The sequence below is a fragment of the Pseudomonas sp. GW704-F2 genome, from assembly GCF_059423025.1.
On record NZ_JBWKXO010000011.1, the window covers coordinates 57672 to 115342 of the forward strand.

At 60.4% G+C, this 57671-nt stretch carries 48 protein-coding genes and 2 pseudogenes (2 of these 50 cut by a window edge); 13 read left to right on the forward strand and 37 right to left on the reverse strand.

Annotated elements, in window-relative coordinates:
- Positions 1 to 4909: the 3' portion of a glycosyltransferase family 32 protein gene (locus tag AC07W0_RS11970; RefSeq protein WP_102617462.1), read on the forward strand. Its footprint begins 83 nt before the window's first position; 4909 of the gene's 4992 nt are visible here — the last part of the coding sequence; its start codon lies beyond the left edge, outside the window; it ends in the stop codon at positions 4907 to 4909.
- A gap of 51 nt (positions 4910 to 4960) precedes the next feature.
- Here AC07W0_RS11970 and AC07W0_RS11975 read toward each other — a convergent pair whose 3' ends face one another.
- A complete protein-coding gene (locus AC07W0_RS11975) occupies positions 4961 to 5095 on the reverse strand; it encodes a hypothetical protein (protein ID WP_256350977.1) in 135 nt (44 codons plus the stop codon).
- A 423-nt stretch (positions 5096 to 5518) separates the two neighbouring features.
- Here AC07W0_RS11975 and AC07W0_RS11980 point away from each other — a divergent pair, with 423 nt between their 5' ends.
- Entirely contained in the window at positions 5519 to 6928 is a 1410-nt protein-coding gene (locus tag AC07W0_RS11980) for a circularly permuted type 2 ATP-grasp protein (protein ID WP_102617463.1), read from the forward strand.
- A gap of 2 nt (positions 6929 to 6930) precedes the next feature.
- Entirely contained in the window at positions 6931 to 7881 is a 951-nt protein-coding gene (locus AC07W0_RS11985; protein WP_017845722.1) for an alpha-E domain-containing protein, read from the forward strand.
- Here the strand turns inward: AC07W0_RS11985 and AC07W0_RS11990 are convergent.
- The 3 genes from AC07W0_RS11990 to AC07W0_RS12000 form a co-directional block, all read right to left on the reverse strand.
- On the reverse strand, positions 7878 to 8798 hold the full coding sequence (locus AC07W0_RS11990) for an AraC family transcriptional regulator (RefSeq protein ID WP_046383354.1): 921 nt from the start codon (positions 8796 to 8798) through the stop codon (positions 7878 to 7880). The two genes, AC07W0_RS11985 and AC07W0_RS11990, sit on opposite strands and share 4 nt — an antisense overlap.
- Positions 8799 to 9007: 209 nt before the next feature.
- Positions 9008 to 11293, reverse strand: coding sequence for an ATP-dependent DNA helicase (locus tag AC07W0_RS11995; protein ID WP_102617503.1), 2286 nt, complete (start codon positions 11291 to 11293; stop codon positions 9008 to 9010).
- Positions 11290 to 12936: a VRR-NUC domain-containing protein gene (locus AC07W0_RS12000; RefSeq protein WP_102617464.1), complete on the reverse strand. Its 1647-nt coding sequence runs from the start codon at positions 12934 to 12936 to the stop codon at positions 11290 to 11292. The genes AC07W0_RS11995 and AC07W0_RS12000 overlap by 4 nt, the downstream gene beginning before the upstream one ends.
- Before the next feature lie 187 nt (positions 12937 to 13123).
- Here AC07W0_RS12000 and AC07W0_RS12005 point away from each other — a divergent pair, with 187 nt between their 5' ends.
- Positions 13124 to 13348 (forward strand): YgdI/YgdR family lipoprotein, encoded by a 225-nt coding sequence (locus AC07W0_RS12005; protein WP_017845718.1) that lies wholly within the window; start codon positions 13124 to 13126, stop codon positions 13346 to 13348.
- 75 nt (positions 13349 to 13423) lie between these two features.
- Here the strand turns inward: AC07W0_RS12005 and AC07W0_RS12010 are convergent, their stop codons facing one another.
- From AC07W0_RS12010 to AC07W0_RS12045, 8 genes are all read right to left on the reverse strand, one after another.
- Positions 13424 to 14848, reverse strand: a complete 1425-nt coding sequence (locus tag AC07W0_RS12010) for a polyurethane esterase (protein ID WP_046484174.1) — start codon at positions 14846 to 14848, stop codon at positions 13424 to 13426.
- 59 nt (positions 14849 to 14907) lie between these two features.
- Positions 14908 to 16251: a TolC family outer membrane protein gene (locus tag AC07W0_RS12015; protein WP_102617465.1), complete on the reverse strand. Its 1344-nt coding sequence runs from the start codon at positions 16249 to 16251 to the stop codon at positions 14908 to 14910.
- Between the two features lie 2 nt (positions 16252 to 16253).
- Positions 16254 to 17555 carry an HlyD family type I secretion periplasmic adaptor subunit gene (locus AC07W0_RS12020; RefSeq protein WP_102617466.1) on the reverse strand — a complete coding sequence of 434 codons (1302 nt, stop codon included), beginning with the start codon at positions 17553 to 17555 and terminating at the stop codon, positions 16254 to 16256.
- On the reverse strand, positions 17552 to 19303 hold the full coding sequence (locus tag AC07W0_RS12025) for a type I secretion system permease/ATPase (protein ID WP_102617467.1): 1752 nt from the start codon (positions 19301 to 19303) through the stop codon (positions 17552 to 17554). The genes AC07W0_RS12020 and AC07W0_RS12025 overlap by 4 nt, the downstream gene beginning before the upstream one ends.
- Before the next feature lie 97 nt (positions 19304 to 19400).
- The gene (locus AC07W0_RS12030; RefSeq protein ID WP_017845713.1) at positions 19401 to 19769 is read right to left on the reverse strand and encodes an AprI/Inh family metalloprotease inhibitor; all 369 of its coding nucleotides are present in this window, start codon (positions 19767 to 19769) and stop codon (positions 19401 to 19403) included.
- 48 nt (positions 19770 to 19817) lie between these two features.
- Positions 19818 to 21251, reverse strand: coding sequence for a serralysin family metalloprotease (locus AC07W0_RS12035; protein WP_102617468.1), 1434 nt, complete (start codon positions 21249 to 21251; stop codon positions 19818 to 19820).
- Positions 21252 to 21609: 358 nt separating this feature from the next.
- Positions 21610 to 22713 (reverse strand): DmpA family aminopeptidase, encoded by a 1104-nt coding sequence (locus AC07W0_RS12040; protein ID WP_102617469.1) that lies wholly within the window; start codon positions 22711 to 22713, stop codon positions 21610 to 21612.
- A gap of 9 nt (positions 22714 to 22722) precedes the next feature.
- Complete coding sequence (locus tag AC07W0_RS12045) at positions 22723 to 24087, reverse strand: APC family permease (protein WP_017845710.1); 1365 nt, start codon at positions 24085 to 24087, stop codon at positions 22723 to 22725.
- 199 nt (positions 24088 to 24286) lie between these two features.
- Here AC07W0_RS12045 and AC07W0_RS12050 point away from each other — a divergent pair, with 199 nt between their 5' ends.
- A complete protein-coding gene (locus tag AC07W0_RS12050) occupies positions 24287 to 25081 on the forward strand; it encodes a helix-turn-helix transcriptional regulator (RefSeq protein WP_017845709.1) in 795 nt (264 codons plus the stop codon).
- A 43-nt stretch (positions 25082 to 25124) separates the two neighbouring features.
- Here AC07W0_RS12050 and AC07W0_RS12055 read toward each other — a convergent pair whose 3' ends face one another.
- The 5 genes from AC07W0_RS12055 to AC07W0_RS12075 all read right to left on the reverse strand — a co-directional run bounded on the left by AC07W0_RS12055 (position 25125) and on the right by AC07W0_RS12075 (position 29546).
- A complete protein-coding gene (locus tag AC07W0_RS12055) occupies positions 25125 to 26204 on the reverse strand; it encodes a polyamine ABC transporter substrate-binding protein (protein WP_017845708.1) in 1080 nt (359 codons plus the stop codon).
- A 60-nt stretch (positions 26205 to 26264) separates the two neighbouring features.
- On the reverse strand, positions 26265 to 26606 hold the full coding sequence (locus AC07W0_RS12060) for a cupin domain-containing protein (RefSeq protein WP_017845707.1): 342 nt from the start codon (positions 26604 to 26606) through the stop codon (positions 26265 to 26267).
- A gap of 26 nt (positions 26607 to 26632) precedes the next feature.
- Entirely contained in the window at positions 26633 to 28039 is a 1407-nt protein-coding gene (locus tag AC07W0_RS12065; protein WP_017845706.1) for an NAD(P)/FAD-dependent oxidoreductase, read from the reverse strand.
- A 168-nt stretch (positions 28040 to 28207) separates the two neighbouring features.
- Positions 28208 to 28636: a hypothetical protein gene (locus AC07W0_RS12070; RefSeq protein WP_102617471.1), complete on the reverse strand. Its 429-nt coding sequence runs from the start codon at positions 28634 to 28636 to the stop codon at positions 28208 to 28210.
- Positions 28637 to 28718: 82 nt separating this feature from the next.
- The gene (locus AC07W0_RS12075; protein ID WP_102617472.1) at positions 28719 to 29546 is read right to left on the reverse strand and encodes a helix-turn-helix transcriptional regulator; all 828 of its coding nucleotides are present in this window, start codon (positions 29544 to 29546) and stop codon (positions 28719 to 28721) included.
- Positions 29547 to 29803: 257 nt separating this feature from the next.
- Here AC07W0_RS12075 and AC07W0_RS12080 point away from each other — a divergent pair, with 257 nt between their 5' ends.
- Entirely contained in the window at positions 29804 to 30076 is a 273-nt protein-coding gene (locus AC07W0_RS12080) for a DUF1652 domain-containing protein (protein WP_017845703.1), read from the forward strand.
- Between the two features lie 92 nt (positions 30077 to 30168).
- Here the strand turns inward: AC07W0_RS12080 and AC07W0_RS12085 are convergent, their stop codons facing one another.
- Entirely contained in the window at positions 30169 to 32613 is a 2445-nt protein-coding gene (locus tag AC07W0_RS12085) for a UvrD-helicase domain-containing protein (RefSeq protein ID WP_102617473.1), read from the reverse strand.
- A 218-nt stretch (positions 32614 to 32831) separates the two neighbouring features.
- Between AC07W0_RS12085 and AC07W0_RS12090 the strand changes: the two genes are divergently transcribed.
- Positions 32832 to 33527, forward strand: a complete 696-nt coding sequence (locus AC07W0_RS12090; protein ID WP_057004051.1) for a pirin family protein — start codon at positions 32832 to 32834, stop codon at positions 33525 to 33527.
- Positions 33528 to 33582: 55 nt separating this feature from the next.
- On the opposite strand, the gene pgm is transcribed toward AC07W0_RS12090, so the two are convergent.
- From pgm to AC07W0_RS12110, 4 genes are all read right to left on the reverse strand, one after another.
- On the reverse strand, positions 33583 to 35229 hold the full coding sequence (gene pgm / locus AC07W0_RS12095) for a phosphoglucomutase (alpha-D-glucose-1,6-bisphosphate-dependent) (RefSeq protein ID WP_102617474.1): 1647 nt from the start codon (positions 35227 to 35229) through the stop codon (positions 33583 to 33585).
- 104 nt (positions 35230 to 35333) lie between these two features.
- Entirely contained in the window at positions 35334 to 36740 is a 1407-nt protein-coding gene (locus AC07W0_RS12100) for an aminotransferase-like domain-containing protein (protein ID WP_102617475.1), read from the reverse strand.
- A 36-nt stretch (positions 36741 to 36776) separates the two neighbouring features.
- A complete protein-coding gene (locus tag AC07W0_RS12105; protein ID WP_046383336.1) occupies positions 36777 to 38213 on the reverse strand; it encodes a hypothetical protein in 1437 nt (478 codons plus the stop codon).
- A gap of 705 nt (positions 38214 to 38918) precedes the next feature.
- Positions 38919 to 39941, reverse strand: coding sequence for a zinc-dependent alcohol dehydrogenase family protein (locus AC07W0_RS12110; protein ID WP_102617476.1), 1023 nt, complete (start codon positions 39939 to 39941; stop codon positions 38919 to 38921).
- Between the two features lie 269 nt (positions 39942 to 40210).
- On the opposite strand from AC07W0_RS12110, the gene AC07W0_RS12115 reads away from it, so the two are divergent.
- Positions 40211 to 41125, forward strand: coding sequence for a LysR family transcriptional regulator (locus tag AC07W0_RS12115; RefSeq protein ID WP_017845696.1), 915 nt, complete (start codon positions 40211 to 40213; stop codon positions 41123 to 41125).
- 357 nt (positions 41126 to 41482) lie between these two features.
- Here the strand turns inward: AC07W0_RS12115 and AC07W0_RS12120 are convergent, their stop codons facing one another.
- From AC07W0_RS12120 to AC07W0_RS12145, 6 genes and pseudogenes are all read right to left on the reverse strand, one after another.
- Positions 41483 to 41734, reverse strand: a complete 252-nt coding sequence (locus AC07W0_RS12120; RefSeq protein WP_256580832.1) for a hypothetical protein — start codon at positions 41732 to 41734, stop codon at positions 41483 to 41485.
- Positions 41731 to 42591 (reverse strand): sensor histidine kinase, encoded by an 861-nt coding sequence (locus AC07W0_RS12125; protein WP_371918426.1) that lies wholly within the window; start codon positions 42589 to 42591, stop codon positions 41731 to 41733. Before AC07W0_RS12125 ends, AC07W0_RS12120 begins: the two co-directional genes overlap by 4 nt.
- Positions 42592 to 43098: pseudogene (locus AC07W0_RS12130) on the reverse strand (response regulator transcription factor); the annotation flags it as partial.
- 36 nt (positions 43099 to 43134) lie between these two features.
- Positions 43135 to 45441, reverse strand: a pseudogene (locus AC07W0_RS12135) (sensor histidine kinase); the annotation flags it as partial.
- Between the two features lie 24 nt (positions 45442 to 45465).
- Positions 45466 to 46566 carry an ABC transporter substrate-binding protein gene (locus AC07W0_RS12140; RefSeq protein ID WP_102617479.1) on the reverse strand — a complete coding sequence of 367 codons (1101 nt, stop codon included), beginning with the start codon at positions 46564 to 46566 and terminating at the stop codon, positions 45466 to 45468.
- A gap of 705 nt (positions 46567 to 47271) precedes the next feature.
- Complete coding sequence (locus AC07W0_RS12145) at positions 47272 to 48165, reverse strand: DMT family transporter (RefSeq protein ID WP_102617480.1); 894 nt, start codon at positions 48163 to 48165, stop codon at positions 47272 to 47274.
- A gap of 155 nt (positions 48166 to 48320) precedes the next feature.
- On the opposite strand from AC07W0_RS12145, the gene AC07W0_RS12150 reads away from it, so the two are divergent.
- The gene (locus AC07W0_RS12150; RefSeq protein WP_102617481.1) at positions 48321 to 48902 is read left to right on the forward strand and encodes a helix-turn-helix domain-containing protein; all 582 of its coding nucleotides are present in this window, start codon (positions 48321 to 48323) and stop codon (positions 48900 to 48902) included.
- Between the two features lie 299 nt (positions 48903 to 49201).
- On the opposite strand, the gene AC07W0_RS12155 is transcribed toward AC07W0_RS12150, so the two are convergent.
- On the reverse strand, positions 49202 to 49951 hold the full coding sequence (locus AC07W0_RS12155; protein WP_102617482.1) for a glucose 1-dehydrogenase: 750 nt from the start codon (positions 49949 to 49951) through the stop codon (positions 49202 to 49204).
- A 194-nt stretch (positions 49952 to 50145) separates the two neighbouring features.
- Here AC07W0_RS12155 and AC07W0_RS12160 point away from each other — a divergent pair, with 194 nt between their 5' ends.
- The gene (locus AC07W0_RS12160; RefSeq protein WP_102617483.1) at positions 50146 to 51039 is read left to right on the forward strand and encodes an AraC family transcriptional regulator; all 894 of its coding nucleotides are present in this window, start codon (positions 50146 to 50148) and stop codon (positions 51037 to 51039) included.
- A 16-nt stretch (positions 51040 to 51055) separates the two neighbouring features.
- Here the strand turns inward: AC07W0_RS12160 and AC07W0_RS12165 are convergent, their stop codons facing one another.
- The 3 genes from AC07W0_RS12165 to AC07W0_RS12175 are packed head-to-tail and all read right to left on the reverse strand — an operon-like array spanning position 51056 to position 53189.
- The gene (locus tag AC07W0_RS12165) at positions 51056 to 52030 is read right to left on the reverse strand and encodes a saccharopine dehydrogenase family protein (protein WP_102617484.1); all 975 of its coding nucleotides are present in this window, start codon (positions 52028 to 52030) and stop codon (positions 51056 to 51058) included.
- Positions 52027 to 52428: a VOC family protein gene (locus tag AC07W0_RS12170; protein ID WP_102617485.1), complete on the reverse strand. Its 402-nt coding sequence runs from the start codon at positions 52426 to 52428 to the stop codon at positions 52027 to 52029. Before AC07W0_RS12170 ends, AC07W0_RS12165 begins: the two co-directional genes overlap by 4 nt.
- A gap of 17 nt (positions 52429 to 52445) precedes the next feature.
- Complete coding sequence (locus AC07W0_RS12175) at positions 52446 to 53189, reverse strand: SDR family NAD(P)-dependent oxidoreductase (RefSeq protein ID WP_102617486.1); 744 nt, start codon at positions 53187 to 53189, stop codon at positions 52446 to 52448.
- 138 nt (positions 53190 to 53327) lie between these two features.
- Between AC07W0_RS12175 and AC07W0_RS12180 the strand changes: the two genes are divergently transcribed.
- Positions 53328 to 54221 (forward strand): AraC family transcriptional regulator, encoded by an 894-nt coding sequence (locus tag AC07W0_RS12180; RefSeq protein ID WP_102617504.1) that lies wholly within the window; start codon positions 53328 to 53330, stop codon positions 54219 to 54221.
- Between the two features lie 336 nt (positions 54222 to 54557).
- On the opposite strand, the gene AC07W0_RS12185 is transcribed toward AC07W0_RS12180, so the two are convergent.
- The 4 genes from AC07W0_RS12185 to AC07W0_RS12200 are packed head-to-tail and all read right to left on the reverse strand — an operon-like array spanning position 54558 to position 55923.
- Positions 54558 to 54701, reverse strand: coding sequence for a hypothetical protein (locus AC07W0_RS12185; RefSeq protein ID WP_158243609.1), 144 nt, complete (start codon positions 54699 to 54701; stop codon positions 54558 to 54560).
- Between the two features lie 6 nt (positions 54702 to 54707).
- Positions 54708 to 55034: a transketolase-like TK C-terminal-containing protein gene (locus AC07W0_RS12190; protein WP_371918764.1), complete on the reverse strand. Its 327-nt coding sequence runs from the start codon at positions 55032 to 55034 to the stop codon at positions 54708 to 54710.
- The gene (locus AC07W0_RS12195) at positions 55031 to 55261 is read right to left on the reverse strand and encodes an acyl carrier protein (protein WP_102617487.1); all 231 of its coding nucleotides are present in this window, start codon (positions 55259 to 55261) and stop codon (positions 55031 to 55033) included. Before AC07W0_RS12195 ends, AC07W0_RS12190 begins: the two co-directional genes overlap by 4 nt.
- Positions 55261 to 55923, reverse strand: coding sequence for a DMT family transporter (locus AC07W0_RS12200; RefSeq protein WP_256583787.1), 663 nt, complete (start codon positions 55921 to 55923; stop codon positions 55261 to 55263). The genes AC07W0_RS12195 and AC07W0_RS12200 overlap by 1 nt, the downstream gene beginning before the upstream one ends.
- Between AC07W0_RS12200 and AC07W0_RS12205 the strand changes: the two genes are divergently transcribed.
- Together AC07W0_RS12205 and AC07W0_RS12210 are read left to right on the forward strand one after the other, a co-directional pair.
- Positions 55871 to 56143 (forward strand): helix-turn-helix domain-containing protein, encoded by a 273-nt coding sequence (locus AC07W0_RS12205; protein WP_167331350.1) that lies wholly within the window; start codon positions 55871 to 55873, stop codon positions 56141 to 56143. The genes AC07W0_RS12200 and AC07W0_RS12205 overlap by 53 nt on opposite strands.
- A 511-nt stretch (positions 56144 to 56654) precedes the next feature.
- Positions 56655 to 57575: a LysR substrate-binding domain-containing protein gene (locus AC07W0_RS12210; protein WP_017845651.1), complete on the forward strand. Its 921-nt coding sequence runs from the start codon at positions 56655 to 56657 to the stop codon at positions 57573 to 57575.
- 8 nt (positions 57576 to 57583) lie between these two features.
- On the opposite strand, the gene cptA is transcribed toward AC07W0_RS12210, so the two are convergent.
- Positions 57584 to 57671: the end of a phosphoethanolamine transferase CptA gene (cptA, locus tag AC07W0_RS12215; protein WP_017845650.1), read on the reverse strand. Its footprint extends 1646 nt past the window's final position; the window shows 88 of its 1734 coding nt (coding positions 1647-1734); the start codon falls outside the window, past its right edge; its stop codon occupies positions 57584 to 57586.

Genomic DNA, 57671 nt, shown 5'->3' on the forward strand with positions numbered 1-57671 from the left:
AGCCCCTGCCCCCACCGAGTCGGCAGGCGACGCTCGTACCGAAGGCGATCGCGCATTGGCGGCCGAATACAGTACTGCGTTGCTGCTGGCGGCCAATCGCGAGAGCAATATCAACATCCGCCCGATACCTGCCGATTCCTCATTCGGTCGGTGGTGGGGGCAGTTGCGTGCCGCCTTTCGATCACCCGACGTCGTTCAGTGGATGCGTGACAAAGGTATTAATGCTGAGTCGATAACACTCAAACCGGAATCGGGAACGATCACCTTCAAGCTCAAGCCTTCGGTTGATCCCGAGCAGAAACTGCATACCGTCGGGCAAGACGACAGGCGCTGGGGCGCGATCAGCGGCCCCATCCTCCAGGCCGCGCGCGTGATCAACGCGGGCCACGAGGATACGGCCTTCACGCCGCCGGCAAGTGATCTCAGTGAATCCGCACCTTGGTTTATGGTGGGGCGGTTTTATCAAGAGCGGCAAGACCTTACAGGACCGGCGATGCGCAGGCGCGCTGAAGAACTCGACCGGGACCAAGGTTTTTCACGCCTCGACCCGAGCAGCGCGGCAGACTTGATTGAATCGCGTAGCGCGGACGCGCTCCAAAAACAGGAAGCCACGGTGGGCGATGTGCTGAATCGGTATGAGGCCATCAACGAGCTGCGGCACCTGGCAAAGTCCGTGGACATCCGCAATCCCGAGCAAATCCCGGGCGAATTGAAGAGGCGGACGCTCTCTCTGTCTTCCCCGAGCACCTACCAACCCATCAGTGCTAGCCAATCGAACAGGGTCAGCCTCGTGCAATTCCTGGAAGATCATGGCTGGCATATTCCCACCCATCACGAACAGCTGGAGAACCTCGCAACCGCCCTCTCAACCCCGGCGCCCAAGATGCCAGCGCACGGTAACCTCGGCGGAGCGCTGGCTTGGCCTGTGCCGCTGGATCAGGGAGACCTGCAACAGCTGAAGGCAGATATTGGTACAGGCAAAATTGGCGATATTGACTTAGGACCGTCAAAAAATGTCCTGGACTACCTGCTGAGCGGCAGGACAATTTCCGCGGCGGAACAGAGCAACCCGCGAAGGCTGATCGATACCTGGATCACATCGCCCAGAGGCAAGGCGCTGGGTGAGGCCATTCAAACTGCGTTCGAGACGCGGGGTGTCAAAGGCAGTGCTTCTGACTGGCTGCTCACGGCCCTGAACAGCGAAAGCGCCAGCGTCTCTGGCGACGACGTCGATCACCAAGCCCCTGGTCAAATTGAAGGCTATCGGCTGGTCTCGGCGGAGAACTCGGGCAAATCACCGTCGACGGTTGTCAAGGAGCTGGAGGATCACCTGGTCGCCAAAGGCAAAGCCTCATCCCCGGAAAAGGCCACGATTCAGGCTCACCTGTTACTGGCCAGCCGGGCACCGGAGTTCCTGATCAAGGACATCCCGGAAGGCGTCGTCGTGGGCACCCACAGCTGGGTCAGTCTTGCCACGGCGGTTGCCCGAATCGAAGCGAAAGCGCCAGGAAACACGGCGTCGATGAGCTACGCCGACGTTATGCTCGAAGCCAGCGTTGCGCCGATCTCTGACGACGAACGCACTGTCGAATATGTCGCCCAGACCGACGCAATCAAACACTGGAGCGTTGCCAACGGTATGGATTACCCGTCGACGGATGCCTCAATGACGACTGCCCGCGAGGCCTACAGCGCGCAGATTCGAGAGTTGAGAGAGGCTGCGCAAACGCACATCGGGCAAATGCCGACGACGAGGGGCATTGCGCTGGAACAGTTAAAAGTAGCGCTGCCTCACGTCGACCCGGAACTGTTCGAAGAAAAAACTATCACCCTGCAGCCTTCCAACCGGCACTTCCCCGGGCCTTACTCGATACTGGACATGTATATCGATGGTCGAGGACTCAAAGGCGCACCGGACTCAGCGGATAATTGGGGGGAAGCGGGCCGTGGTTTCGTGAACCTACTGACATTTGGCGGCGTCACTCTGCGGCCGGACGGTCGTCCCAGCGCATGGGTGTCCTCCTCGGACGGGTTCAGCATTAGCGATGTGCTGGAACGGCTTAACGAATTACCGCGCCCGACGGAGATATTCAACGAGACGTTCTCGGATTACTCCAGTGCCGTCAAAACAACGACCGCCGCGCAGCTCAAGCACCTTATTTCGAAACAGCCGCTGGAGGATCGGCAGAATCTGGAGTTTGGCAAAATAACAATCCGCAAAGAAATGTCGTTCCACCGCGCCGATCAGCCCAGGCGTGTTTCAGACGGTGTTCTGCTGGTCGAGACTGAGCGCAATGGCCAGCGCATGAGCTATGAAATCGACCGACTAAAAGGGACGGTGACCAAGCTGCCGGACAAGACTTATCGGGACTATGAGCCGACGGTTCATTCTATAAAAGCAGGCAAACGTTTTGATGAGGTAAAACCCGCAGGTCACTATGCAGCGGGGATAACCCATGAAAACAAAGATGCACAAGGCGCACCCAATAGTTTCAGTAGCGCTAGAACCCAATACATCGTTGATGCATTGGTAGAGGATATCAACTTGCCTGCGGTGGAGAAGTACGCCAAGGGCAGAACCACCTTTGACTCTGAAGTACCGCTGCATGAGACCGTTGAGGAGATCGCGCTCAACCTGATCCCGTTACGGTCAGCCATTGTTAATTTTACCAACGGCAATGTTGGTGGGGGCGTTGTCGATCTTGCCTTCGATATCTTTGGTTTCGCCGTCGGCTTGGGAGCCGCGGCAAAAGGCGCGAAAGTCGCGGCGGCCGGCGCATCGACAGTTGCCAAGGTTGGTCAGGTCGCCAAGATTATAGGGCGCGCGACCGTGGGCGCACTCAATCCATTGGACGGGGTTGCCGACCTGGCTCGCGGCGTGGCGAACGGCCTGCATCAAGGCGTCAGCACAGCGATCAAGGGGGTCAAACATCTGCGCGGTTCTTACCGAAGTGTCGATCTACTTGAATTGGCGAAAAAAACCGATGTCGCCGAAGGCACACTCAAAACAGCTAATGGCACACGCGAAAGCAAAGCGCTGGGCAAATTCGATGAGGCGACCAATAAGTGGTACGCCTACGATCCGCTCACGAAGCAGGCATACGGCAGGCCGTTGGACAACTTCAGCGCTGACACGCCGAGGTTGAATGACCCCAATAGCCTGCACTCGATCGGCAGTAATGATGTGGTGAAGACCGCCAGTCAGCAGCACGGCGTGGCAGCAACCGGCACATTCAGCGTGGGGCAAGAGACGGTCGAAGGTAACGTGGTTTTGTTTCAAGGTAATTGGCATCGCTACGACGCGATCAATAAACGTGCCTTCGGCCCGCCGCTGACAGATTTCAAACCGAGCCGGGTCGCGGCCAATGGTGATGTGAGGTCGATGGACGCCGATTTGTTGGGCTATGAGGTCAAGTACATTGCGCCCCAAGAGTTATCGACAAAAGGCTTACAGTCCAATGTGTACGTGGGTCGCAGTAAAAAAGAATATGTAAAAATCGATGGTAAGTTTTATGAGTCACACCTCAAGGATGGCCAGCGAGTTATCCGGCATCCGACGCGCACTGGGCCTGACCTACCGGTCAGGGATCTGGGGCTTTCCGGATGGGAACCACTCTCCAGAACCGACCGCCTCCTGGGGGGCGCGGGCGGCAACCCCTGGAACCCCGGAGAAAATACCTACTTAATCCCGCTGGACGATATCCACCTGACGGGAAACCCGACACGCCCCTATTCGCTGAACCACAAGGGCGTAGAACATGATGTCACCTTCAACATCTATGCCGGTACGTGGAAATCCAGCAACCTCAAACCAGCAAGCGGTGCCCCAGACCAGGATTACTTCTGGAGGAGTGGCAAAGGAAAATGGCAACGGGGAACGCTTAGTGAGTTTAAACACGCAAAAAAAGTCGATGCCCGCGCGTTTAAATATGTTGATGTTTCCCCTCCGACAATTTTACGGGTTCCAAAAGATGCTCACCCTATCCCCAAACAGATTCACTATTTTTGGGCTGGCAGTGACATTCCGCCGAACCTGATAGAAAACATCGCCAACAACTCTGCCAATGCACCTGGGTATAAATCCATTATCCATGTAGATGCGGACAGCCCGGCGATGTTCGAAAAAATCAAAAGCAAATTGCACACTCAAGCGCCTGGCCTAAGCGTCATGAATCTGCACGAGGACGATTTTTTCAAACAATTGAAAGACACTGAAATGTACAACTATTTTCGACAGGGGCAAGGTAAAAATCTCGCCGCCACTTCGGATGTCGCCCGTTACCCACTGATGAATAAATACGGAGGCATTTACCTCGACACCGATGATGCGATTCCAGTCAATATTGGCGCTACCGCATTGAAGGCGGGCTCCAGCGACATTCTGCTTAACAGACCCGTCGCCCATACTATTACGGACTACAAACCCTTCTACAACACCAGTAACTTTGCGACGCAGCCTGGCAATCCGGTTATTAACGATATGATAGCGGAGATGAACAAGCGATTTTCCGCTAACAAAGCTTACTTTGAAAGCAACCGCCCCACCGTCACCAGAGGGCCCGGAGGGGAAATCCAATACACCTCTGAATTTCGCACCTACGAAAGTAAGATTTTCGAGACGGTAGGCCCAACAATGTTTGATGACGTGCTCCAGTCAAAAAGACCTGACATGTACCATCTGGGCCTCGATGGGTTGGCTAAAGAATCGAAGATTGTCGACGGTAAGCTGGTCTCATCCGGACCGATAGTCGATATTGAACGTGAAGCGCGCCAATATTATGCGAGCAAGGGTATTACTCCGCCGGACCTGCTGGGTAATCAGATAAAAAAAATGAAGGAGCACTACCTATCACTTCTTCACCAACTCCAGATAAGGATTGGCGCCGAACACTCCTGGATAGGAACATGATCAACTAATCCTCATACCGGCAGCCGGCCAACGCTGGCAAGGTATGAACAATCAGTCTTGATGTTCACCGCTGCCAGGGTCCGCGGCGTCATCCGGTTCCTTGAGCGGCACTTCTGCATCATCCATCAGCGACCCCGGGTCTTCGTTGCCGGGGTCGTTGAGGTCTTCTTCCGAATCTTTTGACATGGCCGTCTCCTCTGATCGCCTTGACATAGCGTAGCTCTTTTGAAGAGCGCGGCCTGCGTCAAGATGAGGCCCTGCGCGGGTCGTTAAAGTTCCGGTGAATCCCTGGCCGGGCATTCAGAGACGTTCAAGTTCGCGTATGCACTGTTGTAGTGCGCGCGCCGTTCCCTGGTGGCGAGCGAACGCGCTCGCCACAAGGGAATAGAGACGCTTTGCCGGTTTCGGCACAGGCATTGCTTAGTCCATTCATCGTTCACCCGTCATGCCCGGATACAGGAGCATTCGTTACCCCCCGACCCAGAGCCGACCCCATAAGAAAGTAAGGACCTGGCCCGATGGCACCCTGCGCCACGGGCTCATAAAAAATGCGTTTTTCAAAGCGGCAGTGCCCCCCCGCGCTTCCCTCGGCACTGACAAGGTACTGGAATGGCTCGATCTTTCTTTGATGAAATGAATGACGCACACGGTGTATGCCGCGCGCACTATCAGGAATTCTCCCGCTGGCTGGCCAATACGCCGCCAGAACTGCTGGACCAGCGTCGCCGCGAAGCCGACCTGTTGTTCCACCGCGCCGGGATCACCTTCACTTTGTATGGCGACGAGCAGGACACCGAGCGCCTGATCCCCTTCGACATCATCCCGCGCAGCATCCCTGCCAGTGAATGGAGCATCATCGAGCGTGGCTGTATCCAGCGCGTCACTGCGCTGAACATGTTCCTTGCCGATATCTACCACGACCAGCGCATCATCAAGGCCGGGATCGTTCCGGCGGACCAGGTGCTGGGCAACGAGGGTTACCAGAAGGCGATGGTCGGCCTCGATCTGCACCGCGACATCTACTCGCATATTTCCGGGGTGGACCTGGTGCGCGATGGCGACGGCACCTACTACGTGCTCGAAGACAACCTGCGCACGCCCAGCGGTGTGAGCTATATGCTCGAAGACCGCAAGATGATGATGCGCCTGTTCCCCGAAGTGTTCGCCAAACAGCGCATCGCGCCAGTGGACCACTACCCCAACCTGCTGCTCAAAACCCTGAAAAGCGCCAGCCGCCTGGACAACCCCAATGTGGTGGTGCTGACGCCGGGGCGCTTTAACAGCGCATTTTTCGAGCATGCGTTCCTGGCCCGGGAAATGGGCGTGGAGTTGGTGGAAGGCGCCGACCTGTTCGTGCAGGATCTCAAGGTGTTCATGCGTACCACCGACGGCCCCAAGGCCGTGGACGTGATCTACCGCCGTATCGACGACGCGTTCCTCGACCCGCTGGCGTTCAACCCGGAATCGATGCTCGGCGTGCCCGGCCTGGTCGCGGCCTACTGCGCCGGCAACGTGGTGCTGGCCAACGCCATCGGCACCGGCGTCGCGGACGACAAGTCGATCTACCCCTACGTGCCGGAAATGATCCGCTTCTACCTGGACGAAGAACCGGTCCTGCAAAACGTGCCGACGTTTCAGTGCCGCAAGCCGGATGAGCTGTCCCATGTGCTGGCCCACCTGCCGGAACTGGTGGTCAAGGAAACCCAGGGCTCCGGCGGCTACGGCATGTTGGTCGGCCCCGCGTCCACGGCGGCGGAGATCGAGGACTTCCGCCAACGCATCAAGGCGCGTCCCCACGCCTATATCGCCCAACCGACCCTGAGCCTGTCCACCTGCCCGACATTTGTCGAAAACGGCATCGCCCCCCGGCATATCGACCTGCGCCCGTTCGTGCTGTCGGGCAAGGAGACCCGCCTGGTACCCGGTGGCCTCACGCGCGTGGCGTTGCGCGAAGGGTCGTTGATCGTCAACTCGTCGCAAGGCGGCGGAACCAAGGACACCTGGGTGGAGGAGGGCTGAGTATGTTGAGTAGAACCGCCGCAGACCTGTACTGGATGTCCCGTTACCTGGAGCGTGCCGAGAACCTGGCGCGCATGCTCGAAGTCAGTTATTCGTTGTCATTGATGCCCCAGGCCGGGCGCAGCGATGGCCTGGACGAACTGGCGATGTCGCTGCTCAGCAGCGGCACCCTGGACAGCTACCTGGAGCGCCACGGCCAACTGGATGCCGAGCGCATGCTGCACTTCTTCGCCCTCGACGAAGAAAACCCGGCCAGCATCTACAACTGCCTGCGCGCCGCGCGGGGCAACGCCCATGCCGTGCGCGGGCGCATCACCGCCGACATGTGGGAAAACCTCAACGCCACCTGGCTGGAAATGCGCAGCATCGCCGCCGGCGGGCTGGCGCGCCATGGCATCAGCCACTTCTGCGATTGGGTCAAACAGCGTTCGCACCTGTTTCGCGGGGCGACGTCCGGCACCATCATGCGCAATGACGCCTACCGGTTCATTCGCCTGGGCACCTTCGTCGAGCGCGCCGACAACACCTTGCGCTTGCTGGATGCGCGCTACGAGATGTTCGGCGAGGAATCGGAGGAAGTCAGCGACTTGTCGGCGCGCGGTTATTACCAGTGGAGCGCCCTGCTCCGCGCCCTGTCGTCATTCGAGGCGTACACGGAGCTGTATCCGAATGCGCTGAATGCACGCTCGGTCTCGGAGTTGCTGCTGTTGCGCAGTGATGTGCCGCGTTCGTTGCATGCCTGTATCGAGGAACTGAGCCACATTCTGGCGGACTTGCCAGGCAGTTATGGGCGCACCGCGCAGCGCTTGGCCGCCGAGTTCGAAGCGCGGCTGCGCTATACCGGGATCGACGAAATCCTCGAAGCAGGCTTGCACAGCCGCCTGACGGAATTCATCGACACGGTACGCGAATTGGCGCGGGCGATTCACCGCTCGTACCTGGAGGTGGTTTAGACACCGAGGGGCGCGTGCTTTCGCTCGCGGTATTCCCGCGGGGAGCAGTTCATCAGGCGCTTGAAGGCACTGCTGAACGCGCTGTCCGACTGATACCCGAGTGACTGGCCGATACAGGAAACACTTCTGGCAGACGTGTTCAAGGCCTGTAACGCCAGGTGCATGCGCCAGCGCGTCAGATACTCCTGGGGCGCCATTCCGACCCGCTGCTTGAAGTGCAGGGCAAAGGTCGACCGGGATTGGCTCGCGACACCGGCCATGTCGCTCAAGGTCCAGCGGCGTGCCGGCGCGGCGTGTATTTGCTGCAGCACCGGCGCCAACCGCGGATCGTTCAACGCCGCCAACCAACCGGTGGTAGTGGCGCCCATGGATGACTGATAGAGGCGCAGGATCTGCACCAACATCATTTGCGCCAGATGCTCGGTCATCAACGCCGCGCCTTGCATCGGGCTGGCATATTCCCGAGCCAGGCGATCCAGACACCAGCGCAAAACGCTGGCCTGCTCGGACCTCGCACTGATACGCACCACCGGCGGCAACCCCTCCAGCAATAGACGGGCGTCGTCACCGTAGCTAAAGCGCCCGCCTATCAGGAACAGATCCACAGTCTCACCCAGGCGAGCGATCCCCCCCACAGCGTCACGGTACACCGCGCGCGCGTCAACGCCCTCCAGTGCAAGGTTGCTGGACAACCTCCAGGGACGGTTCTGCGTCAACAAAAAGCAATCGCCCTCGCTCAAGGGCATCGGTACGGGCATGCCCTCGACTTCCAGCCAACACTTTCCCTCCACCACGGCATTGAACTTGATGCCCTCCGGCGGTGGAAAATCCAGGGCCCAATCACCGCCAGCCTTGAGGCCGGCGAAATAGGACCGATGACTCTTTAACAGCGCCACCACGTCGGACAGGGTATCCATAAAAAAACTCCGGACGATCGCGACAGAAATACGGACTTTATGGCGTTTCGCGTCCGGCATCCAGGGGAGAACATAACGGCTCCCCCTGGAGAATTCCCTATGATCAATAAACAACGCCCTATCGAGAGTGGATTCGACGGCACGACAACCGCTATGCAAGCGTTGGCGGGTAAAGATTTGCACGGTATGACTGCCATCGTCACCGGTGGTTATTCAGGCATTGGCCTGGAAGCCGTTTTAGTCGCTATCGCCCACCACCGAGGCAACAGCTGCCGCACCCGCCCTTCGCCGAACCGGTCATCGATCAACATCACCACGCCTTGGTCCTGCTGGCTGCGGATCACCCGCCCCGCTGCCTGCACGACTTTCTGAATGCCCGGGTACAAGTAGGTGTAGTCGTAGCCGGAGCCGAAGATCACGCCCATGCGCTGCTTCATCTGTTCGTTGATCGGGTTCAGTTGCGGCAGCCCCAGGGTCGCGATGAACGCGCCGATCAAGCGCGCACCGGGCAGGTCGATGCCTTCGCCAAACGCGCCGCCCAGCACCGCAAAACCGACGCCCTGGCTGTGTTCGGTGAACTGTTCGAGAAACGCCCGGCGCTCGGCTTCGGCCATGCCGCGAGACTGCTGCCACAGTGCGATGTGCGGGTGTCGCTCGGCGAGTAACAGCGCCACTTGTTGCAGATAATCGAAACTGCTGAAGAACGCCAGGTAATTACCCGGTTGATGAGCGAACTGCTCGGCGATCAATTCAACGATGGGCTCCAGCGAGGCCTGGCGATGCACGAACCGGGTGGAGACCTCATCGACAATCCGCACCCGCAACTGCGCGGCATTGAACGGTGATTCCACATCGACCCAGGCAGTGTCCGCCGGCAGGCCCAGCAGGTCGGCGTAGTAATGGCGCGGGCTGAGTGTGGCGGAAAACAACACGCTGCTGCGCGCCGCCGTCAATCGCGGGCGGATGAATTCGGCGGGCACCACATTGCGCAGGCACAAGGTGGAACTGCTGCGCTTGCCGCGCCACTGACGCAGGCTGATATCAAAGATGAAATGTTCGTTGAACAGCTCGGCGACCTTGGCAAATTGCAGTGCCTCAAAATAGAACGCCTGCAGATCGCCGTTGAGTGCCTCGGGGTGGTCGTTGAAATAGTCGCCCATGGCGCTGGCGCAAAGGCTCAGGGCCTGGAGCATTTTGTCGGGTCTGGCCGCGTAGGCCTGATACGGCGCGAGTTGGTCCTTGTGCAACGCGTTCCACTCACGATTCAAGCGCTGCAAGGGTTTCTTCAACGGCTCCGGCGCCGTATCGCGCACGGTCTTGAGGGTGTACTGATCAAGGCTGGCGCTGTACATCGAACGTGCGCGCTCCACCAGGTTATGGGCTTCGTCCACCAGCACCGCGACGCGCCACTGGTTGAGTTGGGCCAGCCCGAACAACAGCGCGCCGAAGTCGAAATAGTAGTTGTAGTCGGCGACCACCAGGTCGCTCCAGCGCGCCATTTCCTGGCTCAGGTAATACGGACAGAGACCGTGCTCCAGGGCGACCTCGCGCAAGTTGCGTTGGTCGAGCAGGCGCACCTTGGCGGCCGCGATACGCGCGGCGGGCAAACGGTCGTAGAAACCCTTGGCCAGCGGGCAGGATTCGCCGTGGCAGGCCTTGTCCAGGTGTTCGCAGGCCTTGTCCCGCGCCACCAGCTCCAGCACGCGCAGCGGCAGCTCGGGACTGCTGGCGTACAGCACTTGCGCGGCGTCGAGGGCCAGCTTGCGGCCCGGGGTCTTGGCGGTGAGGAACAACACCTTGTCCAGTTGCTGGGGCGCTAGGGCCTTGAGCATGGGGAAGATCGTGCCGACGGTTTTGCCGATGCCGGTGGGCGCCTGGGCCATCAGGCAGCGGCCGGTGCTGACGGCCTTGTACACCGACTCTGCGAGGTTGCGCTGGCCGGGGCGAAAGGCGCTGTGGGGGAACGCCAGGGCCTGTGCGGCGCGGTTGCGGGCGTCGCGGTGCTGCATCTCCTGGCGGGCCCAGCCGAGAAACAACGCGCATTGCCGGTTGAAGAAGCGTTGCAGATCGGCGGCCGCAAAGCGCTGGTTCAGCAAGGTTTCGCCCTCGCCGACGATATCGAAATACACCAGCGCCAAATCGATATGCGCAAGCCCGAGCTTCTGGCACATCAACCAGCCGTAGACCTTGACCTGGGCCCAATGCAATTGCCGATGGTTGGCGGGCTGCGCGTCGAGGTCGCCGCGATAGGTCTTCACCTCTTCGAGGCGGTTGCTGTCCGGGTCGTAGCCGTCCGCCCTGCCCCGCACCTTGAGTTCCTCGTACTCGCCTTCCAGGGCCACTTCGTTCTGGTAGTGCGCGCTGCGCCGCGAGGCGACCGTGCGATGGCCGGCGATGCCTTCCTGGGCGCTGGGCGACGGGGTAAAACGCAGGTCGAGGTCGCCGACCTTGGCCGTGAACTCACACAGTGCGCGCACCGCCACGGTGTAGCTCAAGCGGACTGCGCCCAGCGCACAAAGCAGACGGTGACCGGCATCTGGCACTCGCCACAGAACTCCAGCCAGCGCAGCTGGTTGTCTTGCAGGCGATCGCCGGGGCCTTTGACTTCGATCATGCGGTAGGTTTTCTGCGCGGGCCAGAACTGGATCAGGTCCGGCATACCCGCGCGGTTGGCGCGAATATCCAGCAGCAGCCGCTCGAACCAGCAACGCAAGTGTTCGGCGGGCAAGCATGCCAAGGCCTGCTCCAATAGTTCTTCACTGAGCAGGTTCCAGAAGACAAAGGGTGACTGGATGCCCCACTTGTCCACGTACCGTTGGCGGATGGTGTGTTTGTAGCGGTCATCCTGCAGTTGCTCGAGACAGGCGGCAAACAGTGACGCACGGCGCTGATGGAAGTCTTCGCTGTGCAAATCCGCCGGCCCGCGCTGGAACGGGTGGAAAAATGCCCCCGGCAGCGGCGCGAAGATCGCCTCCCAGCACAGCAGGCCGAACAGCGAATTGATCAGGCCGTTTTCGACGTAGTACACCGGCGCATCGGGCTCGCTCAGATGCGCCTGCACGCAATACTCCACCGCCATCGAGGGCGGCGGCGGGGGCAGCGCCAGGTCCAGGCGCGTGACGTCCCGAGGCTTGGCCTTGGGCACGGCTGGCGCGCCCAGCTTGCGCCGCAGGCGCGGCAACACTCGCAGCAGGTGTTGCTGCTCGGCGGGGCTTTCCGGGGCCTCGTGGGCGGCACATGCCAGGGCCATCGCCTGGGCGTAGTCTTCCTGGCGCTCCAGCACGCGAATCAAGCGTGCGCGCGCGCCGGGATAAGCACAGGCCCGGTAGATCTGCTCGGCCAACGCCAACTCGGCACTGCGCTCGCAAGACTGGCCGACCTGGAACAACAGCTTGGCCCGGCGTTTTTCCAGCCAGGGGTTGTCGGTCTGCAACGTGGCGATCTGCGCCAGCACGCTGTCCAGCGCCTGCGCGGACTCAAAGGCTTGCTGGCACTGGTGCAGGAACAGAAACCCCAGCACGTCATCGCGGCTGCGCAAACCGCGGGACTGCGCGCAAAACTCGACTTTTTCGTAGGTGTAGATGCCCAGGTCCGCCAGCACGAACTCCGACCAGTCCTGATGCAGGTTGCCGAAGAACATCAAACGCAGGCGATCACACAAGTCCATCACAGTGACGCTGTAGAGCACGTCATCCAGCTCGGGGCACCAGTGGGCAAAGCAGCGGCGCTCATCGAACTGCGGCGCCAGTTGCTCGAGCCAATCGGCCTTTTTGCCCTTGGGCTGCTCGATCCACGGCTGGAACGCGCCCAGCAACTCGCCCTTTTGCAGCAACCCGAACAGTTCGTCAAAGCCCAGCAGGCACTGATCATCCACCCAACCCAAAGCCTTCAGCGGACGCGCTGCCGCATGAGCGCAGCCGATCTCCGGGTAATTGAGCTTGCCCGCTCGAAAATGCACGCCCTTGCGCATCACCAGACGTACCAGTAATGCCTGGGACGCCTGCGGCAACCTGTCGAATTGCTGAATGAAATGCGCTTCTTCAGCATCGAGCAGATCGGCATAGCGTTGTGCCAGCCAATCCAGTACCTGACGGAAGTTATGCAGGTAATACAGGGGATTTTCGAGGGGTTCGGGCATGGTCCGCAGCGATCAAATACTGGTTATGCATACAGAGTGCCGCCGCTGACGCGTTGTTGCAATCGGTAATAGATAAATGGCGCACGCAACTTTTTGCGTAAAAGTGATCAGATAGGGGAATTGATGGCGTAACATTTATGGCCCGCAGCCTCAGGCCGCGGGACTTTTCAGGGTTAAGGTAAGGGTTATGAACATGAAGAATTTGGGTCTGCCACTGGTTGCACTCACTTTTCTGGTATTGGCCGGTTGCGCGACGCAAACCGTAGTGACATTGCAGAACGGCACGCAGTATTTAACCAAAGACACGCCGAAGACCAAGACCGCCGACGGCTTCTATGAATTCACCGACATCGCCGGCAAGCGCATCCGCGTCAGGGCCGATGATGTGGCCACGGTTCGCAAGGAAGACTGATCCCTCCCGGCATCCTTCATCAAACATGTGGGAGCCCGCTTGCTCCCACCGTTTGAACCGCGTGCCAACGCGGTTTCAACCGATCACGACGCCCTCCCCCGACCAGTTGCTCACCCCCACCAACGTCACCGAATCCGCGCCAAAACTGATCACCGTATCGCCGCCCACCGCCTTGGCGTGCTCGCGATAATCCAGGCTGCCCTGCACATCCGTGAACACCAGTTTGTCGCTCGATTGATAGCCGATCACCCGATCCTGGCCAAACGGCCCGCTGAACAGAAAGGTGTTATGGCCACTGTTGTCGCGAAGGGTGTCGTTGCCCTTGCCGCCTTCGATGAAGTCCGCGCCCTTGCCGCCCTGGATCAGGTCATTACCGTCGCTGCCGATGATGAAGGTGTTGCCCTTGTGCGGCTCGGCATTGCGGTTGAGGTCCTGCACCCAGGTGGTAGCCCGCGCCGGGTCGGACAGGTTGGCGACGATCACCGTCGAGTCCCGGCTCATCTGGTCGTAGAACCCGGATTCGAGCACGCGGGTCATGCCGTCGCCATAACCGCTGGGCAAATGCGACACCCAGGTCGGCAGGTTTGCAATGGAAAACGGCAGCACGTTCCACAGCGTCGAGGCGTAGTGATCGTTGAAGCTGACGATGTTGTCGGTGGTCGATTCATGGGGTTTGTCATGCACGCCCAGGGACGACAGGTTGAAGGATGAACCGTCCAGCGCACGGAATACCGGGTCGTTTTCATAGCCGATGTTCAACACCTTGTCGCCGGCGCTCTGGGTCGGCGACGCGTAGGCCACATAGTTGGCGTCCTTGTAGAACCCCGACCATCGCTGGTCGCTCAACTCCGCCAGGCTGTTGACCGCCAGCCCGCCGAGGCTGTGGCCGCTGACCAGCACGTCGGAACCGCTCAGGCCATGGGCACCGGCATACTCGGCAACCGCCTTGAGCAAACCGCCGAAGGCTTCGCCGGCGTAGTTCTTCGCGTAATCCCTGGGGCCCAGGGCGGCGAGCAGATCGCTGAGCAGATCACCGATGGAATCGCTGATCAGGCTTTCCCGCGGCCCCGACGTGCCGCGAAAGCCGATGCCGATTTCGAGCAGGCGGCCGGCGTCATCGAACTTGCCCAGCACTTCGGCCTGCGCGGTGGTGTAGCCAGCCTTTTCACCGAAAAACGTGCCCCGGGCGTCGACCTTGCCGGCGTAACCCAGGGTGCTCGCGCTGAGCGGCGTCCATCCGGCGTGTTGCAGCGCTTCCAGGGCGGCCTTTTCCGAGTCGGGATTCCACGGGATACCGGGGATCACGCCTTGGGAGTCGGCACCACCGAGCAATGCACCGACCAGCGTCGCCGGCAGGCCAACGCCCAAGCCGTGGTGCTGATAGCCCACGGCAAAGCCGTTATCCAGGTTGTGGTAGGTATACAGCGTGATCGCCATCGCATCGGCGAACAGCGCTTTGGAACCCTCGGTGCCAAGGTTTTTATAATCAAAGATTCCCATCGGTAGTGCCTCTCTGTTGTTGGAGTTGTCGAGAAAGCGCAATGACGTCCCAGGTGCTGCTACGGCTGCTTGCCCACCGGCCCAAAGGCCTCATCGACTTGCGCCAGGTCGGTATCGCGCAGGTTGCCGGCGTAGTAGTGCAATTTGGTCCAGGCCATCAGGTAGTCGTAACGCGCCTGGGCCAGGTCGCGCCGGGTGCTGTAGAGCTGCTGCTCGGCGTTGAGCGCATCGAGGTTGACCCGCTCGCCGCCGAGGATGCTTTGCCGGGTCGACACCACCAGCGCCTCGGCCGAGGTCAGGGCTTTCTGGTAGGCGCGCAGCTTGCTCACGCCCGACAGGCAGGCGCTGAACTGGCGACGCAGTTCGATCAGGGTTTCGCGGGTCTTGCCTTCCAGCTCGTATTCGGCCTGCTCCATGGCGCGGCTGGCCTGGCGCGTGGAGGCGGAGACAGCGCCACCGGCATACAACGGCAGGCTGACTTCGACGCCGATGGTGTTGGTGTCGTAGCGCTGGTTGTAGGTGTTGCCGCTGTCGGATTCCTGCTGGCGCGAACTGGCATACGCGGTGATCTTCGGCAAGTGCCCGGCACGGTTGCGCTCCACTTCATAACGCGCCACTTCCAGGGCCTGGCGTTGCGAGGCCAGCGTCGGGTTGTTGCTGATCGCCAGCGCGTGCCAGGTGTCGTAGTTGGCCGGCGTCAGGCTGAAGGCGGCGAAGCGCTGATTGAGCGGCGCGAGGTCGTGGATGTTGACGCTCTGCACGCCGATCAACGCGCCCAACGCTCTTAACGAGGCGTCCTGTTCATCCAGCGCCTGGATTTCTTCGGCGGTGGCCAGCTCATAGCGCGATTCAGCTTCAAGGATGTCGGTGCGCGTGCCCTCGCCCTGCTGGAACAGGTGCTGGTTCTGCTGAAACTGCTGCTCGAAGGCGTTTTTCTTGGCGCGGGCGATCTCGATCTGGTCTTGGGCGAACAACGCTTGGGTGTAATAGCTCAACACCCGCACCAACAGCGCCTGGCTCTTGTCGCGAAAACTTTCATCGGCAAACAGCGCCTGGGCCACACCCTTGCGGTAGTTGGCATAGGCTTCGTAGTCGAACAGCGGCTGCTGCAGGCTGAAGGTCGAGCCGTAGCTGTTGTAATTGCGCGCGTCGCGATAGCTGCCGCCACGCCCGTCAGGCAGGTGCGCTTCGGAATTGTTGCGCCCCTTGTTGTAGTTGTAGGACAGCCGCGGCAGCAACCCGGCGCGGCCGATGGTGCGGTTTTCCAGGCCGGCGTCGCGTTCCTTGAGCGCTCCAAGGAACACCGGATCGTTGCGCAGAGCCTGCTCGTACACATCGAACGGGCCCATGGCGGCCTGGGCAGACGCACTGCTCAACAGCACGGCAATGAACAGCGGTTTCATGTTCATTCCTCGGTCAACGCAGAGCCGGCGCGGTCGAGCAGCGGCTTGAACAGGTAATTGAGCAACGAGCGCTCGCCGGTACGCACGAACATCTCGGCGGGCATGCCCGGCTTGATCACCAGGCCGTGGAGTGTTTCCAGCGCGGCCTCGCTGACGCTGGTGCGCAGCACGTAGTATGGCGCGCCGGTCTTTTCGTCGAGCAGTTGGTCGGCGGAAATCAGGCTGACCTGCCCCGGCACACGCGGGGTACGGCTCTGGTTGAACGCGGTGAACAGGATATCGACCGGCAGGTGGGTGCCGACCTTGTCCACCAGGTGGACCGGCAAATGCCCCTCGACTTCCAGCCGCGTGCCCTGTGGCACGATCTCCAGCAAGGTCTCCCCGGCACGCACCACCGCGCCTTCGGTGTGGACGCCGAGGTTGACCGCAATGCCATCGGCCGGCGCGTTGATTTCGCTGTGTTGCAGGTCGAACCCGGCGGACATGAGTTGCTGCTCCAGGGTCAGGCTGCGCAGTTGCGCGTCGGCCAGTTGGCTGCGCACTTCCTTCTGGTATTCGTCGCTGTGCTGCTGCAGTTTGAGCCGCGATTCGAGGATGCCCTGCTCCACTCGGCCGCTTTCGCCGGTGTTCTGCGCCAGGTCCTGTTGCACCTGGGACAACTGGCGCTGGTACTCCATCAAGCGGTTGCGCGGGATGTAGCCATTGTCGGCCAGGGGCTGCAGATTGCTCAGTTGATCGCGCAGGGATTGAGCCTGGGCGCTCAGGTCGCTGCGTGCGCGGCGCATGCCATTGAGCTGCGCCGTGGCGCCGTCGATATTCGCGCGAATCCCCGCCTGTTCACGGGCAAAGGCTTCGCGGCGGCTGCTGAACAGTTGACGCTGGCCTTCGAGCACCAAGGCCAGCGCAGGGTCCGGGTCGGTGCTGAGTTCGGCGGGAAACACGATGGCCGCGCGATTGTCGCGCTCGCTCTGCCAGCGCGCCACACTGGCCCAGGCCAGGCGGTACTGCGCTTGCAGCGATTGCACATCGGCCTGGTTCTGGGTCTGGTCGAGACGAAACAGCGGCTGGCCCTGTTTGACCGTCTCACCTTCGCGCACCAGGATCCGGCTGACCACACCGGGGCTGAAGGTCTGCACGGCCTTGCGCTTGCCCGAGACCACCACGGTGCCCTGCACCGGAATGCCCTGGTCCAACGGCGCCAGGCTGGCCCAGAGGAAAAACCCACCGGCGCCGACCACCGTCAGCCACCAGCCCAGACGCACGAAAAAAGCGGCGTCGCGTTGTTCCACAGTGAGCATGCTCATGCGCCTGGATTCCTTGCGGTTTGATACTGACGACTGAAACTGACGCCGGTTTTTTCCTGCGTCGCCGCCTGCTGGCCGGACAACGCGCGCAGCACGTCCTGGCTCGGCCCAAACGCTTGCAGGTGGCCTTCGTTGAGCACCAGCAACTTGTCGGCCTGGGCCAGGGCCGAAGAGCGGTGGGTGACGAGAATCACGCTGCTGCCCTGGGCCTTCAGTTGCACGATGGCGCTGGCCAGCGCGGCTTCACCGACGGTGTCGAGGTTGGAGTTGGGTTCGTCCAGCACGACCAGCCGCGGCCCGCCATACAGCGCACGCGCCAGGGCCACCCGTTGCTTCTGGCCGCCGGACAGGCCGCCGCCGTTGTCGCCCAACACGGTGTCGTAGCCTTGCGGCAGGCGCAGAATCAATTCATGCACCCCGGCCTGTTGCGCCGCCTGGACCACCTGCGCCGGGTCGGCATCGCGAAAGCGCGCAATGTTGTCGGCGATGCTGCCGCTGAACAATTCGATGTCCTGGGGCAGGTAACCGATGTGCGGGCCAAGATCGTCACGGTCCCAGAGATGGATATCCGCGCCATCCAGGCGCACGGTGCCGGCCAGGGTTGGCCATACGCCCACCAGCACCCGCGCCAGCGTGGACTTGCCGGAACCCGACGCGCCCAGCACCCCCAACACCTCGCCGGCGCCCAGGTGGAAGCTGACCTGATGCAGCGTCGCCAGGCGTCGACCCGGCGGGCCGGCGCTGACCTGCTCGAAACTCACCTGACCCTTGGGGGCGGGCAAGGCCATCGGCTCGACGTCCGGCGCAAATTCGCGCAGCAGTTGGTCAAGCCGCTGATAGGCCAGCTTGGCCGAACTCCACTGCTTCCACACGGCAATCAACTGGTCGATCGGGCTGAGCACCCGCCCCATCAGGATCGAACCGGCGATCATCATCCCGGCGGTCATCTCGCCCTTGATCACCAAGAACGCGCCCAGGCCGAGCACCAACGATTGCAGGCACAGGCGCAGGGATTTGCTCAGGGCGGTGATCACCGAGCCGGTGTCGCTGGCCGCGTTCTGCAAGCCCAGGAACTGCGAATGCACGGCAAACCAGCGCTGGCGCAATGCGCCGAGCATGCCCATGGCCTGGATGGTTTCGGCGTTGTGCAAATGGCTGGTGGCCAGTTGGCTGGATTGCTGGGAGTAACCGCCAGCCTCAGCCAGGGGCTTGTTGGTCAGGTATTCATTGAGGCAGGCCAGGCCGATCAGCAGCAAGGCCCCCGCCGTGGCCAGCACGCCCAGCCACACGTTGAACAGGAAAATCACCAACAGATAGATCGGAAACCACGGCGCATCAAAAAACGCGAACAGCGCCGGCCCGGTGATGAACTGGCGCAGATGGGTCAAATCTGCCAGGGACTGCCCGGCATGCCCCTGGCCGCGTTGCAGGTTGCGTTCGAAGGCGGCTTTATACACGCGCAAGTTGAAGCGCCGTTCCAACTGGCTGCCGATGCGGATCACGATAAAACTGCGGATGACTTCCAGGCTGCCGATAAAGGCGAAGAAACCGACGACCATCAGCGTCAACATCACCAGAGTGGTTTCATTCTGGGAGGACAGCACGCGGTCATACACTTGCAGCATATAAATGGACGGCACCAGCATCAGCAGGTTAATTAATGCAGTGAAACAGCCAACGCTGATCAAAATACTTTTATATTCACCCAGCGCCTTGAATAAAGGCGCAACAACAGGGGGCTTCGCCATGGTGTTTGATCTTCCTTGAACCCAATGACCGGCAATAGTTGCCCCAGCTCCTGAATAAGCGGCGGCCAACTATTAAATTCGAGTTATAGCGTTATAACTAAGGTATTCGTTGCAATGTCACGATATCGCCAGATGGCGTGCGCGCCTGGTATTCGCCGTCGCGCTGACGATTCAAGTGGGTAATCCCGGAACCTTCGGCATTCATCAACCAGATCCCGTCCGGCGTCGGCGACCATGTCAGGGGTTTGTCTCCCAGCCATTGCTCGACGCAGGCCACATCGCCCCCCACGGCGGTGGCTTGCTCCAGCAAATCCAGGGCACAGACCTGATCCTGTCGGTGCAGTTGCCAATGTCCGGCCAACTGGGCGGTGGTGGGTAAAACGAGACTGCTAGCCATTGCGTGGGCTCCTGCCGACACGAACAACACCTGTAGGACACAGGCGATCAAATGCACAAAACGCGGCATGTGTATGCCCCTCCTGGAAGCGCGGCGCCACAACGCCGCGCCGGTGCATCAGGCCACGATGTCGCTGACCGCTGCCTGGCCCACGGTGGTGACGAGGAAATCCGCCACGCCGTGCCCGGAGAAGTCCACGGCCAAGGTACCCAGGTGGGTGCCCGAGGCATAGCTCAATACTGCGTCGCCGGCATGCCCGGTGAACGCGTTGACAAAGCTCAGGCCCGCACCTTTGGTGATGCCGCTCAGGTCGATCTTGTCGGCGCCGCTGGTGAAGTCAAAGATCTTGTCCGCCGCACCTGGCCTGGAATCGGAACTGGCACCGAACACAAAGGTGTCGTTGCCGGCGCCGCCCCACAGTTGGTCCGCACCGCCAGCGCCGTAGATGAGGTCGTTGCCGGCCCCGCCCTTGATCAGGTTGGCGGCATTGTTGCCGATGATCAGATCGTTGCCCGCACCGCCGAAGGCGTTTTCCACGGTGACGCCCTTGGCGATGGACACGTTGCCCACCAGGCCGCCAACGTCGGAGAACGAGGTCTCATTGAGGTTGATCTTCTGGCTCTGGGTAAAACCGGAGAAATCCAGGGTGTCGTTGCCGCCGCCGTCCCAGACCGAAAATACCAGCTTGTCGGCGTTGGCGGTGGCGCTGAGGAAATCACGCCCGGTGTTGGAGTTGAAGCCGTAGGTGGTGTCGCCAGCGCGGGTGGCGTAGTTCGCGCCGTAAAGCTTCTGGATCGCCGCGATATCGTCGATCAACGGCCCGGAGGCATAGGCCTCGACCCCGCCCTTGCTGAAGTTCTGGTTGGTGTTGCTCTCACTCCAGTAACTCATGAGGCTGTAGCCGCGCGTGTCCTGTCCATAGGTCGCGTCGTTGTAGGTCGGGTTGCCATTCCCGGCGTTGTAGTCGCCGGGGTGAGCCAGGCCCAGGCTATGACCGATCTCGTGGGTCAGGGTCTGCCGGCCGTAGTTGTTCAGGTCCGGGGTCTTGTTGGGTGTGTAGCTGCTGTTGGTCAGGTACCACGAGGTGCCGTCGTAGCCCGCGCCGGTGCCGGGCAGGTAGGCGAAGGCCGCCGCGCCGTCCTGGCCGCCGCTGTAGTTGCCGAAGGTCATATGCCCATCGCCGCCGCGAGCCTTCTCGGTGAAGGCAACGTTGGCGACATCCGACCAGGATTGCATGGCCAGCGCGGCCTGGGCTTTCTGCTGGCTGTTGAACTGGCTGAAGCCCGAAATGCCATGCTTGTTCAGCGTGCTCGAGGAGGCCGAGGTCAGAAAGGTGTAGGTCAGGTCGATCTTGCCGTTGCCGTCGACGTCCCGGTACGCGGCGCCGTCGCGCAGCAGCTGGGTGGCGGCCTGGTCAACGGAATAGGAGGGTTTGCCATTGATCGTGAGGTTGCCGCCACGGTCGTACAGATGGCTGAAACTATCGATTTGCGTATACGCAGTGCTGGCTTGCGCGGCAGACACAATAGCCTGGTCTTTTACTTTTGACATAAACGTACTTCCTTGTGTGCAAGTGCATCAGTCTTGGGTCGATAGGAACCCCGCTGGCGAGATCGTCCTATCACTCGCCTCTTTTGAAGGCGTCACGAAACTGACACAACTTGAAATCTTTCGTCTACATCTATTTACGCAGTGAAAACCGACAATCCAGCAACTTAAGCAAGTCGCGTGCAATGTTTGTAGGGGGTTAGTTGCTTTTGTCCGACAAAAAGCACCGTGCTGTTATTTAAATATTAAATAGCGGTAAAGCCGCTCAACTTGAGCGGCGCACTTGTTTAGATGGATCCAATATATTGTCACGGTGTCATTCGCCGCATTAAAGAGCCAGCATCTTTATAAATACACCGGATTATCGGCAGCTGTTCCAGCCCGTCTCGCGCAATGCCTGCAACAGTGTTTCGCCGTCCAGACCCGGCACTCGCACCCCGTCGTCGGTGGTCATGCTCTCACCGGCCAGCATGGCGTTGACGATCGCCTCCTCCACTGCCTCCGCCGCGGCGAGGAACAGCGGGGACATATGATCGTTATTGACCATCTGCACCGCGCTGCTGAACGCCAGGTCCTTGCGCCCATAGTCCGCCGGGGGCAGCGCCTGATTGCCGGTGGCGAAGGCCAGGAACAGGTCGCCGCTGGAGTCCTCGGTGCCGCCGCCGGTGCGCGCAATACCGATGGACGCGCGTTGCGCCAGGCGCCGGCATTGATGGGGCAGCAATGGCGCGTCGGTGGCCAGGATCACCACGATCGAGCCCATGCCCGGCGTGCCCCGCTCGGCGAACGGCGATGGGATCGCCATCAACTGCCGGCCCACCGGGTAGCCGTCGACCCGCAGTTCCTGGCGCTTGCCATGGTTGGCCTGCACCAGCACGCCGACCGTCCAGCCGCCCTGCTCCGCCGGCAACCGGCGCGACGCGGTGCCGATGCCGCCTTTGAATTCATGGCAGATCATCCCGGTGCCGCCGCCCACCGCGCCTTCCTGTACCGGACCACTTTCGGCGTGGTCCAGCGCCTCGCGCACATGCGCAGGCTTGACGTGCTGGCCCCAGATATCGTTCAGCAGGCCGTCGTAGGTTTCCATCACCACCGGCATGCACCAGTACACGGCCGGGTCCACCAGGCGCTCGCGTTCCAGGGCAATCAGGGTGTCGCGCACAATGCCGAGGCTATGGGTGTTGGTGATCGCCAGTGGCGTGGTCAACAGCCCGGCTTCGCTGATCCACTCCAGGCCCGTGGCGTCGCCATTGCCGTTGAGCACGTGATACCCGGCAAAGCACGGCTGCTGCCGCGCCTCGCCGGCACGCGGCTGGACCACTGTGACGCCGGTACACACCTGTTTACCGTCGACGCGGGTCTTGAGCGTGCTGTGGCCGACCCGGACGCCGGGAACATCGGTGATGGCATTCAACGCGCCGGGCGTGCCCAGCCCCAACGTGATGCCCAATTGACGTGCGCGCATAACCACTCCTTACAGTTTCTGATACGCCGGACTCAACCGGCCACTGATGCAATACAGAATCACCGACAACGCCAGCAAGCCGATGATGACCATGATGTCGCGCACCGAAGCCTCCGCGATCAAGGTCATCAACAGATACCCGGCGCCCAGCACCGCCAGCAATGCCGGCAGCGGCCACAAGGGCATGCGATACGGATGTGCGCGCTCACGCAGCAGCACCCGGCTCATCAGCGCACTCAAAGCCACGATCAGGTACACCAGCATGATCAGCAGCACACTGAACGAGGTGAGGTCCGCCAGGTTGGAGCTGAAACTCAGCAGCGCCGAAGGGATCGCCAGGAACAGCGTCGCCAGCCAGGGCGAATCCCAGCGCGGGTGAATGCGCGTGAACAGTTTGTTGATGGTCGGCGTCCACAGGGCGTCGCGGCCGCTGCTGAATACCACGCGGCCGATCTGGATCACGATGGCGACGATGGCGTTGAATACCGAGAGGAAGATCCCGGCACTGACCAGGCGTGACAAGGTTTCGTTGCCATGGCTGGTCAGCAGGTAGCCGATGGGGTCGGGGCTGCTGATCATCGCACTCAGCGACGGCGCACCGATCAGCAGTGCGGTGATCGGCACCAGTTCGATCACCACCACCAGCCCCAGGGACCACAACACCGCTTTGTGTACGCCCTTGCCGCCGCATTTCATGTCTTCGGCCAGCAGCACCGCCGGCCCGTAGCCATTGAAGGAGAACAGGCCGATGCCGACCGCGCCGATCACCAGGGCCCAGGGCGCCAGGTGCAACATGCCGTTTTCGACGATCTGCGGCTGAAACAGCACGCTGACCGGCTGCACCGGATGGCCGAAGCCGAGGAACACGATCACCAGCAAGGCCGCCACTTCCAGCAGCAGGCAAGTGCCGGTGATCCAGGCATTGAGCTTGATATTGAGGATGCCCAGGGCGTAACTGCACACCACAATGACCAGCGCAACGGTCTGGGCATCGAACCGGGTGCCCAGGGCGTTATTCAAGTAGGTCGCCGCGCCCGTGGCCAGGACCGGTGGGATAAACAGCAACATCACCAGTACCGTCAGGAACGTCGCATAGCCCGCCATGCCGCCGAATACCCGCTTGGCATACACATATTCACCGCCAGCGCTGTTGTGGGCGCGGCCCAGTTCGGCGTAGCAAAAGGCGAACATCAGCGCGAGCAAGGCGGCCATGACAAAGGCCAGGAACACGCCGCTGCCGGCCTGTTGAATGGCGAACGGGGCGATCACGAACACCGAACTGGCGGGCGTCACCGCCGAAACGGTAATGGCCACCACATCGAAGACGCTCAGGGTGGGCTTGAGCACGCCGTCAGGCGCGGGGGAAGCACTCATATCGTTATCCTCTGTCGTTGTTTTTTGTGTGAGGCAGAAACGAAAAGTCTGAAAGTCGTGGGATATGTTTCCCACTCAATGATCGCGAAGTTAAAGCCAGAGCTGTTGTCAGCCAATTCCCCTATTGGCGTACTCCCCTTGACGACACCCGGCAAAAGCCGAACCCTTGGCCGATCTTTTGATGAGGGGAACCTGTGACATGAGCCTGTTCAGGGAAGTCGGCATGCATGCGGGGCTGGGGCGCACCCTGTCACAGATCGGCAGCGAGCGATTCTGGAAACAGCTGGTGCTGTTGTTGCACCAATGCCTGCCGTTCGATAACGCCCTGGCGATTTTCTACCCGCTCGACGGCCTGCCCCAGGCCCTGGAGGAATACGACGCCCAGCCCAGCAGCAAACCGGCGTCGATGCTGGTGTACCTCAACGGCCTGTACGTGCTCGACCCGTTTTTCCAGGCCTGTCGCGAAGGGTATGCCAGCGGCGTGTACCGCCTGGAGGAAGTGGCGCCGGACCATTTCCGCCAGAGCGAATACTTCCTCAATTACTTCCACGACAACGTGCTGGAAGACGAGGTGCAATTCATCCTGCAACTACCTGGCGCGGGCACGTTGTCGCTGTCACTGGGCATGCAGCGGCGCTTCAGTGCTGAAGAAACCGGGCTGCTGACCACCTTGGCGGCGTGGGTGCTGCCGTTGATGCAGCAGCATTGGCAGCAAAGCACCCAGCGTGTACCGGCAGCGCAGGCGATGGCCAGCCAGATTCGCGATGCGCTGAGCCATTTCGGCTGCGGCGTGCTCTCGGACCGCGAGCTGGAAGTCGCCCGCCTGGTACTGCGCGGGTTCTCCTCCAAGGCCATGGCCGAACGCCTGAATATCTCGCCGGACACGGTCAAAGTGCATCGCCGGCATCTGTACGCCAAGCTGGATATTTCTTCGCAGCCGGAGCTGTTTTCGTTGTTTATCCAGTCGTTGGGGCATGACCTGGAAAACCCCTGAATCCAAATGTGGGAGGGGGTTTACGTCCTCCCACATCAGTTCTTCAGCGCCCGGTACGAATGGTGTTCCACACCCGCGTGCGAACCCGGTCGATATTCAGCGGCATCGCTTCCAGCGCGAACAACTTGCCCATCATTTCCGCGCTTGGGTAGATCTTGGTATCGGCCTTGATTGCCGGGTCCACCAGGCTGTCCGCCGCACTGTTGCCGTTGGCGTAATGAACGGAGTTGGTGATGTCAGCCATCACTTGGGGCTCCAGCAAGTAGTTCATGAAGGCATACCCGGCCTTTTCATCCGGGGCGTCGGCGGGCATGGCCACCATGTCGAACCAGATCGCGGCGCCTTCCTTGGGGATCTGATAGCCGATGTTCACACCATTCTTGGCTTCCTTGGCGCGGCTTTCGGCTTGCAGCACGTCGCCGGAGAAACCGACGGCCACGCAGATGTCGCCATTGGCCAGGTCACCGGTGTATTTCGAGGAGTGGAAGTACGCCACGTAAGGGCGAACTTTCATCAGCAGCGCCTCGGCTTTCTTGTAGTCCTCCGGCTTCTTGCTGTGGGGTGGCAGCCCCAGGTAATTCAGAGCGATCGGCAACAATTCCGGGCCATTGTCGAGGATGGCCACCCCGCATTTGCTGAGCTTTTGCATGTATTCGGGCTTGAAGATCAGGTCCCAGGAATTCACAGGCGCGTTATCGCCCAACACCGCCTTGACCTTGTCGACGTTGTAGCCGATGCCGGTGCTGCCCCACAGGTACGGGAAGCCGTGGGCGTTGCCCGGGTCGTTGTTTTCCAGGGCCTTGAGCAGCACCGGGTTGAGGTTCTTCCAGTTGGGCAATTGGCTCTTGTCGAGCTTCTTCAGGGCGCCGCCCTGGATCTGCCGCGCCATGAAGTGGTTGGAGGGGAACACCACGTCATAGCCGGAGTTACCGGTCATCAACTTGCCATCGAGGGTTTCGTTGCTGTCGTACACGTCATAGCTGAAACCGATGCCGGTTTGTTTCTGGAAGTTCTTCGTGGTGTCCGGCGCAATGTAGCTCGACCAGTTGTAGATCTTCACCGTCTCGGCGGCCTGGCTGATAGCGGCCACCAACATCAAGGGCAACAGGGCAATGGCTTTCATGGTTCGATTTCCTGGCGGTTTTAGGGCTGTTTTTATGGCAGGCGATCAAGGATCAAAGCGTTACAGGATCAATACATAGGTCTTGCGCACGGTTTCCTGGATATCCCAGGTTCCGCTGCTGTTGGCCGGCAACATCAGTGCATCGCCGGCTTGTAGGTGGACGATTTCTCCGTCGTCAGGGGTGAAAGTGCAGCGGCCCTGGATAAAGTGGCAAAACTCCTGGGCTTTGATCTGCCGGCGCCAGCGGCCGGGGGTACAGGCCCAGATACCGGTTTCGACGCCGTCGCTGCGCTCGACGCTCAAGCTTGACGCCACGGCGATCGGCTCGCCCAGGGGCACGGCGACCGGTGACGAATCCGGCAGGTGGGCATTCAGCGCGTCTTTGAATTGAGTGATGCTCATGGGGCTACCTGTGTGAGTGGAACGGCTCAGTGCATGAAACTTTCCATGAACCCGGCCACGCCGATCGCCAACTTGCGGCGCCAGGGCGCGGTATTGGGATTGGCCAATACCTGGTCTTCATGGACAAAACTGCGAATGATCGCGTTGTAGCCCAGCCAGCGGCACGGCTCCGGCTCCCAGGCCTTGAGCGCCTCCAGGCCACGCTCGCGGATCACCCAGGGTTGATGGGTCAACGGCGTCTCCTGGCCCAGGATCAGGTCGGCCAGGGTGCGGCCGCCCAGGTTGGTGGCACCGACGCCCTCCCCGCCGTAGCCGCCGGACAGCGCGATGCCGGTGGCGTGATGGCAGAGCATGTGCGGTCGGAACTGGCGCGACATGCCGAGGTTGCCGCCCCAGGAGTGGGTAATCCGCACATTTTTCAACTGTGGGAACAGCTCGCCGAACAGGTAGCGACGCAGCGCCACTTCGCTGTCGGTCAAATCGAAGTCGTGGCGCAATTTGCCGGCAAACTGATAACCGCCACGGGCGCCGAACACCAGGCGGTTGTCGGCCGAACGCTGGCCATAGGTGACCTGACGGCTGCTTTCGCCGAAGGCCTGGCCATGCCTCAGGCCGATTTCGTCCCAGGTGCTGGCGGGTAATGGCTCGGTGGCGACGATCAGGCTTTGCACCGGCAGTTGGTAGCGACCCAACGGCGCCAAGGTGGTCGCGTAACCCTCGACGGCCGGCACTACCCAGGCGGCACGCACGCCGGCCTTTGCAGTGCGCAGGCGGCCGGACTGCCAATGGGTGACGGGCGAGTTTTCGTAGATCTTGACGCCCATGCGTTCCACCACCCGCGCCAGGCCGCGGACCAACTTGGCTGGGTTGATCGTCGCCACATGGGGCGCATAAACCGCGCCAAAGGGCTTGGCGATTCGCAGTTGCTCAGCCAGTTGTTGCGGGTTCAGCCAGCGGTAGTCGGCCTCGGTGAGGCCTTGGGCGTAGAGCTTGTCCAGATAAAGGCGCAGGCTGCTTTCCTGCTCGGGGTAACGCGCGGCGCAGTACAGGGCGCCGCCCTTGCGGTAGTCGCAGTCGATGCCTTCGCGGGCCAGCACCTGCGCCACTTCGTCGGGAATGCCGTGCAGCAGGTCAAACGAAGCACGCCGCTGCTCGGGCGTGAGGCCGGCGAGTAAACGGTCTTCCCCCAACAGGTTGCCCATCAACCAGCCGCCATTGCGCCCGGACGCGCCGAAACCGGCGGTTTGCGCCTCGATGATCGCAATGTTCAGCTCGGGCGCCTGGCGCTTGAGGTAATACGCGGTCCACAGACCGGTGTAACCGGCGCCGATGATGGCCACGTTGACGTCCAGGTCGTGCTCCAGAGACGGCCGCGCCAGCAGCGGGTCGTCCAACTGGTCCATCCATAAACTGATAGTGCGCCATGCCGGCATGCCAGGTTCCCCTACCTCGTTTCGATAGGCTGGATCCTAGAGCGGGATGTCAGGGGCTGTCTTGCGCGCGTACCCGCAGGGAAATGTTGGCGCGACCTGCTGCCCCGTCAACGCCGAATGATTGGCGCTAACCGACGCGGGCAGAGGCTGCGGAGCCGACTATTTATTCTACCCCTTGAAGGCGTACTGGACGTTTACGCTAGTCGTTCGACCGTCAACACTGAACTCACAACTCACTACCCCGAATAACTGTTTAAGGGGGATGCTCCTGGTAAGCGACACCTCGCCTTTGTGAGCTGTATAGCTGTTACCGGTTTGATGGTCGACGTAAATAACATCTTTAACACTCTCCCCGCCCACCGGGTATTTACCCGTCGAAATGGTGGGCGGTGTGAGTTGCACTTGAACCGCTTCGAATTTATCCGGGTTCTCGTCAACGGTTCGGGCACCGAAAAACCTCAGCGCACCGTCTTGCTCATCCATATACACACGGTCCGCTTGAAAGGTGTGACCCGTTCCGTCGATGTTAATGATTCCGTCCATGCGGCCTTCACTCTCTGGACCGTTCGGGTGGGCGGATTTATTGTGCTTAGACATAGCGACACTCCAACTGAAAGAAAAGATGCCTGGGCATTACACTACGAATCCGCGAATGAAAAACCTGTCGAACATGACAGGTTTAACCCACATCTTTTTTATTGCCAGTTGATCTAGCCGACTCGCCCTCAAAGCGCCCTTTAATGTAAGCCTTCGGCGTCAGGCCGGTGTGCTGGCGAAAAGCGCTATAAAACGCCGATAACGAATTGAACCCCGCCGCATAGGCCAAGTCGTCCACGCGTATGGGCGGCCTGGCTTTATCCAGCGCAGCCAGCAAATGCACGAGCCGAGCCTGATTGACATAGCGATAGAAGGTTTGCCCGAGGACTTGATTGAGCAAGTAGGAAATCTGATTGCGACTGTAACCGCACTCCTTGGCAACCCGTTGCAGGTCCAACTCCGGGTCCAGGTAGGGTTGTTGCTGCTGGAAGTAGTGCTGCAGGTCGTTGGCCATATGCCCCAGTTGCTGGGGCGACAGGCCCAGGCGGCTGACGCTCGGGCGCGTAGTTGGGGGGCTGTGTTCATGCACCAGCGACGCATATTCGTTGACCCGCCAGATCAGCCCGTCGCGCACGGTGATGGCCTCACTGGTACGGAACGACACCAGGCCCTGCCCGCCGCGCAGGGTGATGCGGTACTGGATGAACGCGGTGTCGCCATCGGCGCGAATGCGGTCCATGTGCTCGATGGCCTCGTCGGGCCCGCGCGGCATGCTGGCTTGCAGGTACTCGCGCAGCTCAGCGTAGCCGACGACGCGGTTCTGGAAGAAGTCGTGGTACTGGATGTGCGGATGGTAGTAAGACATCACGCCATCCAGGTCGCGATGACGCCAGCACAGGTGGTGGCGCGTCACTAGCTCGCGCGTGGCGTGGGTGTGCTGGCAATCATCGTCCGCGGCGGTGTGGGGCATGCATGGCTCTACGACGGGTAAAAGGTGGAGGTTGCCGAATTTCAGCGCTGCCATCAATGGCCGACGGCAACTTCTGACTAATGGCCTTTTGCCCAGCCTTTAGCAAGACATGACACACGTCAAGCTATAGGAAAAGAACCGCCGAACGGGGCGAAAAAACTGCCCTTGCATTTATGAACGAATGCTATTTTTACACTCTCACTCGCTGTGACCAGTGACGGTCATGGCCCCCTGCCGCGAGCTAAAGGAAGCGCTCAATGAACAAGGTGGGCAACATGAACAAAGTGACATTCCCCAACGCCTGCCAGCTGATGCGCTGGCATTTCCATCCCATGGGCTTCGAAGGGAGCATGGACGCTCCCGGCAGTATGGTCGCGCGTCTGTTCGACCGCGCCAGCGGCGAGACGCTGATCGCCATCGCCGGCATCCCCTGCGCCACCGTGATGAATGCTACCGATGTAGAGCGCATCATCGAAGCGGTGGAAGCGGAGCTGGAGTGTTTCGTGCCGCCGCATTTGTTAAGGGCTTGAACACGACCAGCGGTGCGCCAGTCGAGCGGTCTATCGACTGATGCACCGCTATTGCGGGCAAGCCCCTACATAGGGCCTGTGCCAGACAGTGCTTAGCGCTGATCGTCAAAAAACGCTTTCCTGGCGTCGACCCGCTCCGAGGCCTTCGGCACATTCACGGCCTGACCCTCGGGTTTTTCCACATACCAGTAGCAATGGCTGACCGCGCGGGTAATGCCGACATACGCCAGGCGCAGCACTTCGTCTTTTTGCGCGTTGTCGTAGGGTTCAGTGTCGCCGGCCTTGCCCAGGCCCGCCATGCGGTACACCTGGTTCTTGTACGGCGAACGGGTGACATGCTGGCAATCCCCAAGCAGGAACACCGCATCCGCCTGCAGGCCTTTGGCGCTGTGATAGGTCAATTGTTTAAGCCTGCGCGCCGCGGGCGGCAAGCTAGAATCCACATTAACTACAGACTGAATATGATCATTAATCAATAACTTATCGCTAGTTTTTCGATACAACATTAACACCGAATCGCCCTTTTGATAGTGCTCCTGCAGGCGCCGGCCCAAGGCCGCATCGTCGCGTTCCAGTACCGTAACGGGCACCAACGCCTTGGGTATGCCGCTGGCCTTGGCCTTCTTGCCGGGGATCGCCGGCGCGGCGCGCACAATGTGTTCGGCGGCATCGATGATGTGCTGATGGCTGCGATAGTTCTCGCCGAGCATGACGCGGGTGGTACTCGGTGCCGGGAATTCCTGGTTGAACTGCATGAAGTACTTCGGCGAACTGCCGCGCCAGCCATAGATCGACTGCCAGTCATCCCCTACGCACAGCAGTGACGAATGCTGGGCGCCGCGTCCTACATGCATGGCTGGCCCACGGCTGCGGATTTCACGCAGGCTGGCGCGCAGCCAGGAGACGATCTGCGGCGAGACGTCCTGGAACTCGTCGATCATCAGGTGTGACAGCGGCCGCAACAGGGGGTCGCTGAGCAACTTGAGGTTTTCCGGGGTGTTTTCGCCAAACAGCGAGAACATGCGGTTGTAGGTCATGATCGGCGGCGACTGGTCGAGCAGATGATCTTCCAGAGCTTTCCAGAAAATGCTCAAGGCCTCGAAGAAGCAGCGGTCCGGATCGTCTTTGGCGAAACTCATCTGGCCCACGGCACTGGGCACGTCCAGACCGAGGTTCTCGATGAAACCTGCGGCCATGACAAAACAGTCCAGCAACGGCGCCGACGCCAGCTCGCCTTTGACCTTGTAATCGAACCCCGGCCCCGCACTGGCATCACCGGCCAGGCTGCTTAAAAGACGCTTGGACGACTCATAACTATCAAGCCATATCAAAGGCTTACGGCAGAATGCTTGAAACAGGGTGCGCTTGACCGCCCATTCCGCACGCACCGACAGCTTGGCATTGGGGCGGCTGAGCTGGGCGTTTTCCCGCGAATCGAAGCCCAGCACGACCCAGGCATCCAGCTCGGGAATATAGCCATGGCAATGGAATTGCGCGCCATTGATCTCCACGGTCTGGCGACTCGGCTCGATCCCTTTGATCGGCCAGGCGCCCGCGCGAAACCACAGGTCTTCAATCACGTCACACAGCTCTTCATCGCGCTTGGCGGCCAGTTCTGTCACGGCCATGCGCTTCTGCACGTCCGGGTGATCACGCTCCAGCTCCTTGAGCTGCAAACCATGGCGCGCCAGCGGTGCAATCAGTTCGCGAAAGCGCGGGTGCTGGCCGTACAGCCGGTGGTAGCAGGCGTTCATCTGCTGGCGTTGCGCCTCGTTGAGGCGCAGGTCGAACGGGTTGCTGTCTGCGTCCTCGAAGCCCGCACTGAGGTTCTCGAACGCCTGCAGCCGCTCGAAGCCCGGCAGGCTGCGCACCATCGGCAGGATGCGTGAGTGGAAGGTTCGCACCACGGCCTGGGCTTCTTTGATATCAAGGGGTTGCCCCCACAAGCTGAGCACTTCCATGAGTTTGTTGATGAAGTCCTTGCGCGACTCACGGGTGAACGTCACCACGGTCATCGAGCTCAGCTCGAAACCCAGGTAATGGGTGAGCAGCAGGATACGCAACACCAGCGAGGTGGATTTGCCCGCACCGGCACCGGCGATCACCGAGGTGGACGGCGTGTCGCTGAAGATCATCTTCCATTGGGCGGCGCTGGGCTGCGCGTGAGCCGGCAGCAAGCGTGCCACATCGGCCTTGATGCGTTTTTTCAGATCGGCCGTGAGGGGCAGCCGCCAATCATCGAACAGGTTGTCATCCACCCCCGGCGCACGGTGTTCTTCCGGGCGGAAGTCGCGAATCAGCAGGACCTGCCGGCCTTCTTCGATGCCGTCGGCCTTGCCCTCGCGATAGCCGTACTCCACACCCGCCTCGTGCCCACTGCGAAAACCGTCGGCCTGCCCATGCAGCCAGGAGAACCGGTGTTGCGCGCGCAAGCGGGTCAAGCCATGCCCGAACAAGCGGGCGGCGAGCCGTTTCAACCATGGCATTTCGGCCAGGGGGCGCAATTCAGGGGGCAGATCAGGCTGTTGTTGCGGCACGCGGACTCCTGCGATGAGCTGGGTGTTGACGAGTGCGCCATGGTCGCCGGAATCGCCGCGCAGTTCCAGCCAATTGCTTTGCCGTCATGCAGTTAGGCGATGAAGTGAAAGTCAAAACATCCGAAACCAATCCAATTGATCGATAGGAATAAGGCATTTTTTACGCTTTTTATCGATCATGCACTGTTGGATGATGACCCCATCAACTGGAGACGATCATGCTCGAATTACGACCTTTCACCGCCCTGGGCGGCGCCCATCATGGCTGGCTTGACGCCCATCATCACTTTTCATTCGCTGAGTACCACGATCCCCAGCGCATGCACTGGGGCAACCTGCGGGTCTGGAACGACGACATCATCGCGCCCGGCACCGGGTTTCCCCAGCACCCGCATCGCGACATGGAAATCATCACCTATGTACGCGAAGGCGCCATCAGCCATGCCGACAACCTCGGCAACAAGGGCCGCACCGAGGCGGGTGATGTGCAGGTCATGAGCGCCGGCACCGGGATTGCCCACAGCGAATACAACCTGGAAGCCACCCCCACCAAGATTTTCCAGATCTGGATCATCCCCAACGAAGCCGGCCTGCCGCCGTCATGGGGCGCCAAGCCGTTTCCGAAAGGTGACCGCGAAGGGTTTGTGACCCTGGCCAGCGGCAAGGCCGGTGACAGCGAGAGCCTGCGCATTCGTGCGGATGCGCGCCTGGTGGCAGCCAACCTGAAAGCCGGGGAAACTGCCGAATACCGCCTGGACAGCGGGCGTCGCGCCTACCTGGTGCCAGCGACGGGGGTGATTGAGGTCAATGGCTTGCGCGCGCACGCGCGAGACGGTGTCGCGGTGGAAGATGAACAACTGTTGCGCGTGACCGCGATAGAAGACAGCGAGATCGTGCTGGTCGACCTGGCCTGATCTCGAGGCGAAATGTGGGCGCGGGCTGACCCGCGCCTACGTTGGCTGAGGCGTGTCAGCCAGCGCTGATTGCAGCGTCAACCAGTACCTGCGCCTCTTGCACCAGTTGCTTGAGGTGATCGTCACCAATGAAGCTCTCGGCGTAGATCTTGTAGATGTCCTCGGTGCCCGATGGCCGTGCGGCGAACCAGCCGTTTTCGGTCATGACTTTCAAACCGCCGATCGCCTGGTTGTTGCCCGGCGCATGGCTGAGGATCTGCTGGATGCGCTCCCCGGCCAATTCGGTGGACGTCACCTGCTCCGGCGACAGTTTGCCCAGCAACGCCTTCTGCGCCGGGGTGGCCTTGGCGTCGACGCGAATCGCGAACGGTTCGCCCAGAGCGTCGGTCAGGCCACGGTAGATCTGGCTGGGGTCCTGGCCTTTGCGCGAGGTCATTTCTGCCGCGAGCAACGCCGGGATCAAACCGTCCTTGTCGGTGCTCCACACGGTGCCGTCCTTGCGCAGGAACGAAGCGCCAGCGCTTTCCTCACCGCCAAAACCCAGCGAACCGTCGAACAGACCGTCGGCAAACCACTTGAAGCCGACCGGCACTTCGTACAGGCGCCGTCCAATACGCGCCGCGACGCGATCGATCAAGCCGCTGCTGACCACGGTCTTGCCCACGGCCGCATCGGCGCGCCAGCCGGGACGGTTCTGGAACAGGTAGTCGATGGACACGGCCAGGTAATTGTTCGGCGCCAACAGGCCGCCGGACGGGGTGACGATGCCGTGGCGATCGTGGTCCGGGTCGCAGGCGAAGGCCACGTCGAAACGTTCCTTGAGTCCGATCAAGCCCTGCATGGCGTAGCTGGACGACGGGTCCATGCGGATCTGGCCATCCCAGTCGACGCTCATGAAGCGGAAGGTCGGATCGACTTCGGTGTTGACCACGTCCAGGTTCAAGCGGTAGTGCTCGGCAATCGCCGACCAGTAGCGCACCCCGGCGCCGCCCAGCGGATCGACGCCCAAACGCAGGTCGGCGCTGCGAATGGCGTCCATGTCGATCACATTGATCAGGTCGGCCACGTAGCTGTTGAGGTAGTCATGGCGATGGGTGGTGTCGGCTTTGAGCGCTTGGGCGTGGGTGATGCGTTTGACCCCGGCCAGCCGATTGGCCAGCAGCTCGTTGGCCTTGGCCTCGATCCATTTGGTGACGTGGGTATCGGCCGGACCGCCGTTGGGCGGGTTGTACTTGTAGCCGCCGCTTTGCGGCGGGTTGTGGGACGGCGTGATGACAATGCCGTCGGCCAGGCCGCTGGTGCGACCGCGGTTATAGCAGATGATGGCGTGGGAAATGGCCGGGGTCGGCGTGTATTCATCGCCCTCGGCGAGCATCACATGCACACCGTTGGCCGCCAGGACTTCCAGCGCGCTGGCCCCCGCAGGCGTCGACAATGCATGGGTGTCGAGGCCGACGAACAACGGCCCGTCGATGCCTTGGGCTTCGCGGTACAGGCAGATGGCCTGGCTGATAGCGAGCACATGCCATTCGTTGAAGCTCAGTTCGAACGAGCTGCCCCGGTGCCCGGAAGTCCCGAACGCGACGCGCTGGGTGGAGATCGCTGCATCAGGCTGACCGGTGTAATAGGCCGTAACCAGTCGCGGGATATCTACCAGCAACTGGGCTGGCGCCGGCTTGCCCGCAAAAGGACTGATTGTCATGCATAAACCTCGGAAAGAAGGATTCGGAAAAAATGACAGTTTACTGAGAGTTGGACTGCCGCGCGATGTTATAGATCCCACACCAGCAAGAGATTTTTCACACGCTAGGCGCTCTGCGCCTGCAGCAAGGCCAGCGCCAGCGCATCCAATGCCGCGTCCAGGTTCGGGTGCCCGTTGAACGCATGGCTCAGCCGTAGTTGCTGATGATGCAAGCCACTGAGGCTGAACAATTCCCCCGGGGCAATCACCACCTGTTGCGCCAGCAGGCGCTGGAACACCTGGCGCATGTCCACCGGCGCCGACGCGTGCAGCCAGAAACTCGCCCCGGCCAGCGGCATGCGGTAAGTCACCCGCCCTGCCAGGCGCTGATCCAGGCGCTGGCTCATGGCGTCGGCCTGCTCACGCAGGCGCTGGCGCAATGTCTGCAGGTGCTGGTCCAGCCGCCCGCTTTGATACAGGTGGGCAATCGCGCGTTGGCGGATCGACGACAGGCGAAACGAACGCAGCAGGAACTGGCGCTGCAGCTCACTGCTCAGGTGGCGTGACAGTACATAGCCGAACGGTGCTTCCGGACCGAGTACTTTTTCGAACGACGAGAATACGATCAGCCGTTCGGGGTTGACCTGGTTGCGCAGCGCCGTGTGGTTCTGCGCAAAACCCAACTCGCCAAAGGTGTCATTCTCCAGCAGCCAGCAGCCATATTCTTCGAGCAACTGAGCCACCCGCAAGCGCTCATAGTTGAGCATGACGTTGCCCGACGGCATGCCCACCACCGACGATAGCAGCACCAAGTGGACGGGTTCATGGCGCAACAGGTGTTCGAGCCGCGCCAGGTCCAGGCGACCGTCGACCTGCCAGGGCAACTCAATGACGCGCACGCCGGCAGCCTGCAGCAGGCGCAGTATTAACCAGTCGCAGGGGGACTCGACCAATACCGCGGCGCCCTTGAGACCCAGTACATCAATGAGTATTTCCAATACACCGCGCAGATCGGCACCGATGTAGACGTCATCGGCCTGCCAGCAGCGGGTCGGCGATGAGGTGTAACGCGCCGCCAACGCGGCGCGCAGCTCCCAGACGCCGCAAGGCTGCGACCAGGGTTGCAGCTGGCGTGGGTGGCGGCGCACCAGTTGGCGTTCGAGCATCAGCAATGCGCCGTCCAGCGCTCCCAGCAGCGCCGGTTCATCTCCGCTGAGTACCACCATTCCGGGCCGCCGCGCCGCCGCATACAGGCGCTCCAATAGATCGGCGCCCGCCGCCATCAGCGGATTGGCTGCCACGGGCCAGGCGAAATAACCCGATTTGGCCACCGAATACACCCGCCCTTCCTTTTCCAGCAGGGAGTACGCGTATTGAATCGTCGAGATCGACACATTCAGGCGCGTCGCCAACTGCCGCAAAGAAGGCAGTTTGACGGGCATGTCCAGGCTGACTTCGTTGATCAGGTTGATCATGTAGCGGTACACCGCCTGGTAGGCGAAATCCGCCTGCCGCTCACCTCGCAGGTTCATGACTGTCTACCTGGACGCACACACCGACGCACCCGCCTAGCGCCCGAACAACTGAAACGCCCGCGCCTCGGCGTTGGTCTGCAGGCGTGCGGCCCGGCGCTTGCGCGCATCGGCGCCCTGTTCAACCGCCAACGGGCGCTTGCGGTAAAGGTGCTGGAGCAGAGGCAACGGCAAGCCGCTGGTGTCGATCGCCCATTGCTGCAGCATGTCGGCTGCCGGCTTGCCCTGGAGCACCTTGTGCAACTCGGGGAGTGCCACCAGCATGCCTGGGTGGCATTGACGCAGGTAACCCTCCAACCGCTCACCATGATGGATGAAGGGCGAGAACAGCAAACAGGTCAACTGGGCCTCCTCCAGGCCAAAGAACTCTTGGGCGTAGGCCGTCGACTGCACACGCCCTTCCCCACCGCAGGCCTCTGCGATCAAATGTTCAGGAATTTGCCGGTGACACAGGTAGTCCATCGCCTGGCGCAGAAAACCCGCCACGCCGTCCTCGTAGGACAGCTCGCGCAGGCACTGGGCCTGCACCCCGCGCAGGTGAGCCATCAGCAGCGGGTTGGGGTAGGCCGGATGACTGAAGTGAAAACCAAACGGATCGGGGACGTAGCCCAGGAAGTCGCTGAGCAGAGGGGTTGAAGCAACGTCGACGTTGTTAAGCAGGTCGGCGATACCAATGTAGGCCAAATGGCGGTGCCCACCCCGGCCGGGGCTCTCATGGGCAACGTATTGCTCGCCATAGAGGTCTTGATAACAGCCGTTGCTCCACTCCTCCATGCGCGCGAACAACCCGGTGAGCGAGGCCGGCTTGCCCGGCGCAGTGCTGACGCCGGCCGCTTGGGCCGCTTTTTTCAACCACGCCAGGTACTGGCTTTGCTTGCGCGGTGAATCACCGCTGACCAGCGCATGCACCCCTCCGTTCCAGGTGGTGACACGCTGGTAGAAATCCCCCAGGGACAGGTAAGTATCGTTACACAACGTCGCGCGAATATCCCCGGAGGTCAGGTGCCCCACCATCAGCATATTGCGCTGGCTGACCTCCCGGCCCGCACCTGAGGCCGGGCGCTGGTGGTTGAACGGCTGCACTACCTGGTTTTCCACCATCAGCAGCTCGACCCGCGGGTCGTCGTGGAAAAACAGTGTGCTGTAGCCACGCTGCAGGCTATCCAGCGTGGCCTGGGTCATGCCGGCATGTCGGAGCGTCGCCACACGCAAATTGAAAGTCCTGGGCGCGCGGCCCGCGATAGTCAGTTGCGCCGCACGCAGCAGTGCCAGGGTATAGCTGCTGACTTCGCCGCCCCCATGGGCAACCAACACTTTGTAATCGCCCACTTGTTCCATGCCACCGGCAGCCACGACAATTCGCTGAATCAATAATTGAAGTGCGGTACGTTCGGCGCGCGTGAAGTGCCCGACCAAACGTTGCAGAACTTGCTGATAAACATAGTTCATGGCTTGTTCGTGAATTGCGCTCATAGTTCTACTACCTGAGTTGAAATATCAGTTCCAAGTAACTGCCGAGGTTATTTGCTCGACCCATTAGATGCGTAGGAATGTCGTCACACCGCGTGGCGTAACGATAAATAAACCTTAGCACGCCGTAACAATTCGACAGGGAATGCCAATTGTGTGCCCTTCGCGCCGCCTCTCCTTGAGACCCTTGCGCCAGGGCGTCCTGGCTACCCTAGGACCGTTCCGACAATGCCCTACACCGGCTTAAGCAGGAAACTAAGGATGCATCCGACATAAAGAAAAGATCCAGTTTAACCAATCAAACTTCAATAAATTGGAGTTACCTAACCCAACAGCTGCACCCTGTCTCGCAGGCAAGCATCGCGATAATTTAATTTCATATGTATCAGGCCGGAACGTCAGACATTCAATCATTGCTCAATCCTTGAGATGAGAGTGAAGTCACGATTATCGGCACTGGCATAATGATTAACAGATACAGAACGCCGCAAGAAACCAGTTCAGATGGCAATTGGGCAAGCCGTTGATTACGCGCACACACAGATGCCGCGCTGGAATACAGCGCGGCATCGGGGGGAAAGCTCGTGTTTTGCGGGGCCTGGCGCCCTGATGGCGGCTTAAACGCCGCGAGGGTTAAGCCCTGACAAATGGCGCATTTGCCCCATCCGTTCAGACGCCGGAGTATTCATTTGCGAATACTCCTACAGCTCAAACAGCTTCAACCTGCAATGCGACGCGCTCACGGCACGGGCATTCGTCCATGTAGCGGTGCGCTTCGACGAACTGGCTGAATGGAAACACGGTGGTTTTCAGCGGGACCAGCACACGGTCGGCGGTCATCTGGTTGATGTCGCGCAACGCGCGCTGCAATGCCACTTGGTCCTGGATGATGCCCAGCTCCGGTTTGCCGGTGAAGTTGCCGATGCAATGCACAAAGAACTGAATATTCTTCTGGAACGCCGCACAGGCCGGGAATGGCGTCTGGTTGCCACCTTGCAGGCCATACAGCACTAGGCTGCCACGCGGCGCCAAGACATCACCGAGTAACGACATCTGCGGGCCGCCCAAGCCATCGAACACCACGTCAACGCCGCGATTATCAGTGAACTTGTTGATTTGCATGAGCAGGTCCTGCTCTTCGGTGACGATGACCTTTTCCGCCCCGAGGGACAGCAGGTACTCGCGCTCCGCGCTGTCCTTGGTCGCGGCAATCACACGCACACCCAAGGCCTTGCCCAGTTGCACAAAGGACGGGCCGGCGCAGTGGCTGGCGTCGGTCACCAAGGCAAACTGGCCGGGTTTGACCCGCGCCAAGTCCACATATGCAAAATATGCAATCAACAGCGGCGTGTAATGCACGCTGGCTTCGATCGGGCTCAAGACATCCGGATAACGGGTCAACGCCGAACGGGGCAGGACGATTTGTTCGCCATACACCGGGTAATCATTGGGGCTCTCGGCGGGAAAACTGGCGACTTTATCGCCCACGGCCAAGTCATCCACGCCGTCGCCCAGGGCTACGACCACCCCGGCCATCTCGTGGCCAAGGCCGGACGGCAAACGTGCGTGGGAAGACGCCAGGTTCTGGCGCCACAAAATGTCATACCAACTGATGCCAATTGCCTCGACACGTACCTGCACTTCGCCCGGTGCAGGCTGCGCGGCTGCATGCTCTTCGCACTTGAGCACCTCAGCCGGACCAAACTTGTGAAAACGGATCGTGCGGGACATCGCAAACCTCGTCAAAGTAACCTCTATTGCCCTGAACTCTATCTGGGCTTTCCGGGTAAGACCACCGGTCGCCGTTAATAGTCGACATGTCTGTCATTGATTCCGCGACTGAGGAATAGACCTCAACTATCGTAGGAAAACTCAATTAGCCGGTGCAGAGTACCAGCCTTTCCCCGTAAGATTCATGCCGGTCATGCTCCGAGCATGGAGATCATAGGGATCATGTATGGCCGCTCTCGTCAAGTTTACAGACTCATCCAGGACACAAGATGAACCGTAACGACCTGCGTCGTGTCGACCTTAACCTCTTGATCGTATTCGAAACCTTGATGCATGAGCGCAGTGTGACCCGTGCCGCCGAGAAATTGTTCCTCGGCCAGCCGGCCATCAGCGCGGCGTTGTCGCGCCTGCGCGGTCTTTTCGATGACCCGCTGTTTGTGCGTACCGGGCGCAGCATGGAGCCGTCAGCCCGCGCCGTGGAAATTTTCGCCCTGCTGTCCCCGGCCCTGGACTCGATTTCCACCGCCGTCAGCCGCGCCGCCGAATTCGACCCGGCCACCAGCACTGCCGTGTTCCGCATCGGCCTGTCGGACGACGTCGAGTTCGCCCTGCTCCCCCAACTGCTCAAACGCCTGCGCGCCGAAGCCCCCGGCATCGTGCTCGTCGTGCGCCGTGTCAATTACATCCTGATGCCCGGTCTGCTCGCCTCCGGCGAAATCTCCATCGGCGTCAGCTACACCGCCGAGCTACCGGCCAACGCCAAGCGCAAGGTACTGCGCCGCAGCCTGCCGAAACTGCTACGCGCCGACAGCGTGCCCGGCGCCCTCAGCCTGGACGACTTCTGCGCCCGCCCTCATGCGCTGGTGTCATTTGCCGGGGATTTGAGTGGGTTTATCGACGAAGAACTCGAAAAGCTCGACCGCAAACGCCATGTGGTGTTGGCCGTGCCGCAATTCAACGGCCTGGGCACCCTGCTTGCCGGGACCGACATCGTCGCCATCGTGCCGGACTACGCCGCCGAGGCCCTGACCGCGGCGGGCGGCTTGCGAGCCGAGGATCCGCCACTGCCGGTGCGCTCGTTCGAGTTGCACATGGCATGGCGGGGCTCGCAGGACAATGATCCGGGGGAGCGTTGGTTGCGATCGCGGATTCAGATGTTCTTTGGCGACCCTGAGAGTCTTTAGGCGTCGTCTGGCAGGCTGTTCGGCTGATCATGTCTGCCTTTCCACAAACCATGGAGCTCCATCCACTTCCAGTGGATTGCTACGCCTCGGCGACCCTGGGCCTCGGACCGACTGATCCCGGCGCTCGCCGCGCATCTCAAGACCTGCCCGGAAGTGGATATCGAATTGCAGGCCAACGACCGTGTGGTGGACTTGGTGGAAGACGGCTTCGATATGGTGTCCGCTACGGCGACCTGCCCAGCAGTGGCTTGGTGGGCTGCCTGCGCCCCACTGCGGCGGACCTGTGAAGCCAACGGCACGCCACGGATTCCAACGGGTCTGCAGTGCAATGCCATCGATTAGATGACATCCATGAAGCTACTCTCTGACCTGGGAGAAAGTAACCACTGGACCATATTCCTGATCAGACACTATCGCTTGCACACAAAATTTCTTTTCTGGAAATTTACTCAGTAACACCATCCTCCACGACTGAGCAACAATCCTGCACAACTGCTCATAAACAGCGTCATCCACCCAAACAGCGTCATCCACCCTATCTCTGCAGCCTTCAAAAACATCAAACAGATGCAGATGATTCAAATTAATGGGTTTAGGTTCGGTGCTCATTCCCTGCTCTGCTGAGCATCAAGAGGGATTTCGAGGATGAAGGTTGCGCCCTGTCCCGCTCCGTCGCTGTGCACGGTCAAGCTGCCACCCATTTCCTGCGCGGCGAGCGCGCAGCTGTGCAGGCCGAAACCGTGTCCCTCTTTGCGCGTCGTGAAGCCATGGAAAAAGATACGCGTCAGGTGCTCGGGCGTAATCCCGCTGCCGTTGTCAGTTACCGTGATACGCAGTACTGGCCCGTCCGCGAGGGCGGCGTTGAACGTTATGCACGGGCTGCGATCGACCACGCCGTCCAACGCCTGATTGGCGTTTCTGATCAGGTTCATCAGAATCAGCAGCACTCGGTGACGGTCCAGCGACAGCAGGGGCAAGTCGGCAATGTCCTTGACCACTATCACCTCCTGGCGCACCCGTGCCCCGGCACTCATGCGCAAGGCATCATCAATCAGCTCTGAGACCGGTATTGTCTCGACGACACTGACGGCAACGGCATAGGACTGCTGGGCCGCAACAATGGTTTTGATGTGGTCAATGCCCTTGGTGAGTTGCCCGAGCTCTTCGATGATGCCCTGTTGCTCTGCCGTCACCACCTCCGCCAGCTTGAGCAGGTAGTCGGGCAGCATCTTCCCTTTGTTGTCGCGGGTGAGGAATTCGCTCAGGTCATTGATATGCTCGTTCAGCATCTGAGCCACCTTGCCCAGGCCCTGGGCCTTGGAAGTGCGCATCTGACTGCTGACCAGTTCTGCCGATACATTCACGCTGTTGAGGATATTACCGACGTTGTGCAGCACCGTCGTGGCGATTTCGGCCATGCCCGCCTGACGGGATTTTGCATTCAGTTCGGCTTGCACCTGGCTCATGCGTAGGGCCGCGCGTACGCGAGCCTTGAGCTCCAGCGGCGAGAAGGGTTTGGCAATATAGTCATCGGCGCCACTCTCCAGCCCGGAGACGCAGGCCTCGCTGCCGCCGCGGGCGGTCAACAGGATGACGGGTATATGGGCGAAACCCGCGCTGGCTTTGATTCTGGCGGTCAGGCCAAAGCCGTCGAGCTCCGGCATCATCACATCCGAGAGAACGACATCGATTGCTCGACGCTGCAGTGTTGCCCAGGCCTGTTCTCCGTCAGCGGCGGTGACGACGATGTAGTCGTCGCGCAAAAGCTCGCTGAGGTAGCTAAGCATTTCCGGGCTGTCATCTACCACCAGCACCCTGGACTGCAAGGCGTGCTCCGGGGTGCCCTCTCCAGTCGAGGCTTGGTCGTTGCTACTGCCATGGCGACCGTCGTCGAAAAGCAGGTGGCGCTGCTCGGCTGTGATGATTGTGGTGGGTGACGATTGCTCATGTATATCGCTGACTTCGGTCGGCACTGTGTTTTGCTCAGCCCCCCGCGCAAATCGAACAAAGAAGCACGCCCCCCGTCCAGGCTCACTGTTGACGCCGACTTCGCCCCCCATCAGTTCGACCAGATCCTTGACCAGGGCGAGACCTATGCCTGTGCCGCTGTATTGGCGCGTGGCGGAGTTATCGATCTGGGAAAAACGCTGGAACAACAGCGGCAGTTTGTCAGCCGCAATGCCAATGCCCGAGTCTTGCACCGACAGCTCAAATCGCTCGTCATCGAGCGCAGTGACGGCCAGATGCACGGTACCGCCAGCGGGGGTGAACTTGATGGCGTTACTCACCAGGTTGAGCAGAATCTTCTCGAAGTGCCGGGGGTCCAGGAACACCGTGCCAAGGACGGGATCGATGCTGCAGGTCAAGGTGCAACCTTTGCCCTTGGCCACCATGGCCGCATCCTCGGCCAGCACACCCACCGCCTGGTTCAAATCAATCGGCGCCGGGCACAACTCAAACTTGCCGGCTTCAGCCTTGGAAAAATCGAGGATGTCGTTCACCCGGTTCATCAAGCGCAGCGCGTTGCGTTGGGCGCGCTCGATCTGCACGCGCCAGTCTGCCGGCGGGGTAGTCGCCGCCGAGAGCTGCTCCAGCGGGGCCAGAATGAGCGTCAGAGGGGTGCGCAATTCGTGGCTGACCGTGGCCACGAAATCGCTCTTGGCCTGGTTAGCCGTATCGGCCTGGTTGCGCGCCTGAATGAGCTCGACGGCCTGCGCCTCCAGCACCTCAGTCTGCCGGTGCAGCGTGTCGGTTCGTTCGGCGACCATTCTCTCCAACGAGGCCTGGACCTGCTGTCGTTCGGCGTCGGCTTCGGCCTCCAGCACCCGGATGCGCAACGCATTTTCTTGGAACACCCGCACGGCCCGCGTCATGATCCCAATCTCATCGCCGCGTCCAACGCTGGCGATCTCGGCGGTCAGGTCACCGGCAGCAAGCCGGCGCATGACCGAGGCCAGGGCGACGATGGGCTGCGCGACAAACCGCGAGGTGCTCCAGGCGATGGCACCGGCCAGCAGGATGGCGACGGTGCCCGCGATGATTGCCGCAAGCATGCCGCGATCCTTGTGGGCCAAGGCGTCTGAGCGCGCCTCGCCAGCGAAGCGCGCAACCAACAGGCCCGCGCTCCGGGCCTCGTTGCGAACTTGGTCACGCGCGTCGCTCAAGGCGTTGCTCGCCTGATGGAATCTGGCGAATGCGGCCCGGTAGCCAGCAATCTGATCGCTGACCGTCAGGGGTGTAGCGTTGGTCTGCGGCCCCACAGACGAAGGGAGAACGCGCGAGAGACGGGAGAGCTCATCCAGGATGGCGCCGACAGAGTCGGCGACCTCGGCCGACGGTGACAGGCGAAACGACAACGTCTGCGCTTCCAGGGTGGCCACCCGCTCGGCGAAACGCTTGGACAATGCGGCTGCATTTTGCAGTAAACCGGTGGCTGCCTGAATGTCACTGGCGTCACGGGCAATGTGCTCGTCCACCTCACCCAACATTGCTTCGAGGCGCTCGGCCACATCCCCAACCGCGCCGAGATCTCGCAAAGCCTCGCCTCCCAGGAGCTTGGGCGCCTTGCCAAGCTGCTCGACCGCCAGGCTGGCAGCAGTGATCGCCGTCGCCAACTGCCCCAGGGCCTCCACCTCCTGTGGCGCCTCCATCAACTCGCGCAATTGCTCGACCACGGGCGGCAGTGCCGCGCAGGCGTTCCTCGCCGCAGTGGCGGCCGCCCCATCACCGGTCACCAGCACCTTGGCCACATTGGCGGTGATGATCCGCTCTCCGTTGCGCAGGATATCCAGGATGCGATGGGCGCTCTCAATATTGCTCACCTGCGCCTTGTGGTCAGCGGCGCGGGAATCAAGCCCCTTCAGCCCATCGGCGATGCCCTGTTCGACGAGGATCGTCGCCTCTCGCATTCGGCTGTAGTGGGCTGTCATGTTCTCCGTTTCGCCATCCATGGTCAGGGTCGCCGCCCGTAAAGCGGCGATCGCCGCAGAGAGTCTTTCCAGACTGCCCTTGAGCGATTGCGCCTCTACCACCGGAATGTCGTCAAGGCCGGCGATAGCCGTCGCCACCATGCCTTCTGCCTGGGACAAGCTTTCCTGGTCGCGGGTGGCAATGAAGTTTTCCACCCGCCCGGTGGCCCCGTTGACCGAGGCCAGGATCTCTGCGGAATGACTGGCGGAATCCACCGCACGTACCATGCCTCGCAGGCCGTAGAGGTTCACCAGCGATACCGCCAGCATCAAGAACACCAGTGCGGCAACCGCCAGGCCGATCCTGACGGCAATGGGCCTGGCCGTGGCTGATTTGAATGTCAACATGGGGCCTCGCCTCCTAGCCCGCCGCTACTGTTTCTTGACCTCCGGCAAAGGCCCCGGCGCCGCCGCATTGTTGATGGCCGCGTCGATCATCGCCGCAACGGAAGCCTGGCTGTAGAAAGGATTGGCGGCGCCGCCCACCGGCATAGTGGCGAGCCAGGTGTCCAGGTCTTTCGCATCGATACGCACCAGCGGCACCTCGACGAACTTCGGCACCGGCTTGCCCGCCAGGATCTGCTGGGCCACCCAGAACCCCACTTGGGAGACACTCGGCGAGGCAGAGACAGAGACGGTCTCGTAGCCATTGGCATCGCGCTCCTGCTTCCACAAGGCGAGTTCGTCCTGGCGGTTCCCCATCACGATGATCGGCAAAGGGCGTCCTGCCGCCTTGAACGCCATGGCCGCCCCGTAACCATCGCCACCCTGAGTCGCCACGGCATCAATCTTGGGCAACGACAGCAGCGCCAGCGCCACCTCCTTGCGGGCGACGGAAGCCGTCCAGTTCCCGTACACGGTCTTGGCGAATTTCAGTCCCGGATAGTCGCTGGCGGCCTTGCGAATGCCGTCGCTGATGTTTTTATCGGTGGCATCGCCGGCTATGCCGCGGATCTCCAGCAACGTTCCGTTGCCCTTAAGACGCTCGGCGATGTAATCCATTTCCACACGGCCCATGGCGGACCAGTTGTAATCCACGGTATAGACGCAACGTTCGGTGACTAGGCTGGCCATGACGACCACCACAATGCCGGCGTTGCAGGCGTCGCGGATCACCCCGTTGAGGGCCGTGTCGGAAGCGGCCAGGATGACAATGGCATTGACGCCCTTGACGATCATGTCCTGGATATGGGCCGCCTGTTCCGATGCCGAGTTATTGGCGCTGACCACCGGGGCCTCCCGGATCAAGCCATCCTTTTGCGCTTGGAGCGCAATTTCCTGCCAGTTGCGCACCATCACCTTGCGAAAATCGCTGCCCGCGTAGGAATTGCTGAAGGCGATGCTATAGCCTGCGGTCGGGCCGCCAGCGCTGCCATCGTCAGCCGCTTGGGCTGGATTGGCGGCAACTATCGCCAGCCCCGCCACGCAGCCGGCGAAGCGCCACAAGAGTGTGTGGATTGGTTTAGTGTTCATGCTGTTCTCCGACGTGCCAGGGATTGACCAGCAGTAATCCACCCGCACCTGCCGGCAGCCTGGATCGACGGCTCGATCTGGTTGGAGCAGTTGGCCCGCAGATAGGAGATCTTCGACACTGTGAAGTTTGACGCAGGCATTGAACGTTTCCCTGTATGGCGCGTGCGGGGTTGTTCCATATTGCCTTTTAAAAAAACCTGAAGCCCACCCACCTAGTGTCTTGCCGGCATCGGACTGCTGGCCAACGACACTGGCTTTGATGGGGTTAGTGCCCTTGGCCAGTTGCCCAAGCTCTTCGGTTGTGTCGCCCTACGAAGGGCCGATGGACACGCGTTACCAGGCTACTCATTCGGTCGTTCCAATAGCAGGACCAGGCATGAAGAAGCAGACACATACAGATTCCTCTCCTTGGCGGCCGGCAATTGAACCCCCTGCATTGGCAATGATCATAGTATCAAAGTGCCCGCTTCGCGCGGGGTCTTGGAGGATTTCAGCCAATTGAGCGACTGAATCGCCCCGGATTCTCTAGACACCTTGCAAGCGCGCGCCAGCCTTGATTGCCAGGTCGAGCATGCTCAACCCATCATTGACCATTCGACGCTCACGAATGCCCGTGCGCGATTCGATCCATTCGGGCGTGGTATCCAGGCCGCTGGAAATTTGCTGATTGTCAATTATCTGAGGCGCGTGGTGTCACGCGCGGCCCTAGTTCGCTTCCTGACGCAGGGCACGGCCCAGCGACCATCCAAAATTCATGCCCGCCGCCGCCAGCAGGATCGCGCTCGCGCCAAGCACTTGCAGGGTGCTGAGCGGATGATCGAAGGCAACCCAGTCGACCAGGATGGCAACGACCGGATAGATGAACGACAGTGTGCCAACCAGCGCCGTGGGGATTTTCTGGATGGCGCTGTACAGCAGGGTCGACATGAGCCCGGTATGGACCACGCCGATAATGATCAGATATGTCCAGGCCCCCTCGACCGTATCGACCCTGCCGAAATCCACGAACGAGGCCAGGACCACCACGCCTACCACCATCTGGATCAGCACGATCAGGTGCGCGGGCAAGTCCTTGAGACGCTTGGTGATCGCCGCCGCCACGGCATAGAAGAAGGCCGAAGCCAGGGCGAGGCAAACGCCGAGCACGTAGTCGGCGCCGGTGGCCTGCCCATTGCCCTTGGCGGACACGATCAGCATCAGCCCGGCGAAGGCCAACAGCAGCCAGCCAACCTTGGCGGCGCTGAGGCGTTCAGCGAAAAACAGCACACCCAAACCGACCAGCATGAACGGCTGAACGTGGTAGACCACCGTGGCAATGGCGATAGAGGAATGTTTGTAGGCACTGAACAGCAGCACCCAGTTCAAAATCAGCGCCACCCCGCCCAGGCATACCAGAATGAACTGCCGGGCGCTGATCAGGGACCGACGCAGCACCCCAAGCACCAGGCACGTGACCAGCATCGCCAGGGCACCGAACAAACAACGCCAGAACACCACGGCCTCCGGGCTCTGCCCCGACATGATGACGAACCAGCCCACCGTGCCGGAGATGACCATGGCCGAAATCATTTCGAGCGTCCCACGGGATTGCGACTTCATCACTCACTGCTTCCTTGCTGTCGACATTGCCGTAACCTAAGCCGCCATTCGCGGACGCTGCCTCGGCAAAATAAACTTTATAATGAACTATTAACCATTATAATGAACAAAGCACCAAAGCGCGTCAACCCAATTAAGGATGATTTATAAAACGAATGACCAATATAACGAACAACCTGTCGAGAAATAACCCGAGCCGAATCGACCTGCTGGCGCTTTCAATCAAACGCGAACGCTTGGCCGCAGGACTTTCCTTGACCGAGCTGGCGAAACGCGCCGGGGTGGCGAAGTCGACCTTGTCTCAATTGGAGTCAGGAATCGGTAACCCCAGCATCGAAACCTTGTGGTCGCTGGCGATGGCAATGGGTTTGCAAGTCACCCGGTTCTTCGAGCAACCCCAACAGCCGTTGCGGGTGATTCGCGCCAACGAGGGCATGACCACCTATGCCGAGACTGCCAATTACGCAGCGACACTGCTTGCCGATTGCCAGGCGGGAGTACAGCGCGACATCTACCGGCTCAAGGTGCAGCCCGGCGAAGTTCGGCTGTCTCAGCCTCACCCACCGGGAACCGTAGAGCACGTAGTGCTGTGCAGCGGCAGCGCCCATATTGGCCCGGCGACTGGGCCTGTATTGCTGAATGCCGGCGACTACATCAGCTACCTGGCGAATGTGCCTCACGTGTTCGAAGCACTTGAGGCGGACACTACTGCAGTGATGGTGATAGAGCATTCCTGAGGTAGACGCCATTTTTCGTTCGCTCATGTATCACGAGCGACCTGGGGGCAACTTGGGGCATATTTGAAATTTTTCTGCCTGAAAATGTTGTCCTAGAGCCCAGTCAAAATGTTTTTTGGCGATCCTGACAGTCTCTAGGCTTCGTCGGGCAGGCCATTAAGCTGATCATTTCTGCCATTTCACAGGCATTCTGGACAATGTGCTGAGTCCGGGGCCTGTCCACGCGCCTGCACTGTTGGAAGCACGCCCCCATTACTCAATAGTAACGGGGGCGTGCGTCTTTGGTTGGTTCAGTGGCGTCAGTAGCCCACACCACGAACACCGCCTGAAGCCCGGATGGATTCGCCTGTCACCCAGTGCGAGTCCTGCGACGCCAGGAACACGGCCAATGGTGCGATATCTTCTGGCTCACCGAAGCGACCCAGCGGAGTTCCCGCGATGAGCTTTTCACCAAATTCACCGGCAAAATTTCCGTCAGTCGCCGGCGTGTTCGTGTGCCCTGGCAGGATCGAGTTGACCCGGATACCACGCGCCCCCAGCTCCCTGGCCAGTGCAAAGGTCAAGGTATCGACCGCGCCCTTGGTCGCCGAGTAAACACTCGAAGCCAGGTAGGGATCGGTGCTGAGAATCGAGCTGATATTGATAATGCTGCCTGTCGGGCCCAGCAGCTTGACGGCCTCGCGTACAGCCAGAAGGTAGCCCAACACGTTCAGGTTGAACTGCTTGTGGAAGGCTTCTTCAGTCAGGTCATCGATCATCTGGAACACCGCGACACCGGCATTGTTAACCAGCACATCCAGGGTTCCGTATTTGGTCCGGATCGTTTCAAACAGTCGAACCACATCAGCTGCCTGGCTCATGTCTGCCTGGACAGCAAAGGCACAACCGCCGTTCTCTGCGATCTGCGCAACGACTGCGTCCGCGTCGGACTTGCTGGAGGCGTAGTTGACGATGACTGTTGCGCCCTCTGCGGCCAAAGCCTTGGCGATCCCGGCGCCTATGCCTTTGGAGGCGCCCGTGACAACCGCTACTTTTCCTTCGAGTTTCATAAACTGACCTTTTGAAAATGACGTGATATGAGGCCTGATTGCAGTCGGGGCCTGAATGACCGCTAGTGCAACGAGCCGCGTGCTATCAGTATTCAGCGATCGAAAGATCAGACGTTTGCCGGTTATTCGCACATCCTTGCCTATTCTTCTCAGCTAGCTTGCTATGCACCAGGGTTTAGCTCACGGTGGCAGGTATGGAAAAGTCACTGGCAGAACTGCGCAGTATCGTGATGCGCGCGCAAGACAAGTGGACTGAAACCGGATTGCCCCGTGTGGCCATGGTCCGGGCAGAGGCTTGTGCGGATCAGGTTTATCCGCCGATGTTGCATCTGGTGCTTCAAGGCACCAAAACCCTATCGATAGGTGCGGATGTTTCCAGGTATGCCGAAGGCACCTATTTCCTGGTGCCCGTCGACGTGCCCGCGACGGGCCAGGTTCACGCCGACACCCTGGATAAGCCCTATCTTGCGGTCAGTCTGACCTTGAATCCCGATGTAATCGCTACGCTGCTGATGGACGAGGGCGAGGCACCGAGGGCATCACAAAACTCGTGTTTTGAGGGCGTGCGTGCGCCAGCCGAAATGGTTGATGCATGGTTACGAATGATGCGGCTCATGGATCGCCCACATGAGATTGCGATACTGGCGCCTATGATAGAGCGCGAAATTTTGTTGCGCGCGCTACAAGGACCATTGGGCGGCATTCTCCGTGACGTTGCACGACCGGATGGCCGAATGACGCAGATCCGCCGCGTTACCCAATGGATCCGTGAGCATTACGCCGAGCCTTTTCGCGTCGAACCACTGGCGCGCATGTCAGACATGAGCGTTGCCGCCTTCTATCGGCACTTCAAATCCGTGACAGCCATGACACCGATTCAGTACCAGAAGCGCCTGCGCTTGCTGAGGGCGCGCTGGCTGTTGCTGTTCGATACACTCGACGCGACGTCCATAGCCTATACCGTTGGCTACGAAAGCGCCTCCCAGTTCAACCGGGAGTACGCACGCCTGTTCGGTCTGCCTCCGGCACGGGACGCGGCCAGATTCAGGACGCCTGCCCCTGCTGAAGAGTTTATAACAGCCTCTTGAACAGCCAACACCCACCTCAGAAGTCGGTGATCACCGTGCCGGCAATACTCTCGGCAAACCCACCACCAAACACGTTGGCCGGTGTTGCAAAACCCAGCTGCCGTTCTCCGTTCAGTACCCGACGCGCAGCTTCTACTGCCGCCAGCGGCGTATAGGAATAGCCGTTCACGGTTTCAATCACCGACCGCGCGATTGCGCCATCTGTCCCGGTGACCTCAACCACTGCACGCGCGCGATGAGCGGCCCTTTGCTGAGGTGTGGGGCCATCAGGCAACTGCGACAGATCACCTTCGGGAAACGCATCACCCGTGAGATGCACGAACATCGCAATGTTGCGGATGCCGGTCGAATGCCAGCCCGTCACCAGGTCGCCGAAAGACAATGGTGCACAGAGGACCGGCCCCTGGCCAAAATCAAAGAGGCGCGGCGCTGCGTCCGGTGTCGCAACAAGTTCGCCATCGACCCTGGCGAGCACGCCTGCGCCGATGATCTCGCTGACGCTCATCGCAGACCCGCGAGACATCAAACCGGGGACCTGAAGCGCGATACTCAGCGCAACCGGTTTTACTGCACGCGTGGCAACATGCACCGCCAACGAATCGGTAGGAACGACATCCCAGCCGACACCCGGCAACAGCATGACGTGATTCGCAGCCGCTTCAGCGCCCAGCCCCTCGGCCATGCGGTAAATATTGATCTCGGCAGTGATGTCCAGATAGTGCACGCCGGCCTTGATACAGGCGTGCATCAACGATTCGGCCGTTTGTGCGAATGGCCCTGCGAAGTTCAGCAATACTGAGATGCCAGATAAAGAGCCTTCGGCATCATTGGTATCAAACACCCGATAAGGCACGTCCAACTGCGCTGCGAGCGATTCGAGACGCTTGGCATTACGCCCGGCGATTTCGAAATCCAGACCGAGCGCTTTTGCTCGCTCAGCAGCCATCCGCCCGGTATAGCCCGCTGCGCCGTATATCAGAAGCCTACTCATTGGATGTGCTGCCATTTCTTAAAAACAAATTCGAGGCTGTACCCATCCGGGTCCAGCACATTGGCAGCGTAGTAGTCGGGATCGTAATGCAAGCGTGCCCCAGGCGGGCCGTTGTCGACCGCCCCCTGATGCAGGGCAGCGGTATAAGCGGCATCAACTTCAGCCTGGCTGCTTGCGACAAAACCAACCTGTACCGCGCGCCCGTCCACAACGCCTTCACGCAACCAGAAAAACATCCGGCCTTTGGCACCGAAGCCTTTCAGGTCAGGATGACCCGGTGGGCCATCCTTGCCATCGTAGTTCAGGCGCGCGGTGATACCCAACGGGGTCAGGGCAGCTTCGTAGAAACGGATGGACCGTGCAATATCGCTCACGGACAAAAAGATATGATCCAGCATGGCACAACCCTTATGATTCAGATGTTGTAGCCGCCGGCCACTTCGAGGGTCTGGGCATTGATCCAGGCGCCCTCCTCTGACACTAACATGGCGATAACGCGCGCGACGTCTTCCGGCTCGCCGACCCGGCCGAGTGCCGTTTGCGCCGCCAGCTTCGCCTCGAACTCAGCGTTCAGCCCGCCACCCAATTCGGTACGGATGGCGCCGGGTGATACCGCGTTGGCCCGTATTCGCCGCTCGCCGAATTCTTTGGCCATGTAACGGGTGAGCACTTCGAGCCCCCCCTTAAACGCCGCATAGGGCGCCACGCCAGCGGTGGCGACGCGGGTAGTGGCACTCGTCAGGTTGACGATACTGGCGTTTTCCGAGAACAGCGGCAGTAGGGTTTGGGTGAGGAAAAACGGCCCTTTGAGGTGCACGTTGAACAGACCATCGAACTGTGCCTGGGTGACAGTTGCCAAGGGATTGAACAGACCGTAGCCGGCGTTGTTGACCAGGCCACTTAGCGTGGTGGCGTTCCAGGTGTCCCTTAAGGTCAGTTCCACTGACTGCCGAAATGCCTCGAAGCTACCGACATCAGACACGTCGAGCTTGAGAGCGACAGCCTTGCCACCGACGCGCTCGATACGTTCCACGACGGTGTCGGCAGCCTGGGGATCAGTGTTGTAGGTCAGGATGACCCCCATACCGCGCCGAGCAATGTGCTCGGCGGCACTGGCACCGATTCCACGGCTGCCACCGGTAATCACGATGATGCTCATTTGATGTTCCTCTGTGGCTTATATGTGGCCCCACAGTACTCATCACGACCGCCAGGGTCGTACCCGTTTCTACTCGAAACCTGCCTGTTTCTGCTTTTCGCTTGCATGGCGCAGGGTTCTGCCGTCAGCATGCCCGGCATGGACAATCAACTGAATGAACTAAGGTCGCTCGCGGCCAGGGCTGAAAATCGCCGTACCGAAACGGGCATCCCCCGCGTGGCCATGGTTCAGGGCAAAATCCCCGAACACATGCTGGCGGCGGTCTATGACCCGATGATCAATCTGATCCTGCAAGGCAGTAAAAGCATGAGCGTGGGGGATCGGACGCTTCGGTATGACCCTGCGACCTATTTCGTCATGTCCATCGATTTACCCGCGGTGGGGTCTGTGCATCCGAACGTATCGGGAGAACCTTACCTGGCCGTCAGTCTGACTCTTGACCCGACAGTGCTGTCGACGCTATTTGCAGACCTGCCCAAACCTGCCAGCCGCGTTGAGAGCACGCTCGGGTTTTCCGTAGCGCCAGTCACAACCGACCTGATGGATGCCTGGGTGCGAATGTTGCGATTAATGGGCGATCCGGACGCCATCGCAGCCCTGGCCCCGGTTTATGAACGGGAGATTATCTTCCGTGTGCTCCAGGGTCCCCATGGCTGGATGCTGCGGGAGATCGCGGCACCGGATACGGCAATGGCCCGAGTCAACATGGCGATCCAGTGGATCCGCCGTGACTTCGCTGAGCCAATTGGGGTGGAACGCCTGGCGGAACGAGCATCAATGAGCGTCTCGGCGTTTCACCGTCACTTCAAAGCAGTGACCAGCCTGAGCCCTTTGCAGTATCAAAAACGGGTTCGCCTGCTCCAGGCTAGAACACTGATGGTGGCCCATGCCAAGAGCGTCATGGCTGCTGCCTTCGAGGTCGGCTATGAAAGTGCGACACAATTCAGCAGGGATTATTCACGGGTGTTTGGACTTCCTCCTGCACAAGACGCCGGGAGAATCCTCGGGGAAACGAGCGCCATCAGACGCTAATCAGTTGGAGAATCAGATAACCGGCTAGAAGAGATCCATGACCTTCAACTAATGCGGATTTACCGGTTCGCTATCGCTGATAGCCGGTCTCTTGACGATTGAGTTCTGGCCCCGACTTCCAGATCAAATGTGGAATTACACTGAAAGCCAGCCAAATCCAAGCCGGTGTTTATCAGGAATCGCCATTCATGATTGCTGGCACAGCCGGCGCAAGTGGGGGCACAATTTTTTTTTGAGCTGAAACGACCGTCCTAGAGCCTAGTCAAAATGTTTTTAGCGATCCTGAGAGTCTTTGATTCAAGCCGGCGCATACTTAAACGCTGGGTGACCGGGCACTCACAACGGCACGCAAAAGAGTTGCAGGCACTGCTGCTGAGCCAGATGGTTGGCGACCAGCAAGGTACGCCACCCCTCAAGGTCATATGACAGCACCTGCCACACCAGCCACAGGTAGCTGAGTTGGAACACTGCCCAGGTCAATCCTGGCTATCCACGACGGTCAAGCATGGCGATTATCCGTACCGTCCATGACACGGCGGGCTTTGGCGACCGTGTCTGAACAGCCGAAACCATCCGTGCCCAGCACCTTGAACGGCGCACTGACATAGTCCGTCGCCGCCACGACCGCGCGGCCCCGCCCAGGCATTGCTCGACATGTCCCTGTGTAGTCTGCGTACCCGCCAGGCATGCGTGCTGGGCTGACCTGGCATCGCGCTCAAGCTCACTGAAACTGGTGACACTCCAGACCTGCACCGTCACGCCCCATTGCTCGCGCAAATGGTTCGTCGCCGCCAGCACTTCGTTGAGGATCACGCCTTACCGTTGGCCAACGCCAGAACGTCACCGACAGTGGCGACCTCCGACAGCTGTGCATCGCTGATCTGCACGCCGAGTTTCTTCCTCAGCAACTGGGCCAGGTCGACCTGCGACAGCGAGTCGAAACCCAGGTCCTCAAGGGAGGCATCAGGGACGATGCGGCTTTCTTCGATGTTGAAACGCGCGGCAATGGCTTGGACGATAGCTTCGTTACTTACGGTCATCACATGACTCTTGTTGTGTGGAACTGTAGGTTGGGAAAAGTCTTAATCAGTCCCGCCACTCGCTGTCCATCGACCAGGATGGCAACGACCGGATAGATGAACGACAGTGTGCCAACCAGCGCCGTGGGGATTTTCTGGATGGCGCTGTACAGCAGGGTCGACATGAGCCCGGTATGGACCACGCCGATAATGATCAGATATGTCCAGTCCCCCTCGACCGTATCGACCCTGCCGAAATCCACGAACGGGGCCAGGACCACCACGCCTACCACCATCTGGATCAGCACGATCAGGTGCGCGGGCAAGTCCTTGAGGCGCTTGGTGATCACCGCCGCCAACGCGTAGAAAAAGGCCGAAGCCAGGGCCAGGCAAACGCCGAGCACGTAGTCGGCGCCGGTGGCCTGCCCACTGCCCTTGGCGGACACAATCAGCATCAGCCCGGCGAAGGCCAACAGCAGCCAGCCAACCTTGGCGGCGCTGAGGCGTTCAGCGAAAAACAGCACACCCAAACCGACCAGCATGAACGGCTGAACGTGGTAGACCACCGTGGCAATGGCGATAGAGGAATGTTTGTAGGCGCTGATCAGGGAGCGGCGCAGCACCCCGAGGATCAGGCACGCAACCAGCATCGCCATCGCGCCGAACAAGCAACGCCAGAACACCACGGCCTCCGGGCTTTCCTTGACCGAGTTGGCGAAGCGCGCCGGGGTGGCGAAGTCGACCTTGTCTCAATTGGAGTCGGGAATCGGTAACCCCAGCATCGAAACCTTGTGGTCGCTGCTGAATGCCGGCGACTACATCAGCTACCTGGCGAATGTGCCTCACGTGTTCGAAGCACTTGAGGCGGACACTACTGCAGTGATGGTGATAGAGCATTCCTGAGGTAGGCGCCATGGACACGCCAAAGGATGAATCGCCCTGAATTTTCTGGACGCCCTGACAGCGACTCACGATACCCCTGACTCCAATGGGGAGTTAACAATAACCATTAGAACCCTGATGGAATTTTTCCAGCTCCCGCCATTTTCGCTCGCTCGTGTATCACGAGCGACCTAGGGGCAAGATTGGGGGCATATTTGAAATTTTTCTGCCTGCCCCGCCCATCTCTCGCACGCCGTTGGTACACATCTGCGTTGCCCGCAAAAAGTTGACGTAGTAAGTCTTTTTCAGAGCTTCCGTAACAGCGATCGCTCACCATTGTTGCGAAAACGGTAACTAGGCATTCCAGAAAGCGCGATGGTGCCACTGAAAAGCACATGCTAAGTTTCGCGCCGCGTAACAATTTGAAATATTTTCTATGGCCTGAGTGCGTCTAGCTCGACCATCAGACACTCTTAGCTCAACTTTCCCGGCACTGCCATGCGCCAACTTGCACGGCAGTTGAAAGGCGCCCATGAATCGAAATGAACTGCGAAAATCCGACATCAACCTGATGGTCATTTTCGAAGCGCTCATGCAGGAACAAAACGTCACCCGCGTCGCCGAAAAAATGTATTTAGGCCAGCCAACCGTCAGCACAGCACTGGGACGGCTGCGAACGCTGTTCAATGACCCCCTGTTTGTTCGAGTAGGCCACCGCATGGAGCCCACTCGCCGCGCCGAAGAAATCATCCGGCATCTGTCGCCAGCGCTGGATGCCATGGCCACGGCGCTCAGCCTCGCACACCAGTTCGATCCGCTGGAAAGCTGCCTGACCTTCAAGATCGGCCTTTCCGACGACGTCGAATTCGCCCTGCTGCCGCCCTTTCTGGCGGCGCTGCGCGATGAAGCCCCCAACGTGGTCGTGATCATCCAGCATGCCGACTATTGGCGCATTCCCGACCTATTGGCGTCTGGCGACATCACCGTCGGCATCACCGAGACCCGTGAACTGCCCGCGAATGCCAAGCGCAAACTGCTCAGACGCGTCGAACCACGCATCCTGCGCGCCGATAACGCTGACGCACCTTTGACCCTGGACGAGTTCTGTACCCGCCCCCATGTTCAAGTCTCTTACACGGCCAATATCCACGGTATCGTCGATGAATGCCTGGCTAAAATCGGCCGCGACCGCAAGGTGGTACTGTCGATTCCGCAGTTCAGCTCGCTGCCGGCGGCCCTCAACGCGACCAATCTGCTGGCGAGCTGCCCCGACTACGCGGCGAAGGCGTTGCTGGGGTGGGGCAATTTGCGCGACGAACCCTGCCCGTTCGAGGTGCCGGCACAGGAGTTGTCCATGGTCTGGCTGAGCCTGACTGACAACGACCCGGCCGAGCGCTGGTTGCGCACCCGGCTAGAGCAGCACATGGGCAACCTGGCCGCCACTGCTGCTTAGCCGGCAATTCAAGGTGCGCTGCCCAGCGTGTTGAAGTCACGCAATTTGGCCGGCTGGCGCGGATCACCAATCAGTAGCTGACCTCGCTGATAGGCC

Bases quoted from the DNA above. Each gene is read 5' to 3' on its own strand.
- AC07W0_RS11975 (WP_256350977.1), bottom strand. From the start codon at position 5,095: ATGTCAAAAGATTCGGAAGAAGACCTCAACGACCCCGGCAACGAAGAC.
- AC07W0_RS11980 (WP_102617463.1), top strand. From the start codon at position 5,519: ATGGCTCGATCTTTCTTTGATGAAATGAATGACGCACACGGTGTATGC.
- AC07W0_RS11985 (WP_017845722.1), top strand. From the start codon at position 6,931: ATGTTGAGTAGAACCGCCGCAGACCTGTACTGGATGTCCCGTTACCTG.
- AC07W0_RS11990 (WP_046383354.1), bottom strand. From the start codon at position 8,798: ATGGATACCCTGTCCGACGTGGTGGCGCTGTTAAAGAGTCATCGGTCC.
- AC07W0_RS12000 (WP_102617464.1), bottom strand. From the start codon at position 12,936: ATGCCCGAACCCCTCGAAAATCCCCTGTATTACCTGCATAACTTCCGT.
- AC07W0_RS12005 (WP_017845718.1), top strand. From the start codon at position 13,124: ATGAACATGAAGAATTTGGGTCTGCCACTGGTTGCACTCACTTTTCTG.
- AC07W0_RS12010 (WP_046484174.1), bottom strand. From the start codon at position 14,848: ATGGGAATCTTTGATTATAAAAACCTTGGCACCGAGGGTTCCAAAGCG.
- AC07W0_RS12015 (WP_102617465.1), bottom strand. From the start codon at position 16,251: ATGAAACCGCTGTTCATTGCCGTGCTGTTGAGCAGTGCGTCTGCCCAG.
- AC07W0_RS12020 (WP_102617466.1), bottom strand. From the start codon at position 17,555: ATGAGCATGCTCACTGTGGAACAACGCGACGCCGCTTTTTTCGTGCGT.
- AC07W0_RS12025 (WP_102617467.1), bottom strand. From the start codon at position 19,303: ATGGCGAAGCCCCCTGTTGTTGCGCCTTTATTCAAGGCGCTGGGTGAA.
- AC07W0_RS12030 (WP_017845713.1), bottom strand. From the start codon at position 19,769: ATGCCGCGTTTTGTGCATTTGATCGCCTGTGTCCTACAGGTGTTGTTC.
- AC07W0_RS12035 (WP_102617468.1), bottom strand. From the start codon at position 21,251: ATGTCAAAAGTAAAAGACCAGGCTATTGTGTCTGCCGCGCAAGCCAGC.
- AC07W0_RS12040 (WP_102617469.1), bottom strand. From the start codon at position 22,713: ATGCGCGCACGTCAATTGGGCATCACGTTGGGGCTGGGCACGCCCGGC.
- AC07W0_RS12045 (WP_017845710.1), bottom strand. From the start codon at position 24,087: ATGAGTGCTTCCCCCGCGCCTGACGGCGTGCTCAAGCCCACCCTGAGC.
- AC07W0_RS12050 (WP_017845709.1), top strand. From the start codon at position 24,287: ATGAGCCTGTTCAGGGAAGTCGGCATGCATGCGGGGCTGGGGCGCACC.
- AC07W0_RS12055 (WP_017845708.1), bottom strand. From the start codon at position 26,204: ATGAAAGCCATTGCCCTGTTGCCCTTGATGTTGGTGGCCGCTATCAGC.
- AC07W0_RS12060 (WP_017845707.1), bottom strand. From the start codon at position 26,606: ATGAGCATCACTCAATTCAAAGACGCGCTGAATGCCCACCTGCCGGAT.
- AC07W0_RS12065 (WP_017845706.1), bottom strand. From the start codon at position 28,039: ATGCCGGCATGGCGCACTATCAGTTTATGGATGGACCAGTTGGACGAC.
- AC07W0_RS12070 (WP_102617471.1), bottom strand. From the start codon at position 28,636: ATGTCTAAGCACAATAAATCCGCCCACCCGAACGGTCCAGAGAGTGAA.
- AC07W0_RS12075 (WP_102617472.1), bottom strand. From the start codon at position 29,546: ATGCCCCACACCGCCGCGGACGATGATTGCCAGCACACCCACGCCACG.
- AC07W0_RS12080 (WP_017845703.1), top strand. From the start codon at position 29,804: ATGAACAAGGTGGGCAACATGAACAAAGTGACATTCCCCAACGCCTGC.
- AC07W0_RS12090 (WP_057004051.1), top strand. From the start codon at position 32,832: ATGCTCGAATTACGACCTTTCACCGCCCTGGGCGGCGCCCATCATGGC.
- pgm (WP_102617474.1), bottom strand. From the start codon at position 35,229: ATGACAATCAGTCCTTTTGCGGGCAAGCCGGCGCCAGCCCAGTTGCTG.
- AC07W0_RS12100 (WP_102617475.1), bottom strand. From the start codon at position 36,740: ATGAACCTGCGAGGTGAGCGGCAGGCGGATTTCGCCTACCAGGCGGTG.
- AC07W0_RS12105 (WP_046383336.1), bottom strand. From the start codon at position 38,213: ATGAGCGCAATTCACGAACAAGCCATGAACTATGTTTATCAGCAAGTT.
- AC07W0_RS12110 (WP_102617476.1), bottom strand. From the start codon at position 39,941: ATGTCCCGCACGATCCGTTTTCACAAGTTTGGTCCGGCTGAGGTGCTC.
- AC07W0_RS12115 (WP_017845696.1), top strand. From the start codon at position 40,211: ATGAACCGTAACGACCTGCGTCGTGTCGACCTTAACCTCTTGATCGTA.
- AC07W0_RS12120 (WP_256580832.1), bottom strand. From the start codon at position 41,734: ATGAGCACCGAACCTAAACCCATTAATTTGAATCATCTGCATCTGTTT.
- AC07W0_RS12125 (WP_371918426.1), bottom strand. From the start codon at position 42,591: ATGAGCCAGGTGCAAGCCGAACTGAATGCAAAATCCCGTCAGGCGGGC.
- AC07W0_RS12140 (WP_102617479.1), bottom strand. From the start codon at position 46,566: ATGAACACTAAACCAATCCACACACTCTTGTGGCGCTTCGCCGGCTGC.
- AC07W0_RS12145 (WP_102617480.1), bottom strand. From the start codon at position 48,165: ATGAAGTCGCAATCCCGTGGGACGCTCGAAATGATTTCGGCCATGGTC.
- AC07W0_RS12150 (WP_102617481.1), top strand. From the start codon at position 48,321: ATGACCAATATAACGAACAACCTGTCGAGAAATAACCCGAGCCGAATC.
- AC07W0_RS12155 (WP_102617482.1), bottom strand. From the start codon at position 49,951: ATGAAACTCGAAGGAAAAGTAGCGGTTGTCACGGGCGCCTCCAAAGGC.
- AC07W0_RS12160 (WP_102617483.1), top strand. From the start codon at position 50,146: ATGGAAAAGTCACTGGCAGAACTGCGCAGTATCGTGATGCGCGCGCAA.
- AC07W0_RS12165 (WP_102617484.1), bottom strand. From the start codon at position 52,030: ATGAGTAGGCTTCTGATATACGGCGCAGCGGGCTATACCGGGCGGATG.
- AC07W0_RS12170 (WP_102617485.1), bottom strand. From the start codon at position 52,428: ATGCTGGATCATATCTTTTTGTCCGTGAGCGATATTGCACGGTCCATC.
- AC07W0_RS12175 (WP_102617486.1), bottom strand. From the start codon at position 53,189: ATGAGCATCATCGTGATTACCGGTGGCAGCCGTGGAATCGGTGCCAGT.
- AC07W0_RS12180 (WP_102617504.1), top strand. From the start codon at position 53,328: ATGGACAATCAACTGAATGAACTAAGGTCGCTCGCGGCCAGGGCTGAA.
- AC07W0_RS12195 (WP_102617487.1), bottom strand. From the start codon at position 55,261: ATGACCGTAAGTAACGAAGCTATCGTCCAAGCCATTGCCGCGCGTTTC.
- AC07W0_RS12210 (WP_017845651.1), top strand. From the start codon at position 56,655: ATGAATCGAAATGAACTGCGAAAATCCGACATCAACCTGATGGTCATT.